Source organism: Flavobacterium anhuiense, assembly GCF_004151235.1.
Classification (GTDB): domain Bacteria; phylum Bacteroidota; class Bacteroidia; order Flavobacteriales; family Flavobacteriaceae; genus Flavobacterium; species Flavobacterium anhuiense_A.
The window spans coordinates 288,358-346,028 of sequence record NZ_JUIV01000001.1; the positions used below are offsets into that span (position 1 = coordinate 288,358).

Consider the following 57,671-nt stretch of genomic DNA (forward strand, 5'->3'; position numbering starts at 1 on the left):
AAATTTTAAACAAAGTCATAATCGGGTTTTTAATATTTTCGGTATTATGCCTTTTTTTACCTTGGACTCAAAATATTTCGGGAACAGGTTCTGTCACCACTTTAAAACCAGATCAAAGACCGCAAACGGTTCATAATGCCATTGCAGGACGTATTGAAAAATGGTTTGTAAAAGAAGGTGATTATGTAAAAAAAGGAGATACGATACTTTACATTTCGGAGATTAAAGAAGATTATCTGGATCCTAATTTGGTTGACAATACCAAACAGCAAGTAGATGCCAAAAAAATGGCTGTAGAATCATACGGCGATAAAGTAAGCTCTCTTGATGTTCAGGCACAATCGCTTAATACAGAAAGACAATTGAAACTGCAGCAGGCGCAAAATAAAATTCGTCAAGCACAGCTTAAAATAAAAAGCGACAGTATGGATTTGGTTGCGGTAAAAACTCAGCTTCGAATTGCAAAAACACAATTTGACCGTTCGACTGCTTTAAACAAAGAAGGATTAAAACCACTTACCGATGTCGAGCAGAAAAGATTAAAACTGCAAGAATCAGAAGCTTATGTGATTACGCAGGAAAATAAATTGCTGAGCAGTAAAAACGAATTGATAAACGCAAAAGTAGAAATCAGTAGAATCACTGCTGAATATGCTGAAAAAATATCAAAATCAAGAAGTGATAAGTTTACAGCTTTAAGCACACAATACGATACAGAAGCTCAGGTAAATAAATTGGAAAACCAATATACCAACTACAGACTTAGAAATGGGTTGTATTACATTACAGCGCCACAAAGCGGTTATGTAAACCGTGCTTTATTGGCTGGTCTTGGAGAAACTATCAAAGAAGGAACTCCAGTTGTAAGCATCATGCCATCTAAATATGATATTGCGGTTGAAACGTATGTAGATCCAATCGATTTGCCATTGGTTCACAGAGGCGCAAAAGTTCGTGTTTGGTTTGATGGATGGCCTAGAATTGTGTTCTCAGGATGGCCAGGCTTATCTTACGGTACTTACGGAGGTAAAGTCGTGGCGATAGAAAACTTCATTAGTCCGAATGGCAAATACAGAATTTTAGTTTCGCCAGATGGAGAAGACCGTCACTGGCCAAAAGAACTAAGTATTGGTGCTGGTGCACAAAGTATTGCATTATTAGAAACCGTTTCGGTTTGGTACGAGATTTGGCGAAATCTAAATGGTTTCCCACCAAATTATTATAACTCAGGAGAAAAAGAAGCAAAAGGAAAGGAGAAAAAGTAAAATGAGAAATCTTGTAAAATTGTTTTCTTTCTTAATACTATTTTGTTTTTCTACAGTACGCAGCCAGAATTTTAATCAAGAGGAGCTTACTTTTGTTGAATACTTGGGATATGTAAAAAAATATCATCCGCTGGTAAAACAAGCCAATCTTGAAGTGACAAATGCTCAAGCAAAATTGATGCTGGCACGTGGCGGATTTGACCCAAAAATTGAAGTAGATTACAATAAGAAAGAATTTAAAGGCACAGAATACTATTCGTTATTAAACAGCAGTTTCAAAATTCCGACTTGGTACGGGATTGAGGTAAAAGCTGGTTTTGATGATACAAATGGGGAATATTATAATCCGCAGAACAAGACTCCAGAAGCAGGTTTAACTTCGCTTGGAATTAACGTTGCTTTGGGACAGGGAATGTTCATTAACCAGAGAATGGCCGATGTTCGCGAAGGAAAACTTAATGTGAAACTAAGCGATGCACAGCGTAAATTGAGAGCAATTGAAGTTTTATACCAAGCAAGTGAGGCTTATTTTGAATGGAGAAAAAGCTATAACGAAGCCGAATTATATAAAAATTATTTAGGTTTTGCGAGCACTCGTTTTCAAGGAGTTAAAAAACTAATTGCAGCTGGTGATGCTCCTGCAATTGATAGTGTTGAAGCTAAAATTACAGTACGAAACAGAGAACTGAATGTTGAGAACGGAAATTTAAAATTAGCGAAAGCAAAATTGAAACTAGCTAATTTTTTATGGATTGAAAATGTTCCTGTTGAGTTGGGAGATTTAGTAAAACCAGAGCAAAATCTAATTCAGACCATTGAGGAAACTTTAAGAACAGATGCTATGATGGTTGATGTTGAATCGTTAGACTCGCATCCGAAAATTCAGTCTTTGGAAACGAAAATGGATATTCTGGAAGTCAATCGCCAATTGAAAGCCAATTCGTTGCTTCCAAAAATAAATGTAGGTTACAACTATATTTCAGAACCTAATTATTGGAATAATTTCAACGCTGATGATTATAAGTTTAATATCGATTTCAGTTTCCCGATTTTCTTAAGAAAAGAACGCGGAAGCTTAAAAATGGCAAAACTGAAAATTCAGGATATGCAGTTTGATATTGGTCAGCAGCGATTAGAACTTAAAAATAAAATCAAAGCACAGCAAACGGAAATTGCTTCTTTAAGAAAACAGAAAGTTGTAATTGATAATCTTGTAAAAGATTATATGACAATGCTGAATTCAGAAGAGAAATTATTTTCGTTTGGAGAAAGTTCGATTTTCTTAATCAATTCAAGAGAAAATAATTTGGTTAGCGCTAAATTGTCGCAAATAAGTTTAGAGAATCAGTTTTATCTCTCGAATGCCGAATTGTACAAAATATTGGCCAATCCAGATTAATTTAAAAAAATATGTAGCCTGTACCTGTCTGCATTATATTAGTTTTCAGAATTTAAATTTTAAAAAGCTTTAGATATTTTTCTAAAGCTTTTTTGTTTTTGGAAAATATTAAAAAGCGGTTTCATGTTATAATATGAAACCGCTTTTTTGAATCGCTAAATGCTTCTTTCTTTAAATTTGATAGAGTTTTTCTATTTCGCGGCCCTTAATTTAATATTGACCGAATATGAATTTATTTAAAAGAAGTTTTCTCTTATTCTGTTGCATCTTCTTATCACAGATTCTGAAAGCACAGGATGCGCCTTATACAATGGGATTTATTCCTGCATCTATAAGCGAAGTTGACGTTGCATTTCCGTTAATAGAAAAATGGCATTTGAGCGGACAGGCAGATTTGCAGCTTGTTACTCAAGGCGCTTACACAAACGGAAATCCGTTTGAATACACACAGCGTAAAGTAATAAGACCTTGGATTATATATTCTGGTTTTAAAAACATGAAACTTTGGTTAGGATACGCGCACAATCAGAAATATGCCATTGAAGAAGCGGGCAATTACAAAACCTTAGAAAACAGAATCATTGTTATGGGAACGTATACCCAAGAAATGCCGAAAGGATCTCTCTTTGAACAAGTGCGTTTTGAAACTAAATTTTTTGATGATAGAAACGGAAATCCACAGACGATTCCTAGATTAAGAGCCCGTTTTGGGGTAAATCATTATTTGAGACAAAGTAAAGAGAAGCCAATTTTTCTGGCACCAAATATTGGCTATTATACCGAATTGATGCTGAAGTTTGCGTCTAAAGATTACGCTGAAGAACATTTTGATATTTTCAGATTATCGGTTTATTATACTGCCGGAATTACACCAAATATTCACTTCTTAGCAGGCGTAATCGGGCAAATGCAATTACGAACAAACGGAACTCAGTTTGATGTTTACTACGGACCAATGGTTTCAGTAAAATATAGTGTAAAACCTAAAGAACGCGAAACTTTTGATAGCGTTGATGGCGGGGCGGATTAATTGCTTGTGTCTCTTTGACTTTTTTAGGCAATCTTTCTTTTGCAGATTTTTAAAAACTCTTTTTAATATTTTAAAATAATTTAATATTAAAAGCTTAATTTTTATGCTGATTTAAAAAATAATTTAAATTTGTTGTGAACCAAATAAGGAAAGCAATGAGTTTAAAAGATTTATTAGATAATAGTAAAGACAAAAGTTTATCCGAACAAAAATGGCATTTGCTTAGGCAGTCTATTATAAAACGTCTACTATCAGGCGGAAATTCGACTATTGCAGAATTGAGCGCCGAACTGCAGTCCAGTGTGCCTACAGTAACCAAAGCAGTCAACGAATTATTGACCGAAGGCTATGTTGTTGATTTAGGAAAAATAACAAATAGTGGAGGGAGAAGACCTTCTCTGTTTAGTATTAACCCAACTTGTGCCTACTTTTTAGGTGTTGAAGTTGGTTTAACAAGTATGTCTATTGGCCTTCAAAATATAAAGAACGAACTGGTAAGTATTGAGCTAGGAACTTCTTTTGCTTTAGAAAATACACAAGAATCACTTCTCAAATTCTGTAATTTAATTAATTCCTTTATCGAAGATAGCTCTGTGGAAAAGAGAATGATTGTAGGAGTCTGCATCAACTTTTCTGGGCGTATTAACTCGATGGAAGGTTTTAGTTATAATTATTTCTTTAGCGAAAACCGACCTCTAACGGAAATTATATCGGAACAATTGAATCTTCCTGTTCACTTAGAAAATGATACTCGTGCAATGGCTTTTGGCGAATATTGCGAAGGAGTTGTTGACGACGAACAAAACATCATTTTTGTCAATTACAGTTGGGGAGTTGCAATTGGAATGATTACAGATGGAAAACTTTATTACGGAAAATCAGGATATTCGGGGGAGTTTGGACATAGTACGATTTTTAATAATGAAATTATGTGCCAATGCGGAAAACTAGGCTGTTTGGAAACCGAAATCTCAGGTTGGTCTTTAATTAATCAATTTAAAGAGGCAATAAAAGATGGTAAGCAATCTAAAGTAGTCTTGGATGAAAATTCACCTGTCTTACAGCATCATGCAATTATTTCTGGAGCTGTAAATTTGGAAGATACACTTTGCGTAGATCTTGTAACACAGCAAAGTGAAAAAATGGGACGTTACTTGTCTATCTTATTAAACATATTCAACCCTGATCTTTTAGTCATTGGAGGAGATTTCGCACAACTTGGCGATTATGCACTTCTGCCAATACAATCTGCTTTAAAAAAATATTCGCTTGGTTTAGTAAACCGTGATATGAAGCTCAAAAAGTCTGCATTAGGGCGCCGAGCGGGTGTTATTGGCGCTTGCTGTGTGATCAAAGAAAAGCTATTATTTCCTTTGATTAATAATTGATTTAAGAATTGTACTTATAGTTATTAAAATAATTTAATAACTAATATTGTTATTTTAAAATATTTTATATCTTTACAAAATAATAATAAAATATTTAAATAAAGTTTACATCTAATGTTTAGCGATTAGCTGTCAAAAAAAAACTTTAGAATTAAGATTTGATGTTCAAAACCAAACTAACCATTTGGATAAAAATATTGTTTTTTGATCATAAAAAAAGCCAGTCAATGCTGTGAACATTGCTGGCTTGTTCTTCATAAGAACGGTGATTTAGGAATAAATAAATTGACCTTAACAAAGTTTTATTAACCAAACCATTACAAAAGTATGAAATTATTGCCTAAAAGTAAGCCTAAAAATTTTAGGTTTACTCCTAAACACGTAAAAGTTATTAAACTTACGTCTACGTTACTTTTAGCTTTTACTATGCAATTAGCATCTGCTAAAACAGAAAAAAGTGTTGTGTTTACGGATAAAAATGTAAAAAAGAACAACCCAGTTCAGAAGAAAGTTACTGGAAGAGTAACAAATGAAAAAGGAGAATCTCTTCCAGGTGTAAATATTGTTGCAAAAGGAACAAGTGTAAGTACTCAAACTGATTTTGATGGAAATTTTGCTTTTGAAGTTCCAGATAATGCAACTACTTTAATTGTAACATATATTGGATTACAAGATCAAGAAGTTGCTATTACAGGAAGTCCATTAAATATTGTCTTAAAAGAAATAGGACAGCAAATGAATGAGGTAATCGTAGTAGGATATGGAGCTCAAAACAGAAGAACTTTAAGTACAGCAGTTTCTAAATTAGATAAAAAAGTACTAGAAAACGTACCTTACTCAAATGTTACGCAGTCTTTGCAAGGAAGTGTTACAGGTTTGGTGGTTAAAACTTCATCAGGACAACCAGGAAAAGCTTCAAATGTAATTGTTCGTGGAGGTACTTCAATTGATAATCCATCGGGAGCAACTCCTTTATATATTGTTGATGGGGTGATCAGAAGTCAGATCGATGATATTAACTCTTTGGATATTGCTTCGCTTCAAGTGCTTAAAGATGCTGCAGCAACTTCTATTTATGGTGCACGTGCCTCAAATGGTGTAATCATTGTCACTACAAATACTGGAAAGTCAGGAAAATTAAAAGTTACTTATAATGTTTCTACTCAAAACAGTAGAATTGGCAAAAAATACAATTTCATGGATGGAGGCGATTACATCAAAATGCAGCGCCTTGGATTGTATAATGCAGCTGAACTTGCTGGTCTTTCTACCACAACGGGTATCGCACGTTTAGGGCAATTGACTGGTGCAACGCCTGCAGGTACAGGGAATAATCTAGAGAATAATACTCCGTTTGCTACTTTATTAAAATCTAATTTATCTGCAGAAACCATAAGTACGCTTCAGGCAAAGGGTTGGCAGGAAATTGCAGATCCTTTAAATGCGAACAATACTATTATGTATAAGAGCACCGATTGGAATGATATTTTATTTCAGGATGCCATTACGCAAAGCCATACACTTGGATTTAGTGGAGGAACAGACACTGGCGTATTCGATTTGAGTTTAGGATATTTAAAAGGTGATGGTATTACGATATTCACAGGATACCAAAGGTTTACAAGTAAATTAAACGCTTCTTTAAAAGTGGCAGATAATTTTACAATTAATGGTCGTGTTTTATTTTCTAAAGCAAGCAACAATCAGGTTGTGGCAAACAGTGTGGTTTTCAATAGATATTTAGGAAACTCGCCAACTACAAAACTATATTTAGAAGACGGAACTTTAGCTCCAGGACAAAATAACATTAACGGAAATCCATTGTACCAGATGGGGAAAGTTAAAGGGAAAAATGAAAACGATAAGCTTCAGATGGGCGTAGATGGTGAATTAAGACTTGCAAAAGATTTTACTTTCACACCAGCTATTTCGTTATACAGCGAAAATCAAAATGATAATACTTTTCAGCAGGCATTTTTAAGCGGAAGCAGTGGTTTGGTTGATAATACAAGAACTGCAACAAGATTGAGCAATCAAACGTATCAAGTGCAATACGAAGGTGTTTTTGCTTATAAAAAAGGATGGGATAATATTGGTGATTTTGATGCCAAATTGGGAGTTTCAAAATACGATAGAACCATTAAATACTTTAACGCCTCAGGAAAAGGAAGCCCTTCAGATTTAGCGCAGACTTTAGATTCATCTCCAATTCCGGTTTCCGTTTACAGCAACAATACAAAATTGGTTTTAAATAGTGTTTTTGGGCGTGTTAATTACGATTATAAAAACAGATATTTTGCAACAGCTTCATTTCGTTATGACGGTTCTTCAAGTTTAGGACCAGACAATAGATATGGATTTTTTCCTGGGATTTCGGCAGGATGGAATATGCAGGAAGAGAAATTCTGGGCTAACACAATGCCAAAATTCTTTTCTTCTCTTAAACTTCGTGGAAGTTATGGTGTAAACGGAAACTTAGGAACTTTAGGTGATTTCCAGGCTGGAGGATTATATGCAGGAACTACAAACGGACTTCCAAATAGTTATAATGGACAATCGGCTATTATCAACTCTCAAATTGCAAACCCAGGTTTAAAATGGGAACAATCTGAAACGATAAACGGTGGTTTTGATATCGGATTGAATGAAGATAAAATTAGAATCATCGGAGATTTCTACAACAAATTGACATCAGACTTATTGACGAATCTGACATTGCCTTCAAATAGTGGTTTCTCAACTGTTTTGACCAATTTAGGAGGATTAAGAAGTAAAGGTTTTGAGCTGGAAGTACAGGCAAATATTTACAATCAAAATGATTGGAAAGTAAATGTTGGAGCAAACGTGTCGCACAATACCAATACAATCGAAAAACTTCCATTTAATGGAAATGGAAACAATAGAATTGGAGGAACAGAAATATGGGATAAGAAAAGCGGGAAATATGTTTATGTAGGAGGTTTACAAGAAGGACAGAAAATTGGAAATTTCTACGCTCATAAACAATTATACATTCTTTCGACTCAGGCTGAAGCAGATGCTTACAATGCAAAAGTTCATGATACTTATGTTACTAAAACGGCTGCAAATGGCGGTAATCCTGAAGGGAAAAAATTTGCAGGAGATGCGGTTTTTGAAGATACAGACAATAACGGAATCATTGATAGTCGAGACAGACAATATATGGGGAATATGTTCCCGACATTCGTAGGAGGTTTCAATTTTGATACTTCGTACAAAGGTTTCTCTTTAACAGTTAGAACAGATTATTCTTTAGGAGCAACTATTTACAACGAAGCAAGAGCACGTTTCCTAGGTCAGTTTCAAGGTAACTACGGATTATTGGCAGAAAGCGCGCAAGCATGGCAGAAAGAAGGAGATATCACAGATGTTCCTCGCTACCGTTGGGCAGACCAAACAAACCAGAACAACTTATTCAGATCTGAAGCAAGTGGAGCGGCTTACAATACCAACATGTTTCAAGGTAACAGCCGTTACTACGAAAGCGGAGATTATTTATGCATAAGAGAAATTACGTTCAGTTATAGTTTTCCAAAAACACTTATCGAAAAAGCAAGTTTAACATCACTTCGTCTGTACGTTACAGGAAGTAATTTATACTACTTCACAAAATACAAAGGATTAAGCCCAGAGGTACAAGGTATTGACGGAGGATCTAGTTTAGGATTAAACGCAGCTGGTTCTACAGGAACTTACCCAGTGCCTAGAAACATTATTCTTGGTTTAAATATCAGTTTGTAAATTTTTAATTAAAAAATCATGAAAAAGAAATTTCTTTTATACACAATACTTTTTTCAAGTCTCGCTCTTTTTAATTCTTGTCAGGATGATTTAGAATTAACATCTGATAGTGTTATTACGGCCGATAGTTTCTGGAAAACAGAAGATGATGCCAAAGCAGGGGTAAACGGAATGTATGTTAACTTTAGAATCCAAACACAGCAAAATTATTATTTGCTGGGTGGAGCAAGAAGTGCTGAAATCACGGGAGGAGTTCAGTCTCCTTTAACATTGGCAAATTATTACAACAACAACCTTACGCCACAAAATATAGATGTAGATTGGGCTGGTTTATATACAGTAATTCATTCGGCAAATTTGGTTTTAAAATATGTACCGCAAATTACATTTAGTCCATCAACAGTAAAAGAACAGAAAAGATATATTGCTCAAGCGTACACAATGCGAGCGTTATGTTACTTCATTATGGCACGCTCGTGGGGAGGTGTGCCAATTGTAACAGAACCAACAGAAAATACCAATCAGTCGCAATATATAATTCCGCGAAATACGATTGAAGAAACATTTAAATTTATAAAATCAGATATTGATAAGGCAATCGCCAATTTTCCAGATTCAAATAATAATAAAACGCAATTGGCTCTTCCGTCAGTTTACGCCTTAAAAGCAGAGGTGAATTTATGGACAGCAAAACAATTAAACGGAGGAACAGCAGATTTAAATACAGCTTTAACAGCAATAAATGCAATTCCGGGAACACCGACTTTAATGCCTAGTTTCAAAGATGTTTTTGCTTTTGATAAAAAAGGGAATGCTGAAGTGCTTTTTGCAGTTCGTTATTCATTAGCCGATTTAACGTCATCGTTATTAGATAACTGGAATCAGTTTATGTTTGTTGGGCCAAGTGATTTTGCACCATTAACATCAGCCCAAGCAACAGCAGTTTTCGGCACATTAGGAACAGGTTCAGGAAATGCTGGTATTTCGAGAGTACAGCCAGACATTACAAGATTCAATTTTGCAGCTACAGATACCAGAAAAGACGCGACGTATTTAACTTTATATAACGGTACAACTCCAGTAGTTACAGGTTTGGTAAAATACAACGGAACTGTAGACGGAACAATCAGAAGATTTGTGAGTGATATTATTATTTACCGTTGGGCGGATATTTTATTAATGAAAGCAGAGATTAAAAATGCTTTAGGTCAGGATCCAACCACAGAAATGAATCAGGTAATGAAAAGAGCAGATGCATCGGCTTCATTTACAAATGATACTCCGGCAGCAAATGACGATGTGATTTTAAGAGAGCGTTTAAAAGAAATGGCCTTTGAAGGAAAATCATGGTGGGACATTGTTCGTTTTAATAAAACAAGCATAGTTCCGTCAATGGCAGGAAAACAAGTATTGTTTCCAATTTCTCAAAATACAATCAATTTCAATCCTAAAATTGTTCAGAACCCAGGGTACAATTAATCTAAAAAAGACAAAAAATAAATAAAACTAAAAGTTTAAAAATCAGACTGGAAATGTGAAAAATTTTCAGTCTGATAAAACTAAAATTAAAACAAAAGTCATGAAAATCGAACATTTACAAGGTCTTATTTCTGCTCCATTTACTCCATTTGACGAAAGCGGAAAATTGGATGTAAGCTTGATTCCAGCTTATTATACTTTTCTAAAAAGAAATGGCGTAACAGGAGCATTTATAATTGGCTCTACCGGCGAAGGGGTTTCTATGTCATTAGAAGAGAAAAAAACGGTTGCAAAAGCTTGGGCAGACTGCTCCAATCATGATGCTGACTTTAAAGTAATGGTTTTCTTGGGCGGAACTTGCTTAACAGATTGTATCGAGCTGGCAAAATATTCGTATGAAATTGGCTTATATGCAGTTTCAATCACAGCTCCGTTTTACTTTAAACCTGGAAACGTTGACACGCTTGCAGAAATTTGTATCAAAGTAGGAGAAAGTGTTCCAAACATGCCTCTGTATTATTACCATATTCCGGTTTTAACCGGAGTTAATATTCCGATGTTTGATTTGGTTAGAGCTTTAGACGGAAAACTGCCAAATTTTGCTGGAGTAAAGTATACGCATGAAGATTTTATGGATTTCCAAAGTTGTATGAGTTATGCTGATGGAAAATTTGATATGCTTTGGGGACGTGATGAAAATATGTTATCAGCATTGGTTTTAGGCGCAAAAGGTGCAGTTGGAAGTACTTTTAATTATGCTGCTCCATTGTACTACGATTTAATTGATGCTTTTAATAATAATGATTTAGTGAAAGCCAGAAAGTTACAGCAGAAGTCAATTGATATGATTCGTTTCTTAGGAAAGTATGGCGGAATTTCAGTTGGAAAAGCCTACATGAAATTGGTTGGACATAATTTAGGCGAATTCAGATTGCCAGTCAAAAACATGACTGCAGCACAATTTGAATTGTTCAAAAAAGATGTAGAAGGTTTATATTTCGACGAATTTAAATCAAAATAATACGTTTCGTTTTCGGCTAAAACAAACAACTATGAATCATTTTTTTTCTTTCTCAATCCTTATTATTTCAATTATGTCAGCAACAGTTGGTCTTTCGCAACAAAAAAATATTTCAAAAATAAAATGGGAAAAAGTAGCACAGCTTCAAAATGCAGATGGAAGTATTTCATTGGGTTTTGCAGGACCAATCAATGGTATTAATAACGATGTTTTGATTGTAGCGGGAGGAGCCAATTTTCAAGATAAAATGCCTTGGGAAGGAGGAAAGAAACATTATTCAAAAGAAATTCATGTTTTAGAAAAAAATGAAAAAACGTTTCAATGGAATAAAAAATCAATAGCAGAATTAACAGAACCAATTGCGTATTGTGGAAATGTTTCAACCAGTTTAGGAATAGTTTACGTTGGAGGAGAAAATGAAAACGGTTTATCCAACAAAGCACATATTTTAAATTGGAATTCTGAAAAAAATGAAATTGAAATAAAAGCATTACCCGATTTTCCAATTAAAATAACCAATATTGCTCTTGTAAATGTAAGCAATGTAGTGTATGCGATTGGCGGTGATGAAGCCACAAAAAGTTCCGATTTGGTTTTTAGTATAGATTTAAATAAAGCCGAGCCAGAATGGAAATCAGAATCAAAATTACCTTTTGCATTAGCAAATTCAGTAGCAGTGGTTCAGAATGAAGCTATTTATGTTGTTGGGGGAAGAACAAAAACAGCTTCTGGAATAAGTGGTTTACACAACACAACTTTGGCTTTCAACCTGAAAAAACAAATTTGGGAAACCAAAGCAGTTATAACAGATGGAAACAAAACAACCAATTTTTCAGCAGGAGCAGGAGTCGCTTTTGGGAAACATAATATCATTATTACGGGAGGAGATAACGGAGAAACATTTCATAAAATAGAAACCTATTTATCGCAAATTTCGAAGACAGCTTCAGAAGAAGAAAAGGCAAAATTAATTGCCGAAAAAAATATCTTAAATACAACACATCAAGGATTTTACAATGCTATTTTATGGTACGATACTTTAAAAAATAAATGGACAAAAATGGGCGAATTGCCATTTCTGGCTCATGTAACAACAACAGCAGTACTTTGGAACGATAAAATTGTTTTATCAAATGGAGAAATAAAACCTGGTATTCGTACACCAGATGTTATGATAGGAACTGTGGAATAAAAAAATAAAATTAATTAAGTTAAGTTGATTGATTTGAAACCTGACAGGTTTTTAAAACCTGTCGGGTTTAATTAAGAAAGCCTAATAAAAACCAAACCAAAAATCAACCAAAACCAAAATGAAAAACTCTAAATATTATCCTTGGCTCGTAGTCGCGTTACTTTGGATTGTAGCTTTATTAAACTACATGGACAGGCAAATGCTCGCAACCATGAGACCATCAATGGAAAATGACATTCCGGAATTAGTTTCAGGTGAAAATTTTGGACGTCTGATGGCAGTTTTCCTTTGGATTTACGCTTTGATGAGTCCAGTATCTGGAATTATCGCTGATAAATTAAATAGAAAATGGCTGATTATCGGGAGTTTATTCGTTTGGTCTGCCGTAACGTATGCAATGGGATATGCTAAAACTTACGATGAAATTTATTGGTTAAGAGCCATTATGGGCGTGAGCGAAGCTTTATACATTCCGGCAGGATTATCATTAATTGCCGATTATCATCAGCAGAAAACAAGATCGCTTGCCATTGGTATTCACATGACGGGACTTTATGTAGGTTCTGCTTTGGGAGGTTTTGGGGCTACAATTGCAGCACGCTATTCTTGGCATTCGACTTTTCATCATTTCGGAATTATTGGAGTGGTTTATTCGATTATTTTGGTTTTCTTTTTGTACGAGAAAAAGACAAAAGTTTTTGACCCAGAGTTTAATAAAACTCATGAAAAAGCTCCTTTGCTAAAAGGTTTGGCGTTACTATTTACCAATATTTCCTTCTGGGTAATTCTGTTCTATTTTGCTATAATAAGCTTACCGGGATGGGCAACTAAAAACTGGCTTCCAACGCTGTTCTCGGATAATTTAGGCATTTCTATGGATCAGGCTGGACCTTTGGCAACCATTACAATTTCATTTTCTTCCTTGCTTGGAGTTGTATTTGGCGGAATTTTATCGGACAAATGGGTTCAAAAAAATATAAAAGGAAGAATTTATACCAGCGCGATTGGTTTAAGCTTGACCATTCCCGCACTATTATTGATCGGATTTGGGCATTCCTTGTTTCACGTGGTTGGCGCAGTTCTGTGTTTTGGTATAGGATACGGAATGTTTGATGCAAATAATATGCCCATAATCTGTCAATTTGTTTCTTCAAAATATCGAGCGACGGCTTATGGTATTTTAAACATGACGGGGGTTGGCTGTGGCGCATTGGTCACCTCCTTATTAGGGAAATCAGCCGATGCTGGCAACTTGGGTTATGGTTTTTCTTTGATGGCCGGTATCGTCCTGATTGCCCTTATTACGCAAATTAGCTTTTTGCGCCCTAAAGTAAATGATTTTGAAGGAGCTTAAGTCAAAGTAGCCTTTTTTGAAAATTAGATTGTTAGTTGCTTTTTTGGTTTTTATAAGCCCGGGCGGAGCCATGCCGTTTCGCTCGGCTCATAACACCTTAATTTTAGTATGATGTAAAGAAGAATGAGAACACAAAAACAAAATTTACTACTGCTTATAACAGCATTTTTTGCCTTATTTCATATTGGAATTAATGCGCAGCAGATTGCTGTTAAAGTAGCCTGTATTGGAGATTCTGTTACAGCTGGTTATCTTTTGGCCAATCCGAAATCAGAATCGTATCCTTCGCAATTGCAGGTTTTGATGGGAAGTCAATATGAAGTGAAAAATTTTGGTTACAGCGGTGCAACTCTTTTAAAAAAAGGAAGTAAGCCTTATTATAAAACTAAAGAATGCTCTGATGCCATTGCGTATCAGCCGGATATTGCGATTATCCATTTGGGACTAAATGATACCGATCCGAGAAACTGGCCGAATTACAAAGACGATTTTAATGCCGATTATTCTTGGCTGATTGATGCATTAAGAAAACTGAATCCGAAGGTGAAAATTTACATCTGCAGAATGACTCCGATTTTCAATGAACATCCTCGTTTTAAATCAGGAACAAGAGATTGGTTCTGGCAGATTCAGGAACATATTAGCGAAATTGCTAAAGCAAATAAAGTTCATTTGATTGATCTTCACGAAAAATTATACCATCGTCCAGACCTTTTCCCAGATGCTTTACATCCAACAAAAGAAGGAGCAAAGATTTTAGCACAAACGGTTTACGAGAATGTTACGCAAGATTTTGGCGGATTAAAATTGCCTGCTGTTTTTACGGATAATATGGTTTTACAGCGAAATCTGCCGATTGTAATTTATGGAAATGCAAACGGAGGAGAAAAAGTGGAAGTGAGTTTTGATAAACAAAAAATAACAGTTTCAGCTAATGAATACGGAAAATGGAAAGCTGTTTTTCCTGCTATGAAATCGGGAGAAATACAGCAGATTTCGATTTCAACTTCCAATCAAAATATTACTTTAAAAAATATTCTAATTGGAGATGTTTGGTTTTGTTCGGGACAATCAAATATGGCTTTTCCTTTGAAAAAAGCAGAAAACGGAATTTCCGAATTAAAAAAAGCTTCAGCAAATAAAAAACTCAGATTATTCAATTTTGAAGTCATTCAGGAAACCGATGAAAAAGCTTGGGATTCTATCACTTTAGAAAAAACAAATCAATTAAAATACTTTTCAGGAAACTGGAAAATTTGTGATTCTGTAAGTGCCAAAGATTTTTCGGCAGTGGCGTATTATTTTGGACAAAATATTATTCAGGAAGAAAATGTGCCAATTGGTTTAATTCAAGTTGCAGTTGGCGGTTCACCAATTGAATCTTGGATCGATCGATATACTTTAGAACATGATGATAAAGAAGTGGATGTATTGACCAACTGGCGAAAATCTGATTTTTTAATGCCTTGGGTTCGATCTCGTGCTGACGAAAATCTAAAAAATGCTGTAAATCCAAAACAGCGCCATCCTTACGATCCTTGTTACAATTATGAAGCTGGAGTTTCGCAGTTTACCGATTTTCCAATTAAAGGAATTTTATGGTATCAAGGAGAAAGCAATGCACATAATATCGAATTATACGAACATTCATTGCCTGAATTAGCCGAAAGCTGGCGGAAAGCATGGGGAATTTCATTACCGTTTTATTTTGTGCAGCTGTCAAGCATAAACCGTCCGTCTTGGGCATTGTTTAGAGATGCACAAAATAGAATCCAGAAAAAGATTCCAAATAGCGCGATGGCAGTCAGTATGGATTTTGGCGACGAAACTAATGTGCATCCGATAAAAAAAGAACCCATCGGAAATCGATTAGCATTGCTGGCCTTAAAATATACCTACGGAAAAAAAATAACTGCCGAAGGGCCAATACCAATAAAAGCCATTCAAAAAGGAGATGTTATTCTGGTTTCTTTTTCAAATGCAAAACAGCTATTTACAGCAGATAAAAAAGAAGTAATCGGATTTGAATTAGTAACCGATAAAGGAATTCGGATTGAAAGTAAAGCTGCAATTGTAAAAGATCAAGTGCAGATTAGCATTCCGAATGACGAGAAAATAAAAGAAATTTTATACGCGTATAAACCTTTCACGACAGCAAATCTGGTAAACGAAGCCAATCTTCCATGTTCCACTTTTAGGCTAGAACTGGATTCTGCGCACCAAAACTAGAAAGCATCTCTCACACTATATTTTTTCTTTAGATGAACTGAATTTACATCTAAAGCGATTTCACCTATCAACATAACAAAACCTGAATTGAATTTCAGGTGTAAAAACATATATAAAATGAGCTATTCAAAAACTGATTTAATAGAATTAAAAGAGTTTTATCAGAATCAATTATTAAATAATACAGTTCCATTTTGGTTTCCGCGTTCAATAGATACTGAGCATGGTGGTTACTTACTGATGCGGAACCAAACTGGAGATTTAATAGATACCGATAAATCAGTTTGGTTTCAAGGACGTACTTCTTGGCTTTTGTCTACACTTTACAATACAATTGAGCAAAAAAAAGAATGGCTCGATGGCGCAAAATCTGGAATCGATTTTATAAACAAACATTGTTTTGATAAAGATGGAAGAATGTTTTTTCATGTCACACAAGATGGAAGTCCGATACGCAAACGCCGTTATTACTTTTCTGAAACTTTTGCAGTAATTGCTTTGAGTGCTTACGCAAAAGCGAGCGGAGATGAAGCGGCTGCAGAACAAGCACGTCATCTTTTTGGAGAATGTATCAAATATACCACAACTCCAGGTTTGTTAGAACCAAAATATACCAATGTAAGACCTTCAAAAGGAATTGGTTCGCCAATGATTATGATCAATACAGCGCAGCAATTAAGAGAAAATATTGGCGACCTGCGTTGTGATGAATGGATTATGAAATGGATAGCCGAAATAGAAAATGACTTCGTAAAACACGATATAAAATGTGTGATGGAACAAGTCGCTCCAGATGGTTCTATAATTGATCATATTGACGGAAGAACATTAAATCCGGGACATGCTATAGAAGGCGCGTGGTTTATTCTGCACGAAGCAAAATACAGAAATAATGATCCGCATTTAATTGAATTAGGGTGTAAAATGCTCGATTATATGTGGGAACGTGGCTGGGACAAAGAACACGGAGGAATTCTATATTTCCTTGATGTTTACGGAAATCCTGTTCAGGAATATTGGCAGGACATGAAGTTCTGGTGGCCGCATAATGAAGTTATTATAGCAACCTTATTGGCTTATACCATGACCGGAAATGAGAAATATGCCAAATGGCATAAAATGATTCACGATTACTCGTACAGTAAATTTCATGATAAAGAAAATGGCGAATGGTTTGGCTATTTGCACAGAGATGGCAGCGTAGCACAAACGGCAAAAGGGAATCTTTATAAAGGGCCGTTTCATTTGCCAAGACAAGAGTGGTATTGTACTCAAATATTACAGGAATATCTAGAAAACAATTAAAATCCGTTTCTCCTGATTATCCGCCGATCCATCAAGTTTTTAGATCCTATTTTTTGCTTATTAACCAATTTATAACCAAATATTAAAAACTATGAAAAATGTATTACTCTATTTTTGTTTTTGTTTGATGTGTTTATGCAGTATAAATACAAAGGCACAAAGCGGTAAAGTTTTAAACCTTGATGGAACTTCGGCTTATATGACAGTAGCGGATCATCCTGATTTGGACTTTGGCTCTGGCCAGAATAAAACCATTACCTGTTGGATTAAAACCACAACCAATGCCGGAACTCCTAGAATCTTTGCCAAAAGAAACGGAACATCTGAAAATGGCTATGAGTTTTGGACAGGAAACGGAACCAACGCTGGAAAATTTGCTATGAATGCAAGCGGAACAGGAACACCGGCAAATATTAGTACAGCAGGATATTCCGTTAATTCGATTGCTGACGGAACTTGGCATCATGTTGCTTTGGTTATTGATGCTTCGAGTAACAGAACTATCTACGGATATCTTGATGGAGTTTTAGCCAATACTGGAAAAACATTTACTTCTGTAACATCCGATTTTTCTAATGCCTTAAATTTTGTAATTGGGGCAACTTCAGACGCTTCAAACAGCTACAAATGGGCAGGACAGATCGATAATGTTAGAATCTGGAATAAAGCCATGACAGCAATAGAATTGCAGGCAGATATGACTGCAGTTGTAAATGCGCCCACAACAGATCTTTTGGCAGCATGGAATTTTGAAAACGTAACGGGAACTTCAGTTCCAGATGTTTCGGGAAATAACCATCCGGGAACTCTGGTTGGAACAGTTACATTTTCAAATGCTTTTCCGATGGTTTTAAATTTAGATGGAATAAATGATTATATGCTTGTTGCGAATCATAGCGATTTTAATTTAGCTGCGGGACAAAATTTAACCATAACCTGCAAAATCAAAACAACAGATTTTGGAAAACGTATTTTAAGCAAACGTCCAAATGGATCAGGAATTGGATATGAATTTATCAATAATACTTCGGCAGGAGGAGGACAGTTTGGAGTAAACTTAACAACAAGTGCTGGAGCGGCAGGACCTCCTTACGGAACTTTGAATATCGCTAATAATGTTTGGCATCATTTAGCAATGGTTGTAGATGTTGCTACAACAAGCTGTAAAATTTACGTGGATGGCGTTTTACAGCAAACTAAAACATCCACAAATATTGGAGGAACCAATACGGTTTCCAATACTGGAGATCTATTTTTTGGAACTTTAAGCAATTTTGCCTCATACATGAATGCACAAATCGATGATATTCGTTTTTGGAGTAAAGCCATGACAGCGGCTGAAGTGGTAACAGATAAAACAGCCGTAATTACAGGATCAGAAACGAGTTTACTCGCAGCTTGGGATTTTGAAAACGTAAGTGGCACAAATGTTCCAGATATTGCAGGAAATAATCATCCTGGGACTTTAATGAACGGAGCATCGGTAATTGCACAGACAAACGAAATGCAGATTAATTCTATTTCATTAGTACAAACGGAATTGCCAACAGGTTTAGGCGATACAGATCAGAGAATTATAGCGGTAAAAGCTTCGGTTTCGGGTAATTTAAATCCGTTGACCGTAAGTGCTTTAAAGTTTACGATGTCAGGAACTACAAATGTTTCAGATGTTACGAATATTAAAATCTATTCGAGTGGCAGTACATCGATTTTCAATCCGATAACGGCGACTTTGTTTGCAACAGTTTCTCCGTCAAGCGGAAATCTTACTGCGAATGGCTCAAAAGCATTAGTTTCCGGAGATAATTATTTTTGGATTACTTATGATGTTTCAGCCAGTGCAACAGAAGGAAATTTACTAGATGCAACTTGCGAATCAATAATTGCAAATGGAGTTACCTACAATACAACATCCAATACAATAGCAGGAAATAGAGTGATTTTGTTAGCTAATACACTTTTATTTACTCCTGGCGATGCAGGTTCTGCAAGTTATCGTATTCCAGCAATCATCACTGCTGCCGATGGTTCGCTGGTAACGGTAACAGACAAAAGATGGAACGGAGCAGGCGATTTAGCCGCCAAAATAGATCCAGTTGTTCGAAGAAGTACAGATAACGGAAAAACTTGGTCTTCACCACTTACAATTGCCAATTTTGGATCGGCAACAGGAGCAGGTGATGCAGCTTTGGTTTTAGACAAAACCACTGGCGAATTGTTATGTTTGGTTTCAGCAGATAAAGGTTTTTTTGCTTCAACAAACGCAGCGCCTGCAAAAGTTTTGGTAATTCACAGTACCGATAACGGAGTAACTTGGGGAACGCCAGTTGATATTACCAGTCAGATTTACGGACCAAACCCAAATTGGAAAGGATTATTTGTAGCTTCAGGAAGAGCACATCAATTGCGTGACGGAAAAATTGTTGCCGCAATTGCTGTGAGAGAAAATGTTTCAGGAACAGAGCGCATTAGCAATTATATGATTACGAGTGCAGATCACGGCGTAACTTGGACAGCATCAACAGGAAGAGCAGAATTAGATGGTGATGAAGCTAAAGTCGTAGAATTAAATAACGGGAATATTATGATGAGCATAAGAAATCCTGGAACACGTCGTTTTAATATTTCGACAGATAAAGGTGCAACGTGGGGAACGGCTTATAATCAAACGAGCATTACAGATCCAAATTGCGATGGCGATTTTATTCGTTATACTTCTACGCTTGACGGTTATGATAAAAATAGATTATTACATTCGATTCCGTTTGCCAGCAGCCGTAAAAATGTGAGCGTACAAATGAGTATCGACGAAGGAACAACTTGGAGCTCACCAAAAACTATTTTTGCAGGAGCATCGGCTTATTCCAGTTTAACGATCTTACCAGACGGAACAATCGGAATTTATTATGAAAATGGAGAAAGTTCAACTTATCAAATGTATTTTGTGCGTTTCAGTTTAAACTGGCTGACAAATGGAGCTGATACTTTTTTGCCTCCCAGTTCTTTATCAGCAAAAAAAGCAAAAAAAGCGGTTGAAATAGTTGAAGTAGAGAATCAAAAGTTTAGTGTTGAGGTGAGCCCGAATCCAGTAAAAGATTTTGTAAAAGTTAAAGTAAATAATGCTTCAGGAGCAACAAACATCAAATTATTTGATTTATCCGGAAAATTAATCCGATCTACCTCTGTAAATTTGAACGAAAAAGAAATTTCATTTTCATTAGCAGATCAGCCACAGGGCATCTATCTGTTAAATGTAAATGATGCAAAAACTTCAATTAGCAGTAAAATAATAAAGAAATAAACTAAAAAATGAAACAAGCGATTGTAAATGCTGTTGTGCACACAGGCGACGAAATAATTGAAAATGGAGTTGTGATTATAGAAAACGGAAAAATTATTTCGGTGCAAGAAGAAATTCCAAATGGTATTGAAAAAATTGATTTGGGAGGAAACCATCTTTCAGCAGGATTTATAGATATTCAGATCAATGGTGGAGAAAGACTTTATTTCAGCCAGACTCCAAACGAGGAAACGATTCAGGATATTTATGATGCAAGTCTGAAATACGGCACAACGCATGTTTTACCTTGTTTGATATCTTCTTCAAAAGAAACCATTTTAGAGGGAATTGAAGCGGTTCGTTCTTATATGAAAAAACACAATAATGGCGTTATCGGAATGCATTTAGAAGGACCATTTTTAAATCCTTTACGACGTGGTGCGCACAGTATTGATCAGGTTAGAAAACCAACTGACGAAGAGCTGGACGAAATTATCGAAAAAGGAAAAGATATCATCAAAGTAATTACAATCGCTCCGGAATGTTTTACAGAAGAACAGTTAAATAAATTGATTGAAAGTGGTATTACCATTTCAATCGGACATTCGACTATTTCGCACAAAGAAGCACAACCTTATTTTGCAAAAGGAATCAATCTGGTAACACATTTGTTTAATGCCATGACACAGTTTGGGCATCGTGAACCAGGTTTGGTTGGAGCCGTTTTTGAAAACGAAGATGTTTATGCTCCAGTTATTCTAGACGGCGCACATTGTGATTATGCCGCGGCAAGAGTGGCATATAAATTAAAAAAAGATAAATTCTTTCTAATAAGCGATGCAACATTTTTAGGCCGAAAAGTAGCCAATTTTAAGTGGGATAATTTTGATGCGCATTTAGAAAATGGTTTTTATAGAAATGAAGATGGCAATCTGGCAGGAGCAACAATATCAATGGCAGAGGCAGTGCAAAATGCTTATAACCATCTGCATGTATCTGCAGATGAAGCAATAAAAATGGCTTCTACAAGAGTAGCTTCTGCTATTGGCATGCAAGATAGAGTTGGAAAAATTAAATCAGGTTTTCCTGCCAGTTTTGTCAAATTCAATGCAGATTTAAGCGAAATAGAAACACTTAATTTCTCTTAAACAGATTCATTTATTTTATAATGATTAAAGAAAAAAAGCTTCCAATTTTAAGTCGATTAAAAGAATGGAAAATCATTTTTATTGGAATAATTTTCGCCTTTTTGTGGGCATCTGCGTCCACAGCGACAAAAATCGGACTTCATTCTGCACAGCCTTTTGTGATTTCTATTTTTAGATTTTTAATTGCTGGAAGCATTATGCTTGGTATTTCACATATTATAATGGCAAAACGTCTGCCTCAAAAAAAAGAGTGGATTCAGATCAGCATTTATGGTCTGCTGAATATCACTTTTTATTTAGGGCTGTATGTTATTGCTATGCAAAAAGTATCCGCTGGTTTAGGGAGTTTAGCAGTAGCAACTAATCCGGTTTTTATTGTTTTGATTTCTGCAGTTTGGTTATCTCATAAAATCAATTTTAAAAGTATAATCAGTTTAGTGCTTTGTTTTACGGGTGTTTTTTTAGCGGCCTACCCTTTATTACAAAGCAGCTTTGCAACTCCCAGCGGAATACTCATTTTAATTGTCAGTATGATTGCCTATTCTTTAGGAACTATTTATTACTCGAAACAAGAATGGAGCGGATTACATATTTTAACAATCAACGGATGGCAGACCATAATTGGTGCCGTATTTCTGCTTCGTACTTTAGTACTGACTTACGAATCTGATAAAAATACTTTTAATGCAGATTTTTGGTTTTCGACTGCATGGCTAGCAATTGCAGTTTCTATTGGAGCCATTCAATTTTGGCTGTACCTTTTAAAAATTAATCCTTTAAAAGCTTCTTACTGGCTTTTTCTGTGCCCGATATTTGGATTTTTAATCGCCTTTTTTGTCGTCGATGAGCCGTTGACTTTATATACGTTTTTTGGAGTTACTTTAGTTATAATAGGATTATACATCACTCTTTCAACAAAAGAAGATTAAAAAGAAAAAGCATGAAACACCACATAATCATCTAACAAACTAAACATTAAATACTTTTTATTTATAAAAAACTATTTTTAATATATTTCTAAAATCATACTTTTCTTTCAATAACCTTGTTTTTAAGAATCATATTTATAGTTTTGCACCATATTTTAACCCCCAAACCTACTTACTTAATGATGAGAAAAAAAACTCACTTTTTTGTATTTGCCCTATTGGCAAGTATTCTTTTGGGCTGTAGTGACGATGCCGATTCGTACAAGCCAAATTACCTGCCAAGTATTGATGCCACAGCTTTACCTGCAGAAAATAAGCCGATGACCATGTTTGAAGATAGCGAAGATCCTTTAATTATGTACAATAAAGCAGATCGTTGGTTTCGAGTAAACGAACCGCTTCAAGTTATCCAGAAAGGAAAAGACTCTGTACAGATTTCTTTGTATTCTCCAGTTGGACTTACAAATGTGAAGATTTACGCGAAATTGCCAAATTATGATAAAAAGTTTGTGCTTTATACTTTTTCTAAAATACCGGCTTTTCATCGTTCATTTCATAAAATTCCACTAACCGATCAGAAAAACGATTATTTATTAGAAACAGGAAATACAGTAACGATAGATAAAATTGAAGGATTTTCTTCTGGTGCCATTCAATTTTCTGTAGAGTCGGACGACCCTTTATTTCAAAAATTCAAAAAAATAAAATCAAATCATTTAGTTCAGTTTCATGATGGATACCATATTAATGAATTGGGCAAATTTCTTCCTATGAATCCTGCTTTGGCAAAAGAAGCCATTACCATGATTATCAATTATTCTTATGCTTTGAGCCATCCAATGTATTACAGTACATTCACCAATTTTGACAAATACAAACAAGAACAGGCAGCTGCAGCAGGAACAGGAATAAACGGAGCTTTGAACTGGCACGGAAATGCTGATGATGTTGACGGTGTTTACGATTATTATTCGAAAGAGGAAATCGAAAAAATATACTGGAATTATCTAGATAAGAGAACTCTTTGGATGGCAATGGTTGGAGGAGATTCTGCTTGGGGCGGAGGAAATCTAGCATCGCAATGGGAATCGGGATATGTAACTGGACATTGGGTTGGAGAAATGTCTGTTTGGTCGCACGAATACTCACATCATATTGGTTTCAGCCATAGCAGTAATTTGGCAAATAGCGGAGAAGGCGGAGGCCAGCAGGAAATGCTGACAGATTTTTATAAATACTTGATTCATTTAAATGATCTTCCTTTTACAGATCCAGACGTTTTGAAAACGTATGAAAAAGCAGCTTACGTAAAAGGAACTTATAAAAAACCAGTGTTTAAAATTAATCCGAAAAATCCATTTTTAGTCAAATATAAAGGCGAAGGAAAATGGAATTAAAATATAAATTACACATGAAACATATCCTGCCCCTAATTCTAGCACTTTGTTTGCTTACAAATTGCAGTAAAGACGACGCAGCATCTAAAGACTATACGTATTATTATCCAACAGATGAAGCTTCTATTACTAACGAAAATATTCCAGGAAGCACAGAAGCTTTTGATCCGAAGGGAATTGCCATTTCAAAAGAGAAACTCTATGTGGTGAACGGGAATGTTTTGGAAGTTTTTAATGCTGTGACATTAGCACACATTAAAACGATAAAAGAATACACAAAAGGAACTACAACCATTCCGTTGGTTAGTCTTACATCTGTTTCTGTTGACAACGACCGTATCTATGTAGGAAGTACAGAATCTAGATTATTTGTTTTTGATGAAACTACGAATGCCGGAATCAGTACGGTTGGAAACGGACAATGGTGGCAGACTTTTGTACACGTTTTTGGTGTGGTAGCAAAAGACGGATTGATATTTGTTAAAGAAAAAGAAAAAAGCATAAAAGTTTTTGAAGCTTCTCAAATTACCGAGACAAGCGATTGGAACTTAAAACCTATTGCCAAACTAAATACTCTTAACGGATATACCGAACTATATTCAATGGATGTTTTAGACGGAAACTTGGTTGTGGGCGGAAGAGATGCGAAAAGTTATCTGCAATATAATATTGCCAATATTAAAGCCAATGCAGCAAATTCGCTGACAACTCCTATTGAGCCAGAAAAAGTGCAATTTGTAGACATAAAACCAATTGCAGTATCTTTCAGTAAAGATTTTGCTGTTACTTCAGAAAATGTTGGAAGTGTGTCTTACGTAAAATTATATCCAAAAGCGGAATTTATTAAGATGAACTACAAAGCAGTTCTAAGTGTTTCTGATATTTTAGGACAGAATGCATTTGGAACAATTGTAAGCACTGCACAGCTTGATGATCGCATTTTCTTATCGGATAATACGAATAAGAAAATCAGAATTGTAAAACTGAATAAATCTACGATTGCAGAACAAAACAACTAGTTTTAAATACCAATATTTTAAAATCCAAATTCCAAACTAATTGGAATTTGGATTTTTTTTTGAATTGAAATAAGATTTGGGACTTGGGATTTTAAAATAACCTATTAAATTGATAGGAAAATAAAAGTTTTAACGATTTATAGGTTAAAATTGGAAATAACTATTTAAATTTGCACTCGCTATGAAGAAAGAGAACCAGAAAATGAATAATTATTATCGTTGCAGTATGATGTACTGTGTTGCTGTAATGGCGTTTATTGATCTGGCTTAATATATAAAATGATAAAATTTATTTCGAAAGAGCCTTTCAACTAATTTATGAAAGGCTTTCTTGTTTTTAAACCGTAAAGAATGATTGAATTAAAAAATGTAACCAAAACGTTTCATCAGAAAGACAGAATTGTTGCTGCTTTATCTGATGTTTCTTTAAAGGTTCCTGAGGGAAAAATTTTTGGTGTAATTGGAACTTCCGGAGCGGGAAAAAGTACGCTGATTCGTTGCGTGAATTTGCTGGAAAGACCAACTTCTGGCGAAATTATTGTTGATGGCAAATCTTTAATGCAATTATCAAACGCAGAATTGGCAATTGAGAGAAGACAAATCGGAATGATTTTTCAGCACTTCAATCTGCTTTCTTCAAGAACAGTTTTTGATAATGTGGCTTTTCCGTTAGAATTGACTGGAACTTCAAAAAGCGAAATCAAAACGCGTGTTTTAGAATTATTGCAATTGGTTGGTTTGGCAGAAAAAGCAAATGATTATCCTGCAAGTCTTTCTGGAGGACAAAAACAAAGAGTTGCCATTGCAAGAACTTTAGCCAATAATCCGAAAGTGCTTTTGTCTGATGAAGCTACAAGTGCGCTTGATCCTGCAACAACAAGATCGATTTTAAATTTATTGAAAGACATCAACAAACGACTAAATATTACCGTTTTGCTGATTACGCACCAAATGGAAGTGGTAAAATCGATTTGTGATGAGGTTGCAGTAATCAGTCACGGAAAATTGATAGAGCAGGGAAGTGTGGGTGAAATCTTTGCAGATCCGAAACATGAATTGACAAAAGAATTTATTTCTTCTTCGCTTCATATTGAAATTCCGTCTGTTTATCAGGAGAAATTGCAAAAAGAAGATGACGGGAGTTTGAATCCGTTATTGAAGCTGGAAATGACTGGAAAATCGGTTAACGAGCCTGTTATCTCAGAAGTTTCAAGACTTTTTGATACCGATTTCAAAATCGTAAGCGCACAAATGGATCAGGCTGGCGAAGTGAATTTTGGCGTGATGCTGATTGAACTTTCAGGAAAACGCGAAAATTACGATGCGGCGATTCAATACTTTAATTCAAAACATATTAAAACAGAAATTTTAGGTTATGTCTGATTCTCTTATAGATTTATTGTTAAAAGGAACATGGGAAACCATTGTTATGACTTTTGTATCGGGCTTTTTTGGTTTTTTATTAGGATTGCCAACAGGAATTTTACTGTTCTTAACCCGTAAAAATCAAATTCTGGAACAGCCTGTTTTAAATAGAACATTATCGGTTGTAGTGAACGTTTTTCGTTCTATTCCGTTTATTATTCTAATCGTTTGGATGATTCCGTTTACACGTGCAATTGTTGGAACTTCAATTGGCGTTAGTGCGGCTTTGGTTCCGTTAAGCATTGGTGCAGCACCATTTATTGCCCGATTGGTAGAAAACAGTTTGCTAAGTCTTCCATCAGGATTAATTGAAGCGGCAAGAGCATTGGGCGCAACGCCTTTGCAAATTGTGTACAAAGTATTATTGCCAGAAGCTTTACCTTCTTTAATCAACGCGGCTTCAATTACTTTAATCACACTTGTAGGCTATTCTGCAATGGGCGGAGCTGTTGGAGCAGGAGGTTTAGGACAAGTTGGTTATCAATACGGATATATTGGTTACGATGCTGTGACAATGAATTCGGTTTTGGCTTTATTGGTCATCTTGGTATTTGCGATTCAGTTTGCGGGAGACAGATTATCAAAACGATTTGATCATCGATAATTAATTAAAAATTTAGAATTAAAAATTAAAAAATAGAACAATCATGAAATTAAATATTTTAAAAACTATCGGGATATTTGCTTTGTCTTTTGTTTTGGTTAATTGCGGAAACAAAAAAAATAATGATCCTCATTTTATAAAAGTGGGAGTTGCTTCTGGACCAGAATTGAAAGTGGCTGAAGCAGCTAAAAAAGTAGCAAAAGAAAAATTCGGATTGGAAGTAGAATTGGTTTCTTTCAACGATTACGTAATTCCAAACGAAGCTTTAAGTCAAGGCGATATTGACGCAAATGCTTTTCAGCACAAACCATATTTGGATGAGCAATCAAAACAAAGAGGTTACAAATTAGCCATTATCGGAAATACATTCGTATACCCGATTGCTGGTTATTCTAAAAAAATAAAAAGCCTTTCTGAATTGAAAAACGAAAGCACGATTATTATTCCAAATGATCCAACAAACGGTGGACGTTCGTTATTGCTTTTACAGAAAAATGGATTATTGAAATTAAAAGATGGCGTTGGTTTATTGCCAAAAGTAACAGATATTGTTAGCAATCCTAAAAACTTAAAAATTTTAGAATTAGAAGCGCCTCAATTGCCAAGAGCTTTAGATGACCAAAATGTTTCTATCGCGATTATCAACAATACTTTTGCTTCTGCAGCTGGATTGGTTCCTTCTCGTGACGCTTTGTTTGTTGAAGATAAAGATTCGCCTTATGTAAATTTGGTAGTAAGCCGTGAAGACAATAAAAACGAAGAAAAAGTAAAACAGTTTTTACAAGCTTTTCAATCTCCAGAAGTGGAGAAAGCAGCTGAGCAAGAATTTAAAGGCGGTGCTGTAAAAGGCTGGTAATTTTTTTTAAGTTATGAATTATGAGTTATGAATTATGAGTGTGATGACACTTGTAATTCATAGCTCATTTTTTTTTGTCGTATAGCATATATTCAAACATAGCCCGTGGTTTCACCACGGTAAACACAATGTTATTTCATAACTCATAACTCATAACTCATAATTCAAAATTATATAAAACAAACTGTTGATTTTGTAAGGCTTACGTTTTTTTGTTGAACTAAATTTAATGTTCAATTTTAAAACAAAAGCCATGAGATCAATTTGGACAGGTTCGGTAAGTTTTGGATTAATTAATATTCCGATAAAAATGTTTTCGGCAGTGCAGGAAAGCAGTTTGGATATGGATATGCTTGACGCGAAAGATCATGCGAATATCAAGTTTAAACGCGTGAATGAAAATACGGGAAAAGAAGTAGATTTTGCCAATATCGTAAAAGGATATAATCTGGATGGAAAATATATTATTCTGGAAGATTCCGATTTTGAAGCGGCAGATGCCATTAAAACCAAAACAATCGATATTGAAAGTTTTGCTTTCGAAAAAGAAATTCAAAGTATTTATTACGAACAGCCGTATTATCTTGAACCCGATAAAGGCGCAATGAATGCGTACGGATTACTTCGTGATGCGCTTGAAGCTTCAGGAAAAGTTGGTGTTACGAGATTTGTTTTAAGAAACAAAGAAAGTCTGGCGATTTTAAAACCGTATAAAAATGTCATTGTTTTAAATCGAATTCGATTTGAACAGGAAATTCGAAGTACAGCGGAATTGAAACTGCCGCCAATGTCCAAAAAATCAACAAAAGAAATGGATATGGCCGAAAAACTAATCGATCAGCTGACGGAGAAATTTGATATTTCTGGTTTTAAAGACGAATATACCGCCAAGCTTTTGGACATCATTAAAAAGAAAGCCAAAGGAAAACCGCAAAAAGCGGCTCCAAAATTAAAAGTCGTGCACAAACAAAGCGACGATTTAATGGAAATGCTAAAAGCAAGTTTAGAAAACAAAAAGAAAAAATCGTCTTAACTGTTTTGGCTATTTTCTAGTTTATGGATAATCTTCTTAATATTTGCCCCTTTAGATAAAACAGGTTTCCACAAATCGCCTTTTTTCTCAAAACGGCTTAATACATTTTTGATAGTAAATTGTGACGGATGCAGTTTTTCGTCCACTTCGCTCCATTCTAAAGGTGTAGAAACTGTTGCGCCAGGTTTTGGACGAACAGAGTACGGCGCCGCCAAAGTTTGTCCGCGTCGGTTTTGCAAAAAATCAATATACAATTTGTTGTTTCTTTTTTTAATGCTTCTGTCAACTGTAGTACTATCAGGAAGTCTGGATTGCACTTCTTTGGCAATCAATTCGCCTAGAATTTTAATGGAATCATAATCATATTTCGCGCCAAGCGGAATATAAATATGCAGTCCAGAAGCTCCGGAAGTTTTGCACAAACATTCCGTTTCCAATTCATCTAAAACTTCTTTTACGACCAAAGCAGTTTGAACGACTTGTTTAAAATCGTCTTTTGCAGGATCTAAATCAATTACGAGCCAATCTGGATTCTGAATGTGTTTGGTGGTCGAATTCCACGGATTCATTTCAATGCAGCCCAAATTTGCCATATAAAGCAAAGTCTCTTTATTATTGCAAATAAGATAATCAATATCGGCATTGTTGGATTCTGAGAAGATTTTTTTGGTTTTAAGCCACTTCGGAATTTTATCCACATCAACATCTTTCTGATAGAAACTAGGCGAATCAATTCCGTTCGGGAAACGATTCATCGATTCTGGACGGTCTTTTAGATACGGAAGAATGAGTTCTGAAACTTCGTTGTAATACTGCACAATATCACCTTTTGTAATGCCGTCTTTAGGAAAATATACTTTGTTCTGATTCGTCAGATGCAATACCGTTTTTCCGACTTTTAGATCGTAATCGTTTTCTGTTTTTTTCTTTTTATTTTCTCGTGTAATTGTCATTTCATCTAAATTAAATTGAGCGGTACTATCATTTTTAAAAGACAAAAAAACATCTTCAGCTTTTTTGTCCATTCTGGTTCCGAGGTAAACGGGATGTCGTAAGTGTTGATCTTGAGTCCATTCTGAAAATTTAACCTGACAAACCACTTTTGGTTTTACCCATTGAATTTTATCTCGAACTGGGATTTTTTCGTCAAGCAGAGATTTGTCAATGAAATAAGGTTCTAATTGAGTATAAAGGTCTTTTAAAACAGTTTCTGTAAAACCTGTTCCGCATTTTCCAATATATTGCAGTTTTTTGCCATCATATTGTCCGAGAAGAATAGCGCCGAAATATTTCCTCGAGTTTTTAGGTTCGGTAATTCCGATAATTATAGCTTCTTCTTCATTTGCAGTTTTTATTTTGAGCCAGTTTGTACTTCTGCGATTGCTGGTATAAGTACTGTCTGCTCTTTTGGCAATAATGCCTTCGGTTTTGTTTTTAATGGCTTTTTCAAATTGTTTAATTCCGTTTCCAACAGTATGTTCAGAATAAAAAACATTCGAAAAATGATATTTATTAAAGAGAATTTTGAGTAGTTCTTTTCGTTCCAAAAGCGATAATTCCGTAATCAGATTTCCATCCAAATTCAATAAATCAAAAACATAATATTTTAGATTTCCTATTCCCGTTTTCATGTAGTTTTGAAGCAATTGGAAATCGGCTCTTCCAGCATCATTTTCCACGACAATTTCGCCATCGAGAACTACAGTATGATCTATTTGTTTTAATTCGTCGGCAATGGGTTTGAAATTAGCATTAAAAGAAATTTCGTTTCTGCTAAATAAATCGACTTGCTGTGCATTAATGACCGCAATAGTTCTATAACCGTCATATTTATTTTCAAAAATCCATTCGTCATCATCAAAAGGTTTTTCGCGAACGCTGGCTAGCATCGGTTTTATAAATTTGGCTATTTCAACTTTTGGATTGGACTTTTTTTTTATTGCTTTTTTCTCAATCGTTTTTTCCTCTGTTTTTGAAGTCAGTTTTTCAGATTTTTCTATTAGCTGTTCCAAACTTCTTTTAGAAATAACCGATTTGTTTTCTTCTAAAATATCTTCAGTAGAAGCATATTTATCATTTTTCTTGATTAAAAGCCAAGCATTTTCCTGTTTTCCGTGAAGTTTGACTAATGAAAATTCGCCTTTCAGTTTTTTGCCTTTTAGAACAAAACTCAAACGTCCTTTTGCCAGATCGCTTAATAACTGTTTTTCGTCAGAAGCTGTTTTTTCGTCAGAAGTATACGTTCCGTTGTCCCAGACAATTACATTTCCAGCGCCATAATTTCCTTCTGGAATTGTGCCTTCAAAATCTTTATAACTGTACGGATGATCTTCGACCATCATGGCGAGACGTTTTACTTCGGGATCCATTGACGGACCTTTTGGCACTGCCCAGCTTTTTAAAACGCCATCCATTTCTAACCTAAAATCATAATGAAGATGCGACGCGGCATGTTTCTGTACGACAAAAATCAATTCGTTAGCCGATTTTTCGATCTTTCCTTTCGGTTCACGAGTTTGTTTAAAATCTCTTTTCTGATTGTATTTAGACAGTGACATAAGCTTTTAAAAGAATTATAATGGTTAATATAATAGAGTAAAGCACTGTTGCCGTTACCGCAAAAATAATATGGGCAAAGAACAGCTGAATGTAATAACCTTTAAAGTCAATTGGGGGTTGATGGTCGGTCATTTTAAAAATAACTATCCAGCTGAGTATTCCAATTACACCACTGATAACGCCTAATATAAGTGCACTGAGTGGCGAAATTGGTAAAATATTCTTTACCCATACCATATGATATCCCATAACAAATAGAAAACCAATAATGTAATGTATCAGCCATCCCCAAGTTTTCTGGGATTTTTCTGAAAGGCTGATTTTTGTTTTTCTTAAAGCAAAACTCAATAAAACAGGTTCTTTATACAATTCTCTAAAATTTTCAGACATGGCATAACTAAACCAAGTCATGGCCGATGTCGCCCCAATAGCAACTAAAATTAATTGTACAATGATGAAAAAAATCATAGTCCTTTTTATTGATTAAAACTCTATTTCAAAGTTAGTTTTAGAAAGTTCTTTTTCGTTATAGGATTACTGATTTGTAATTATATAATTATCAGTAAAGTGCTGATTTTCATTTTAGTTGTCATTAGAATGTTATAATCCTTATGGTTAATTGTATAATTTTTAACCTGAAAAGCGCCCTAAATTTGTTGACCTATTTTAGAGAAATGTCTCACAAACCAAAATAGAATTTATTAGTTCATGGAATGATAAATGTAAAATCAACAAAAAATGAAAAATTCGAAGAAAACAAACCAAGACAATTCTGATGGCAAACAGAATGATTTAGAATTTAATAAATCAAGTGCTGAGAATGAGTTTTTAACTACCAATCAAGGAGTTAAGATAAATGATAACAACAATTCTTTAAAATCTGGAGAAAGAGGGCCATCTCTTTTAGAAGATTTCATATTGCGAGAAAAAATTACGCATTTTGATCACGAAAGAATTCCAGAGCGTATTGTTCACGCAAGAGGTTCTGGTGCTCATGGATATTTTGAATTGTATAAGACAATGGAAAAATATACTAAGGCAGGTTTCTTAAACGACACCAGTATTAAGACACCTGTTTTTGTTCGTTTTTCTACTGTAGCTGGTTCACGAGGCTCTACAGATTTAGCTCGAGATGTTCGCGGTTTTGCTGTAAAGTTTTACACTCAGGAAGGGGTTTTTGATTTGGTTGGAAATAATATGCCTGTATTTTTTATTCAGGATGCCATGAAATTTCCAGATTTAATTCATGCCGTAAAAGCAGAACCGCATAATGAAATTCCGCAGGCCGCTTCTGCACATGATACCTTTTGGGATTTTATTTCTCTAATGCCCGAATCGATGCACATGATTATGTGGGTAATGAGCGATAGAGCGATTCCGAGAAGTTTAAGAATGATGGAAGGCTTTGGAGTTCATACTTTTAGATTTGTAAATGATAAAAATGAATCGCATTTTGTAAAATTTCATTGGAAGCCAAAATTAGGTACACACGGAGTTGCATGGGATGAAGCACAGAAAATATCAGGGAAAAATTCAGATTTTCATAAACAGGATTTATGGGAAGCCATCGAGGCAGGAAATTTTCCAGAATGGGAATTGGGCGTGCAGATTATTCCTGAAAGCGACGAACATAAATTTGATTTTGATCTTCTTGACCCGACAAAATTAGTTCCAGAAGAATTGGTTCCAGTAACGATTATCGGAAAAATGGTTTTGAATAAAAATCCGGATAACTTTTTTGCAGAAACAGAACAGGTGGCTTTTCACCCAGGACACATTGTTCCAGGAATTGATTTTTCAAATGATCCTTTATTGCAAGGAAGGTTATTTTCTTATACCGATACGCAATTATCAAGATTAGGAAGTCCAAACTTTCATGAAATTCCAATTAATAGAACCATTGCACCAATGCACAACAATCAGCGCGACGGACATATGCGCCAAGAAATTGCAACTGGAAAAGTAAGTTATCATCCAAATTCTTTAGGTGGCGGATGCCCATTTCAAGCCAAAATGGATCAAGGTGGATTTGTGAGTTTTAATGAACGTGTTGACGCTCATAAAGTACGAGCAAGAAGCACCAGTTTTTCAGATCATTTTAGTCAGGCCGCACTGTTTTATAATAGCCAGACACCTATAGAACAAGGTCATATTGTGAGTGCCTTGTCTTTTGAATTGGGGAAAGTAGAAACCGTGTCGATTAGAGAAAGAATGCTCGGACTTTTAAATCAGGTAAATGCTGATTTGGCAGCAAAGGTTGCTAAAAATTTAGGAATTCCAGTTCCAAAAAATATCGAAAAACCAATTAATCATGGAGTTGGAGCAGATGATGAAGGAAATCAAGAACCTTCAAAAGCAAAACCAAACATAGGGAGTTCTGATGCTTTGAGTATGCTTAAAAATCCAACTGTTTCAGATCCAATTGCGACAAGACAAATAGCTTTTTTATGTGCTGACGGTGTAAGTGCCGATTCAATAAAAGTAATGAAAACAGCTTTGCAAAATGCGGGTGCGAAAGCGGTTATTATAGCACCGCATTTAGGAACCATTGTTTCACAAGAGGGAACGGAAATTTTGGTGGACCAAACTTATAAAATTGCTGCTTCTGTACTTTTTGATGGGGTCTTTATTCCAGCTGGAAAAGGAATTGCCGATCTTTCAAAAATCAAAGAAGTAAAAGAGTTTTTAAATGATTCATACCATCATTGTAAATTTATTGCGGCTGAAGCCGAAGGAGTGCAGATTATTAAAAACAACAGCGATATAAATAAAGATCCTGGAGTTTTGATGAGCGAAAATAACTCAGATAAAAACTTAAGCGTTTCTTTTATAAAAGCTTTGGGAAGACATCGTTTTTGGGAAAGAGAAAAAAGTTTGTAATACAAAAAAAATTGGCTGTCGCAAAAGACAGCCTTTTTTGTTTCCAATAAGCAATTATTTCTCTAGAATAATTGCCAAACTTTCACTCAAAATAGAAACCGCTTTTTCCATTTCTTCTTTTTCCAAATGCCCAAATCCTAAACGAGTTGCGGTAAGATTTTTGGTTTGGTATAAAATGGTCTTTGGCAGAAATAAACCTTGTTTAGAACATTCTTTTTGAAATTGAATCAGATTAAAATGATCTAGCCATTCAACCCAAATGGCCAATCCTCTTGGTGGCACTTTAAAGTTGATTTTGCCTTTTAGCTTTTCGTTTAAAAGTGACACAAAATAATCGCGGCGTTCTTTATAGGTTTTTTTATTTTTTTTAGAAAGCCGATGCACTTCACCTTCTGTAATCCATTCGGTTAAAACTTGTTCCTTTATGACATCAATTCTAGGTTCGAGAATGTTCTGATGTTTTTCTAGTTCTTTAATGAATTCTGCAGGAGCGGCCACAAAACCATAGCTAAATCCTGACGGAAGAGATCTTCCAAAAGAACCGATATAAACCACTTTTTGGTTGGAATCGAAAGCGGCTAAAGGAAGAACTGGATTATTGTCGTAATGAAAATCAAAATCGTAATCGTCTTCTAAAATCACAAATCCGTATTGATTGGCCAAATCCAGAACTTCGATTCTTTTTTTAGCGCTAAGCGAAATTGTGGTTGGATAATGATAATTAGAAGTCAGATATAAAACCCTGATTTTTGATGTTTCGCAAATTTCTTTTAGTTTTTTGGTGTCAATTCCGTCTTCATTTACCGGAATAGAAATAATCTGCGCTCCCGTATTGGTCAGCGTCATATTGGACATATAATAACCTGGGGAAGCTACAACGACTTTATCGCCAGGCGTAATAAGTACTTTTGTAACTAGATATAGAGCGATTTCGTGACTACTAACTGTAAGAAGGTTAGAAGTCGAAATACGAACTCCGCGAGTAAGATTGAGATAATTCGAGAAATGCGTTTTAAAGTTCAAATGCGAACGCATTTCTATTTGTTCGTAGGTTTTAGATGTTTTCCTTCTTTTTAATTTAGAAACATACAATCTTGCCAGAACATCGGTTTGAACCAATCGCAGATCGGGCATTCCGTCATTAAATTGATACGGCAGATTACTGATTTCTATTGGACTTTCAAGAATCGTAGAACGCTGAAAATTAAAACCGATATTATCTGGAGATACATTCTGTTCTTTCAAAGAAACAAATTCAGCTTTGTTTTTTTGTTTTTGCTGCGATAAAATAAAAGTTCCTTTGTTCGGAAGTGTTTCAATCCAACCTTGCGATTCTAAATCTTGAAAGGCTTTGATTAAAGTGTTTCGGTTAACAGAAAGCACTTTACATAAAATTCTGGTGCCGGGAAGTTTGGTGCCTTCGGGAAGAAAACCAGTTTGTATGGCTTTGATAAATTCAAAAACAAGCTGCAGATAAATAGCAGTGCTTTCTTCTGGTTTTAGCAGAATGAAGCTTTTAAAAGGAATTTCAACCGGACTATCCATAATTTATAAACTGACACTTTTGTTGGTACGGCAAGATACTGCTTTTCTTAAAATTTTTAGAAAAAAAGAAAAGTGATCTTTACATAAGTGTTAGAACGATGACCAAATCAAACTATTAAGTCCGGCTGAAATTATTTAATTCATTCCGTAGGAATGTCTCGTCGGTAGAATTAAATTTGAATTGCAATTATAAGTTCCGTAGGAACGTTTGATTTATAAAACAGAACCCTGTTGCATAAAATCAGGTGTTCCTCTGGAACACGATGCAAAATGGTATATTCTTTTTCTACCGATCAGATATTCCTACGGAATATTAAATTGTAACTCGTTGTGGTAATTCATTGTAATTTTAATTACACTTTAAAAATCAGTTTTTTTGTAGATTTTCTTTTGCTCAGTTTATGCCAATTACGTTTTATATATTCTCAGAAACAATACATTCCGTAGGAATGTCTCATCGGTAGAATTAAATTTGAATTGCGGTTATACGTTCCGTAGGAACGTTTGATTCATAAAACACAGCGCTGTTTTATAAAATCATGTGTTCCTCTGGAACACGATGCAAAATGGTATATTCTTTTTCTACCGACCAGATATTCCTACGGAATATTAAATTGTAACTCGTTGTGGTAATTCATTGTAATTTTAATTACACTTTAAAAATCAGTTTCTTTTTATAGAAAATCCATAAGATAAACGACCAGAAAACGGCATAAGACAAGGCGTAAGCGAGTGATGCATTTAACGGGTTTTCAAAACAAGGAACAATTCCATGATTATAAATATAGGCTTGAAGACCAATTTCTTCGCCAGCTTTTTCAGGATCTGCTACTTTTATCGCGCTCAAAACTCTCGGAATTATTCCAGAAAAGAAAAACACAATCATTGGGTTTACTCCCCAAATCAGGAATAATTTTGTCCATTTTTTATGCCCTTTAATATCAATTATGTAATACAATAATGTTAAACATAACGTTGCAATTCCAGCTGTATATAAAACATAAGAACTTGTCCAAAGTGATTTATTAATAGGGAAGAAGATGTTCCAAATTAATCCTCCAATTACCAAAGCAGTTCCTGCAATTGCTGTCTTTTTTACGATTTCCATTTTATCAACAGATAAGTTTAAAAGTTGGCCAATGTACATTCCTAAAATTCCTGTTCCAATTGCTGGCAAAGTGCTTAAAATTCCTTCTGGATCCCAAGTTTTAGACGATGCCCATAAATGACCGTTCAAAAGTGTATCGTCTATCCAAGCAGCAAGATTGGTTCCTTTGTCAAAATTGGCTGGGCCAAATCCGGGAACGGGAACAAAAGCCATTACGAGCCAATATCCAATTAAAAGCGTGGCTAAAACTAAAAGCTGTGTTTTTAAATTAGTCTTTAAATATAAAATTGAAGTAAAGAAATACACAATTGCAATTCGCTGTAAAACGCCTGGAATTCTCGTGTCTTCAAAATGCTCAAGTCCGCTAAATGATAATGAGATAAGGATTAAAAATACGCCAACGGCAAGAATAGTTTTGACTTTCATGGAAAAGTTTCCTAAAAGGGCATAAGCAACTGCAAAAGCAATTATCAATCTCAATCCTAATAGTGGAATTCCTTCCAAACCAAATAAATGGATTCTGCTGAAAACGCTTAAAAATAATCCTAGACAGAAAATTCGAAGCGAGCGGACTAAAATTTTATTGAAAACACTTCCGTCAAAATGTTTTACAGGCATTGCAAACGGAATTGCAGTTCCCATTATAAATACAAAAAATGGGAAAACTAGGTCAGTAGGCGTACAACCATGCCATTCGGCGTGTTCTAGGGGCGGATAAATAGATGACCAGCTTCCCGGATTATTGACAATCGTCATTAAGAGAATAGTAAATCCTCTAAAGACATCGAGTGAAGTTAAACGTTCTTTTGTCATTGGGTTTGATAGTTTAGATTTTTTTTAAAGATGCAAGAAGCAAGATTATAGATTTTTGTTTTTTGGAATTTGTTTTTTGGAATTTAAATTTTGGAATTTTTATTTCATAATTGCATCTTGAATGATTTGTTGAATTTTTTCTCGGATTTTTCCTTTTGCTAATTTATTTTCGTCATTTACTACTTCTGGATAGGTTCTGTTGGATAAGAATACGTACACAATTTCGGTTTCTGGATCTGCCCACGCCATGTTTCCTGTAAAACCTGTGTGACCGAAACTTGATTCAGAAACACAATCGCAAGTTGGTCCGCCTTTGTGTACTCTTTTGTCAAATCCTAAACCTCTTAGAACGCCTTGATTTTTGTAGTAGCAAGTATTAAAAGCATCAAAAGTTTGTGGAGAAAAATATTGAATGCCGCCGTAATTTCCTTTTTGTAAAAACAGCTGCATCATTTTGGCAACATCCATCGCATTAGAAAAAATTCCCGCGTGACCAGCTACTCCGCCTTCCATAGCTGCGGCCATGTCGTGTACATAACCTTGAATTACCTGATGTCTGAAATAGTTATCAATTTCAGTTGGGGCAATATTGCTCTTGTCAAATCTGTCCAACGGATTATAAAGCGTATTGGTCATTCCTAATGTGCTGTAGAAATTTTCTTTGCTCAGTTCTTCCAGTTTTTTATGTGTTTTTCTTTCTAAATATTCTTTTAAAATGATAAAAGTAAAGTCGCTGTATTTGTATTCTTTTTTTAGCGCTACAGGACTTTCTGCAATGATTTTCATAATGGTATCATGATAATCGTTTCGAATGTAAAGGTTCTCAGCAACTTTTGTTGTAAAACCGGTTTCGGCTACTTTACGATAATATTTTTCAGAAGGCTGATTATTGCTGTCTAAAGTTGCTTTGTAAAACGGAATCCACGCTTGAAGTCCTGCAAAATGATTTAGCAGATCTTTGAAAGTGATGTTTTCTTTGTTGGTTTTAGCAAAGAGTGGCAACATATCTTTCAGTTTGGTATCTAGCTCTACTTTGTTTTTATCGTACAATTGCATGACATTGGGTAATGTCGAAATCATTTTTGAAATCGAAGCAACATCATATAAATCGGTATCAGTGACTTTTTTTCCATTATCATAAGTCTGCGCTCCGTAAGATTTCTGAAAAATTACATTTCCTTTTCTAGCAACCAAAACCTGCATTCCTGGAGTCATTTTTCCGTCAATTGCTTTTTGTGCTACGGCGTCAATTTTTGATAAAATTGCCGGATTCATTCCTGCATTTTCTGGAGCTGTAAAGGCCAGACGATTTAGTTTTTCTGTAGTTAAACCATCATTGACATGGAAAGCATCATTTATAGAAACAGGCAATTTCCCTTTAGCTTCGATTGCTCCAAAAATTAATTCTGCCGAAACCACTTGACTGATGTCAGAGTTCTGGTAAGAAACTACTAATCCTTCGATATCATCAAAATTTGAAATGGATAGAAGCGAATATGGTTTTGCAAAAATGTCTAAAATTACTTTGTTGTGTTTGGCAATTTCCTTCAGCCAAAGCATTTCTTGCAGGGTAAATTCTTGTTTTTCCCAAGCTTTATTTACTTTGTGATAACTGATAATAACCTTGTCAAACTTTTTCAATTCTTTGTTCAGACTGTCAAGATTGGTGTCTTTAACTTCTGTGATTTCGGTATATTTTTTAAGCGTAGAAATAAATGTGCTGTTGGTATCTTCACCCAGTTTTATGTAGGCAATTTTTTCACTTAAATCTTTTATCGGAAGAATTTCTTTTTCGTTTTTTAGAACTGTAATTGCATTTTCATACAATTTATAATGCAAAGCATCATTTTGCGTTGGATTTAAATCATTGTATAAATTGTTTAAATCAATCGGCTTGTATTTGTTTAGTCCCGCTTTGTATTTAAAATCAAGAATTTTTTTAACAGAATGTGCTAATCTTTCTTCAGTAATCACTTTTTCGTTGTACGCTGCTTCCAATTTCTGAAACGCAACTGGTACATTTTCTGGACAAAGTAAAATATCATTTCCAGCCAAAATAACTGCGATTTCCAAATCTCCAGGACCTTTAAAATTGGCTGCGCCTTTCATCGCCAGACCATCCGTAAAAATCAATCCGTTGAAACCTAATTCTTTTTGAAGCAGATTGGTCACCACATTATAAGAAGCCGAAGATGGACAGTTTGGCTGTGATTCTAAACTCGGAATATTAAGATGCGCTACCATTACAGAAGCCAAACCTTCATCGAATAATTTTTTGTACGGATATAATTCGACTAATTCTATACGATCTTTAGAAAAATTAACGGTAGGCAAGGCGTGGTGCGAATCGGTTGAGGTGTCTCCGTGTCCCGGAAAATGTTTTCCTGTGCAGAAAACGCCATTTCCTTGAATTCCTTTCATTAAAGCAATCGCTTTTTCGCTCACATTAACTTTATCTTCACCAAAAGAACGGTTTCCGATAATTGGATTTTTAGGATTGGTATTAATATCCAAAACAGGTGCAAAATTAAAATGAACGCCGATTCGCTTGTTTTCGGCTGCCATATTTCTTCCCACATTTTCAATTAAATTTAAATCCTGAATCGCACCTAAAGTCATATTCCACGGATAACGGTATGTTGAGTCTAAACGCATTGCCAATCCCCATTCGGCATCGATTCCGATCATCAAAGGAACTTTTGCTTTTGATTGGTATAAGTTTGTTAATTTCGCTTGACGAACTGGTCCGCCTTGAAAGAAAATAACGTTTCCTATTTTATAATCTTCAATCAGTTTACTAATCTGATTAACGTGTACAGAATCTTTGTTGGAATAAGCCGAAACCATAAACAATTGCCCAATTTTTTCCTGCACAGTCATTTTGTTATAAATGCTGTCAACCCAAGCCGTTTCTTGATCAGAATCTTTGAAAAAAGTCTTTTTCTCTGAAGTATTTTTTGGTACGTAAACAACATTGTCTTTTAAAGGAATATCCTTTTTGTCATCTGTTGCTCCATTATTTTTTTTGGATGCGCAATTGGTAATTAAAAATATAAAAGCGGCGTATAAACTAATTTTTATGAATGGATTTTTCATATCATTTTTTTTAAGAATCAATTTGAATTTAATGCTCTTAGACTCAAATTGATTCATCAATAGTAATAACTGAATTAGAAACTTATTTCTTTTTCACTGCGTGAACTGGTAATAAATAATCCTAAATAAGTAATTAATCCGTTTAGTATAATTAATTCATTATCAAAAACATATACTGCAAATAAAACTTTAGAATACTCATTGATGAAATAGGTAAACAACGGTGAAAGCAAACAGATAAACGGAACCAGTTTGTCATTTACATGTCTTGATTTTTGAAACAAACCAAAAGCGTATAATCCTAATAATGGTCCGTAAGTGTATGAAGCAACTTTAAAGATCATTCCTACTACCGAACTGTCATTGATGGAGTTAAAAATTAGGATGATAAAAAAGACTAAAACTGAAAAACTGACATGAACTAAATGTCTAATTTTTACGGTGTTTTTCTTATGGCTGTTTTCTGCTTTGTCCATTCCTAAAAAGTCAACACAAAAAGAAGTTGTTAAGGCTGTTAGGGCAGAATCTGTGGTTGCAAAAGTTGCAGCAATAATTCCTAGTAAAAATACAATTGCAGGAACAAGCGCTAAGTGATTTAAGGCAATTTCAGGAAAAAGTAAATCGGTTCTTGGTTTTCCTGTAACTAAATCGGTTGGAACAGCAATTCCGTTTTTGTTTGCATAAATATATAATAAGGCTCCAACGCTCAAAAAGAAAATATTGATGATGACAAATATTCCTGTAAAAGTGAACATGTTTTTTTGCGCTTCACCAATGTTTTTACAGCTTAGGTTCTTTTGCATTAAATCTTGATCAAGACCCGTCATGGCAATGGTTACGAACATTCCGCCAAGGATTTGTTTTACAAAATGGAATTTACTTCCCATGAAATCATCAAAGAAAAAAATCTTAGAATAATTGCTGTTTTTTACTTCTTCAAATGCGCTGATGGCACCTAAATCCATTCGGTCGCAGATGAAATAAATGGTTAGGAAAACAGAAGTTACTAGAAAGAAAGTCTGTAAAGTATCGGTAATAATAATCGTTTTCAATCCGCCTCTATAAGTGTAAGAGAAGATTAGCAACAGCGAAATTAAAACAGTAAACGCAAAAGGAATATGATAAAAATCGAACACAAAACGCTGTAAAACAATTACAACCAAATACAATCTGAAAGCAGAACTTATTGTACGGCTGATTAAGAAAATAGAAGCTGCTGTTTTATAGCTGAAAAAGCCCATTCTTTGCTCAATGTATCCATAAATCGAAGTCAAATTCATTCGATAATATAGAGGCAGTAAAAGCTTTGTAATGACAATAAATCCAAGTGCATTCCCCAAAACAAACTGAAAATACTTAAATTGTTCACCGCTTGGTGCTCCAACTTCTCCAGGAACAGAAATAAAGGTTACTCCAGAAAGAGCCGTTCCAATCATTCCGAATGCCACTAAATACCATTTTGAATTTTTATTGGCTGTAAAAAATGCTTCATTTCCGCTGTCTTTCTTACTGACTCTGTGGGATATATAGAATAATGTTCCGAAATAAATGATAATAAGGAGAAGGATGGTACTTGGTGTCATTTTATAGTTTTGGTGATTTTTGGTTTTTATAAATTATTTAAAGCCATTGGCTGCAATTATTTTAACACATAGAAACATAGTTTTTCAAAATTTTAAAAAGCCGTTTCACTAATTCTAAGTAAACATAGGCTAACCTATGTGTGGAAACTAGTTTCTTTTATTTCCTTTTTTTACACAAAAATCTATGTTTCTATGTGTTAAATAACAAAAAACTATTTCTTAATTAGACCTAACAGTTTTTTAAAACCAGTTAGGTCTTCGTTAAAAACTCCAAAAAATGAATTTATTCAGCTTTTGAATTTGTATAAATCTATAAAAAGATTTTGATAGTGTGGTTTTTAGTTTTCCTGATTTTTGCTGTGAGCCAATAGAACAGCTCTTACGCTTTTATGTTTATGCAATAATTCTTCGGCAACTTCATATTCAATAGCAAGTTCTTCCATAATCATCTTGATGCCGCGTTTTACCAATTTTTCGTTAGACAATTGCATGTCAACCATTTTGTTGCCTTTTACTTTTCCTAACTTGATCATTACCGAGGTAGAAATCATGTTCAAGGTTAGTTTTTGAGCTGTTCCTGCTTTCATTCTCGTACTTCCTGTTAAAAATTCAGGCCCCACGATCAATTCAATCGGGTAATCAGCTTCTTGAGCGATAAGTCCGTTACTGATACAAGAAATACTTCCTGTTTTAATATTGTGTTCTTTAGCTTTTTTAAGTGCTCCTAAAACATATGGCGTGTTTCCAGAAGCAGCAATTCCGATGATCATATCTAAACTAGAAATTTCGAATTTGGCTAAATCTTTCCATGCTTGTTCCGTATCATCTTCGGCATTTTCTACTGCTTTTCTGATTGCGGTGTCACCACCAGCAATAATTCCGATAATCATATCATGCGAAACACCAAAAGTTGGAGGACATTCCGATGCATCTAAAATTCCGATTCTCCCAGAAGTTCCAGCTCCAATATAAAATAATCTTCCGCCCAATTGCATTTTTTTTACAATGGCTTTAACCAGTTTTTCTATTTTAGGAATTTGCTCTTCAATAATATGCGGAACTTTTTTGTCTTCTGTATTAATGTTTGTAAGAAGTTCTTTCACGCTCATTTGATCCAAGTCTTTGTACAAAGATTCTTGTTCAGTTTCAGGATTTTTATTTTTCATTTTTCTTTTTTTTTGATTTTTGATCCTAAAATTTTTCAATTTCAGGATCTCTATTTTTACATTAATAGTTTGCTGTTTCTGTCTGGAATGGAATTTAATTTTAAAACATAGAAACACAGGTTTGATTTTTATTTAAAAAGGTAACCAATCTTTAAAAAGAAAACCAAAGAGAACTACATTTCTGCCATAGCAATATATATGTGTGTATGTTTATGCTAATGAAACGCTTTTTTGTAAGTCTATCAAAGTCTATGTTTCTATTGTTTAAAAATTAATTTTAAGGGAACTGAATTAGAAATGTTATTTATAAATCAGATATTTTGTTCGCATTTTTTTGAAAGCTTCTAGGTCTTTTTGCCAAGTCTTTCTGATCTCACTTTCAGAAACACCACTTTCTATTTGCTGCTGCAGTTTTTTTGTTCCTGCGAGTTTGGTAAAAAATCCGTTAAAGAATTTTGTCTTGTCGCTGGTATTCTGGTACGCTTTAATAAGCCATTTCAATTCTAATTGCTTCAATCTTGGATAAGCGGTCAAATCTTCACCAAAACATTCTTTTCCGTTGTATAAAGGATCTTTTGCTCCAAAATTGGGTTTTGGAGTAAAACTGAAATTCGTTTTAGTTAAATATGGCGAACCGTAGATTTGAAATTGTTTTTCAGTTCCGCGTCCCATACTCACATTTGTTCCTTCAAAAAGGCATAAACTGGCGTACAGATTTATAGATTGATCATTTGGTAAATTCGGAGACGGTTTTACCAATAAACTGTATGGCATTGTTCTACTGTAGTCTACACAAGGAATAACGGTCAGTTTACATTGAACGCCATCTTTAAGCCATTTTTCACCATTTACCATTTGCGCATATTCGCCAATTGTCATTCCGTGCAGAAGCGGAATAGGGTGCATGCCGACAAAACTTGTAAATTCTTTTTCTAAAAGCGGTCCGTCTACGATAGAACCATTCGGATTTGGACGATCAAAAACAATAAGCGGAACGTTGTTTTCTGCACAAGCTTCCATTACATAATGTAAAGAAGAAATGTAGGTATAGAATCGTGCACCAACATCTTGCAGGTCAAAAATCATGACATCAATTCCAGATAACTGCGCTGGTTTTGGTTTTTTGTTATCACCGTAAAGTGAAATAATTGGCAAACCTGTTTTCGGATCTTTCCCGTCAACGATATGTTCGCCGGCATCGGCTGTTCCTCTAAATCCGTGTTCTGGAGCAAAAATGGTCTGAATAGCAATTTTTTTCTCCAGTAGGAAATCGACCACATGTGTTTTATTGGATAAAATTCCAGTTTGGTTGGTTACGATTCCAACTTTTTTATCTTTTAAAAGCGGTAAATATTTTTCGTAATTATCGGCTCCCGTTTTTATAACAGCGTTTTTGTTTTCTATTGAAATAACGGTTTTATTTGGCTGAATGACTGCCGAATATGACGTAGCATGAAACAGAAATGCTGTAACAAAAGCACTTTTTGCTATAAATTTTATCATTTTAATACAGTTATTAGTTAAAGACGAATTGGACTAATAAAATTAAGATTTTATCGGAGTATATGAATGTTTTAGGCAGATTTGGGGAATCTAAAAACTAACAAGATAACCTGCATGAATCAGGATTAATTTTTCTTTTTATTAGTCACAGTCTTTACAAAGAGTATTTAAAAATACTGCCTCCTAAAAGTCTCACGTAGGAGGCAGTATTATAAGATGTGGTTTTTCAGTGGTTACCGAATTACCAACCTGGATTTTGTTTTAATTCTACACCTTCTGCAGCGTATAAATTGATATCATTTGTTGGTATAGCACTTAAGTAATTTTTTGGCGAAACAAATGTTCTTGCAACACCAGCAGCATAAGGAATTACATATCCTTCTGCGTTTACTTTTGTTTTAGAATTAGTTCCTATTAGATCCACTATTTTAGCTCCTAAAGCAACATCAGGATTAGCATTTGTGTCTAAATAATCTCCTTTTTTCCAACGCATTAGATCTTCTTTTCTCATGGTAGTCCAGCTCATAAACTCGATTCTGCGCTCACGACGAATCTCCCATATAATTGGATTAACAATTCCTGAAATTTGTTCTAATGCTGCTGTTCTTTGCGGATCATCTATCTGTACGCCATTAGCAGATGCATTTACGCCATCTGTGGTCAAAGTTGCAATTCCAGCACGTGTGCGAACTTTATTAATAGATAAATTAAGATCTGCAGTAGTGATAGTTCCTAATTCTGCACAAGCTTCAGCATAGTTTAAATAAACTTCACTTAGTGTGAAAACTGGAGCGTCAATTTGATTTTGACCAATTGTGGTAACCTCTGTGCCTGTTGTAGCAGGATTGTTATATAACTGGAACACATAACCAGTAATAGATGTCAGACCAGTATAAGGTTTATCAGAATAAGCATAATCTACATTGCTAAATGCTTTAGCAAATCGAGGGTCTCTGTTGGCAAAGGTATTGGCAATAGTGTTATCGCCTAAATATTGAGTATTGCCAGCTTGTTTAATAGGTAGTCCATTAGTAGTTACATAACTTTGTGCTGCAAATTTTGTCAATCCGTTTTGAACAGTGGATGTATTAGTGTAAGCTTGGATTCCATTTCCTAAAACACCTTTTATGTATCTTTTTGTTAAGATTACTTCAGTATTTCCTAATAATTCGACAGAATTGTAAAGAGATTTCCAATCAGCGTTTAATTTGTAAGCGTTGTTATTCATTACGGCTAAAGAAGCTTCTTTTGCTTTCTGAAGATAAGCATTTCCATTTTGCCCTCCATTGTATTTTCTGTAAGTGCCTTCACTTAAACACACTCGGCTTAATAGAGCATAAGCAGTAAATTTATTAACAGTAACATTGCTGTCATCAACGTTTAGTAACATCGGAATTGCTTCTTCCAAATCTTTAATTACATTGTCAATAACTTCTGCTCTTGATAAAGCTGGCTTATATACTTTAGCATCATTTTGAACTAAATATTCATCTGTATAAGGAACATCGCCAAACTGCTGTGCTAAACGGAAATAAGTATGCGCTCTAAAGAATTTAGCAACACCTATGTAGTGATTTTTCTTTGTCTGATCCATTGGCACATTAGGTACTCTTGCAAGCATAAGATTGCAACGACGAACCAAAGTGTAGTATTCGTTCCAGTTTGCATTTGTTGCATTTGGAGCCGTTGGAAAGTTTGTAAAAACGTTATTAGCTAGGTTGTCATCTATTAACCCTGTTCCTGAATGGAAGTAGAAGTCAGCTGTAGTACCTGCATTATTTCCATAACCGTTAAAGGTATTGTAGTTCAACCAAGAGAATGTTTTTACGTTATTTTCTGAAGTCCAAAAATTGTCATCTGTAAAAACATCTTCAGGTGGTGTATCCAAAAAATCTGAACAGCTAACCGTTACACTTGCAATAGCAAATAAGGCAACTGTTAGTTTTATCCTAGAGTTTGTTATATATTTTCTCATTTTGATTAATTTTTTAATTTTTAAATACCTTTTTTAGAAAGCAAGTTGAATACCAAATGATATCGTTTTAGAATAAGGGAAAGTTCTTCCCCAAGCTGCTTCAGTTTCATTAATCTCAGGATCTACTGGTAATTTACTGCTTTTCCAAGTCGCTAAGTTTAAGCCAGAAACGTACGGTCTAATTTTATCGATTCCGATTTTTTCGGTAATGCTTTTAGGAAAAGTGTATCCAATCGTTACAGACTTTAAGCGTAAATAAGACATGTCTAATAAATAACGTGACTGTGCCACAAAGTTGTTAGATCCAGGCGCATAAGTTCCAAAAGCGTTTCCAGCATGGTTAGGGTACGGATTAGGGAAATAAGCATCTGTGTTTTCTGGTGTCCAGTAATCATTCTGGTTTACATACATAGCATCTGTTCTATTGTAGAATGGCAATACTAAATCAGAAGTCGCCCAGTATTCACGTTTACCAACTCCTTGAAAGAAAGCATCAATGTCAAATCCGTATAAAGCACTTCCTAAACGAATTCCATATTGGTAACGAGGAGTTGTATTACCAATAACTTTTAAATCTCCTGGTTTAAGAGCTGTTCCATCTCCTCTTGAGATTACACCATCGCCATCTAAATCTTTATACATTACATCTCCAGGGCCAAATTTAAAAGCACCTGTTCTAATATTTTTATAATCAACACCATTTATGATTAATCCTGTTGCATCAATTTGATCTGTAGTTTGAATCAAACGGTCTGTTTCCAATCCCCAGATTTCGCCAAGTTTTTGACCTGCGTAAAAAGATGAAGTTGAGATCAGTTTAGCAGAGTTGTTCCATTCTGTTACTTCAGTAGTATTGTCTGAAAGGGTAAGATCTGCATAAACACTAACGTTTTGGTTAATTTGTTTGTTAAAGTTAAGAGCAAGCTCCCAACCTTTTGTTCTTAAATTTCCTGAGTTTGTATTGGCAGCAGCCTGACCAAATGAACCTGGAAGTGTTTTACCTGGAGCCAACATTCCTTTAGTATCTCTTTGGTAATAGTCAAAAGTTAATCCAAGCATATTAAAGATACGAATATCGATACCAATATCCTGAGTAGTTACTTTTTCCCAAGTTAAATTCGGATCAACATTTGTTGGCTGATTCACAGTAGGAGGAATGGTTGAACCACTTCCTATCCAATACGGGTTAGGATTAGTAGTAACATTAGTCATAACAGGTAAAAAGGCATTGTTAGCAATATTCTGATTTCCAATTGAACCAACAGATCCTCTAATTTTCAAATCATTTAACCAGCTTTTTGTACCTTCCATGAAAGCTTCTTCCGAAATTCTGTATCCAACAGAAGCAGAAGGGAAGAATCCCCATTGCTCATCTGTAGGGAATTTTGAAGAACCGTCATAACGTCCGTTTACTTCCAAAAGATATTTTCCTTTGTAGTCATAATTCACACGTGCAAAGAATCCAGCAATAGCATATCTTGATAAACCTGGATTTAAGATATCATTAGCCACAAGAGGTGCAGTAAATTGATCACCAATAGCTAAATTAAATTCTGGTTTGCTTTTGTCTAAAAGTGTATTTCTACGAGCATAGGTTCTTTCTTGATCGTACCACTCAGTGTTTAAACCTCCTAATACTTTAAAGTTATGGTTTTCACCCAATGTTTTAGTATAATTTGCATAAATATTGGCTACATTTCTAGTGTAAGATGTTTTGGCTTGTGCAACAAAATCATTTGCAGTTTCCATAGATGTCGGTTTGCCCGCAACTAAGTCAGCAGCACTTGTCCACCAATCCCAAAGTGGCACTTGACCACCATTCATTTTAAGGCTTGAAAAATTAGTATTGATACTATATTCTCCAATAAGATTAAAGTCTTTTGTAATTTGAGCAGTAAGTTTTCCGCTTATCCTCATATCATTTGACTTATTCTCGTTCTGAGATGCATTTGCCATATAACCTGGAGCATGTCTGAAGTAAGTCCCATTGTAAGTCCCGTATGGGAAATAAGATCCCCAACGCATGTAGTATCCAAAATAACCATTACCAGCAGTATCCACACCATTGTTATAGTAGTTAAAAGGAGAATCATATTCTTGGAAAGTTCCCAATACTTTAAAATCTCCAGTAAGCCAGTTTGTTAATTGAGTAGTCATACCCATATTAAGACTGAATCTTTTATTGGTTTCGGTATTAATTTTCATTACACCATCTTGATTAGCAAGACCTAACGAAACAATAAATGAGCTTTTTTCTCCCAAAGAACCTTGAGCTGATAAATTATGAAGCGTTTGTATAGAATTCTTTTTTAGCATTTCATCATGCGGATTCCAGATTCTATAAAAATATTCTCTGCCGCCAATCACGTCAAAATCCTCTCCTAAAATCATGTTTTTATCATTAGGATTTCTTGTAGCAGCATATTTTTCTTTCCAGTTAATAATACCCGGCAATAATGTCTTGTAGTTCATACCAAAAGACTCTGGATTGGCGTTACCCGCTCTAGCTTGTGCCTCGATCATTGCAGGTAGCTCTACTGTAGGATCATTAAATTGAATCAACGAAATTGGGTTGCTAATACCAGTATTTACGCTATAAGCAAATCGTACTTTACCTTTTGCATTTTTACCGCTTTTAGTGGTAACTAATATAACTCCAAATGCAGCACGTGCACCATAAATAGAAGCAGAGGCTGCATCTTTAAGAACAGACATCGATTCTACATCTTCTGCATTTAATAAAGAAAGGTCGCCTGGTACACCATCAACTAAAATAAGTGGAGATCCTGAAACCTCTCCGTTTACAATAGTTCCGGCTCCACGAATATTAATTTTTGATTGTTTACCGATACTACCTGAATTATAAGTAATATTAAGTCCTGGCGTAGTTCCCTGTAAACCTTTTGTAATATCTGTAACAGGAATGCTTCCTAAAGCTTTTTTAACATCAACTTTAGCAACTGCACCTGTAAGATTTACTTTCTTTTGCGAAGAGAATCCCACTACAACTACTTCATCTAACTTTGCGGCACTTTCTGCCATATCAATGTTGATTTTCTGTTGTCCATCAACTTTCACTACTGCAGTTTCAAAACCCATGTAGCTAAAGCTAAGGCTTCGTCCAGGAGCAACACTAATGCTGTATTTTCCATCAAAATCTGTAGTTGTGCCATTTGATGTTCCTTGAATAAGGACACTAACTCCAGGAAGAGGAAAGCCATCCTTCTTGTTTTTTACAGTTCCAGTAACCGTTTTTGTTTGTCCAAATGCTGCTTGAATGCACAAAAACAACACTGAAATAAAGAGTAATTTTTTCATGATTAATCTGGTTTTTTATGGTTGTTGTTGAGCAAATATATTTAATTATTGCATATAAATGCATTTTTGCGTGTTTTTTTTCTAAAAATAATTTAAAAAAACGCAAAATAACGCATTTTTTAATGAAAAATAAGAATTGAATTTGTTTTGAAAATCTTACTAATGCATGATTTTGCAGTTTTTAAGGCTTTTTCTAATATGGAATGAAATATTTGATATATTTGTGATGAATTTTAACTTTTATAAAAACATGCTGAAAGCCGAAAGACATAAATATATAATGACTAAACTTATTGAAGACCAAAAAGTTGTTACAACAGATTTAGCTTTGGCTCTCGATTTGTCTGAAGATACAATAAGAAGAGATTTGAACGAATTGGACAGTAAAAAGCTGTTAGAGAAAGTATACGGCGGTGCGGTTCAAGTTAAAGAGAAATCTTCAAATGTATTTGATATAGCAATAGCTGCAGAAGAGCAGAAAAAGCAGATTGTGACAAAAGCATTGTCTCTACTTCATGATGATCAGGTTATTATAATGAGTGGAGGAAGCACCAATTTAGTTTTTGCAAAGTTAATTCCGGCCGATTTAAAAGCTACAATATATACATATAGTTTGCCAATAGCGATGCAATTGTCTCAGCATCCCAATATCGATTTGATTTTTATTGGAGGAAAAATGCAGAAAAATGCAATGGTAACCATTGGTATGGATGTGATTCAGGTCGTTTCTAAAATTAAGGCCGATATTTGCTTCATTGGCGCCAGCAGTATAAGTGTGAAACAAGGTCTTACAGAAGTGGGCTACGAAATTTCAATTGTGAAAAAAGCCATGATAGAAGCTTCTGATAGAGTAGTTTCCATGTTTTCTTCGGATAAATTGAATACTAAAATGCCTCACAGCGTATGTGATCTTAAGCAGCTCGATACTATCGTAACTGAATTAGATCCAGAAGATGAAAGACTAGATGAATATAGGAAATCTGGAGTGTTTATCTTATAATTTTAAATTTATCTAATATTAATTTTGCGTTTTGTTGCGTTATTTAAAATTTATTATGTTAAAAAACGCAAAATAATGTATTCGTATGCTTTTTGTATTTATATTTGTTAAAACTAATTTTTATTAGTCAGATATATTTATGAAAAATACACCTCAGTAGGCTTGTCATTTTTTGGCGCATTTAGGAAGTTCAAAGCTTTAAAATAGGAATTTTAATAAATATTGAGTTCTAATAGAATTTAGAATGTATTGTTTTTGTCAAATAGCTTTTTAGCGAAGTGCAGAAATAAGACATGTATTAAAAAACCAAAAGCAACAGAACCATTAAATGTCCGATTCTCTCCAACTACAAGAATTAGAAACTTCATTAGAAGGAAACCTTTTTTATGATGATCTTCATAAAAAAATATACGCCACAGACGCCTCTGCTTACAGAATTATGCCGCTTGCCGTGGCCATTCCGAAATCAGAAAATGATATTATCAATATTATTCGTTTTGCCTCAAAGAATAAGATTTCAATAACGCCAAGAACGGCTGGAACTTCTTTGGCAGGCCAAACCGTTGGTAGCGGAATCATTGTAGATGTTTCTAAGCATTTTAATAAAATTGTTTCTTTTGATCCTAAAAAGAAAACCATAACCGTTCAGCCAGGAGTAATTCGCGATGAACTGAATTTATATTTAAAACCGCACGGACTGTTTTTTGCTCCAACAACATCAACTACCAATAGATGTATGATTGGCGGAATGGTCGGAAATAATTCGTCAGGAACAACCTCAATTCGTTACGGAGTTACCCGAGATAAAATTGTAGAAATAAAAGCCGTTTTAAGCGACGGAACTACAGCAGTATTTAAAGATTTAACTTCTGAAGAATTTATCGAGAAAACCAAAGGAGATTCTTTAGAAAATAAAATTTACAAAACGATTTACGAAGAACTTTCGAACAAAGAAAATCAGGAAGAAATCTTAAAAGAATTTCCAAAACCAGAAATTCACAGAAGAAATACAGGTTACGCAATTGATGTTTTACTGAAATCGAAACTTTTTTCAGGAACAGAAGATACCATCAATTTAGGGAAATTGCTTTGCGGAAGTGAAGGAACACTGGCATTTACTACAGAAATTACTTTAAAAGTAGACGACTTGCCACCAGTAAACAATATTATGGTGGTAGCGCATTTTCATACCATTCAAGAAAGTTTAGAAGCCGTTGTCACTGCAATGAAGCATCATTTATTCACTTGCGAAATGATGGACGACACGATTTTAGACTGTACCAAAACCAATAGAGAACAGGCTAAAAATAGATTCTTTATTGTAGGCGAACCAAAAGCTGTTATCATGCTTGAAGTTGGATCGCACATTAGCATGGAAGATGCCGAATTGCAGGCCGATGCTTTGATTAAAGATCTCCAAATTAATGGTTTCGGATATGCCTTGCCAAAAATCTATGGAGCAGATATTGACAAAGTAAACGAAGTTCGAAAAGCAGGTCTTGGGCTTTTAGGAAGCATTGTAGGAGACGATAAAGCAGCCGATTCTATTGAAGATACAGCCGTAGAATTAAGTGATCTTCCAAATTATATTGCCGATTTTGCAGCGATGATGGAAAGACATGGACAAAGTGCCATTTACTATGCGCACGCTGGAGCGGGAGAATTGCATTTGCGTCCGAAGATCAATTTGAAAACAAAAGAAGGATTACACCAATTTAGAAATTTATCTACTGAAGTGGCGCATTTGGTAAAAAAATATAGAGGCTCATTGAGCGGTGAACATGGAGACGGAATTCTGCGTGGAGAGTTTCTGCCATTTATGATTGGCGATAAAAACTATGAACTGCTGAAACGAATTAAAAAAGCATTTGATCCTGATACTATTTTGAATGTTGGGAAAATTGTAAATGCTTCTAAAATGGATGAAAACCTGCGTTTCGAAGCAGGAAGAGTTGAACCTGAAATAAAAACGATTCAGGATTTCTCCGACAGTTTAGGAGTTTTGCGTGCCGCAGAAAAATGTAACGGTTCGGGCGATTGCCGAAAAATGCCTTCGGCGGGTGGAACTTTATGCCCGAGTTATCGTGCTACGAGAAATGAAAAAGATACTACACGAGCACGTGCCAACGCCTTAAGAGAGTATCTGACAAATTCTGAAAAAGAAAATAAATTCGATCATGAAGAATTATACAAAGTTTTCGAATTATGCGTGAGCTGTAAAGCTTGCGCGAGCGAATGTCCAAGTAATGTAGACGTAGCGACTTTAAAAGCTGAATTTTTATATCAATATCAAAAAGCAAACGGATTTTCTTTCCGAAATAAAATATTCGCTTTCAATTCGAAATTGAATGAATTGGGAAGTTTTGCGCCGTCTGTTACCAATTGGGTTTCCAATCTTTCATTCGTTAAAAAAAGAATGGGAATTGCGCCTGAAAGACAAGTACCGTTATTAGCTCCAAAAACATTTAGAAAATGGTATGAAAAGAACAAGAAACGTAACACAAACAGCTCTTTTGAGAATGGAAGCATTTATCTTTTTTGTGATGAATTTACCAATTATTACGATGTTTCAGTTGGAATTGATGCCTACGAACTCTTAACAGAACTAGGTTATAGAGTAATTGTAATCGATCATGAAGAAAGCGGAAGAGCTTTTATTTCAAAAGGTTTTCTGGAAGAAGCGCAAGAAATTGCCAATAAGAATGTCAATACCTTTAAAAATATAATTTCTGAAAATACACCTTTAGTCGGGATTGAACCTTCGGCTATATTGACTTTCAGAGATGAATACATTCGATTGGCTTCGGACAAAGAAAGCGCTGAAAAATTAGCTAAAAATACTTTTACGGTTGAGGAGTTTTTCAAAAGAGAAATCGGAAACGGAAAAATTCACGCAGATCAATTTTCTGAAAAAGAGAAAAATATCAAAATTCATGGGCATTGCCATCAAAAATCATTAAGCTCTGTTGAGGCTTCTTTTGCGATGCTGAATGTTCCTAAAAATAATAAAGTTACGATTTATAATTCGGGCTGCTGCGGAATGGCAGGTTCATTTGGTTATGAAAAAGAGCATTACGAAATCAGCATGAAGATGGGAGAAGATACTTTGTTTCCGAAAATCAGAGCTACAGAACCATCAACAGAAATTGCGGCTGCAGGAACCAGTTGCCGACATCAGATTTTTGACGGAACGAGCAGAAAAGCAATGCATCCCGTGACTATTTTGAAAGATTGTTTGAAATAATTTTTTGTATTTTCCCTGTGCTTTTCAGAAATATTATTTAAAAAAAAACATCAATTATGAAAAAAACAATTTACTCAATCTTAGTATTGCTTTTCTTTTTTACGGCTAAAGCGGCTAAGGTTGATACATTACAGGTTTTTAGTCCTTCGATGCAGAAGAATATTAAAACTTGCGTAGTAGTTCCCGACAATTATAAAAAGAGCAAGAAAGCATTTCCGGTGGTTTATCTGCTTCATGGCTACAGCGGAAATTATGGTTCTTGGGCAAAAGATTTTAAGGAATTAGGAAAACAGGTGGATCAATACGGTTTTATAGTGGTTGGAGTAGACGGAAATTACTCAAGCTGGTATTTTGATAGTCCGATAGATCCAAGTTTTAAATATGAAACTTATGTAGTAAAAGAATTAGTTCCTTTTATAGATAAACAATACAGAACAGTTACAGACCGTACAGGAAGAGCCATTTCTGGTTTGAGCATGGGCGGACATGGCGCTTTGTACTTATCATTCAAACATCAAGATGTATTTGGCGCGGCAGGAAGTATGAGCGGAGGAGTAGATTTTCGTCCGTTTCCTGAAAATTGGGACATCAAAAAACGTTTAGGAACAATTACGGAACATCCAGAAAATTGGGATAAAAATACGGTTACCAATATGTTAGATTTGGTAAAGGACAATAAATTAAAACTGATTATTGACTGTGGAGTCGATGATTTCTTTATGACAGTAAACAGAGAGCTTCATGCAAAAATGCTGGCTCAAAAAATAAATCACGATTATATTGAACGCCCAGGAGAGCACAATCTCAAATACTGGGAGAATTCATTAAAATATCAACTTTTGTTTTTTCATGATTTCTTCAACGAAAATATAAAAACAAAATAACGTTAAGTGCATTGCGAACTACCGATAATTTGTAATGCATAAATTTTGGTTGGTTATCCTAACAGGTTTTAAAAACCTGTTAGGTATTTTTTTGCCAAAGAATTACAACTAACATACCTTAAACGCCATTAGATTCTAAATAAATTATAGTTTAATTAAATAAAATTACCAATGAAAAATCTATTTTCCAGAATACTGCTAATTTTTGTAATCACAACAAGTTTTGCTCAAAATATAGAAAAATCAGAACAGATCAAATTTGTGCAGCTCACAGATTTACACGTTTCAGTAGGAAATGAAAATGATTTTTTGTTGCAAGATATTGTAAAAGAAATCAATAATTCAAATTTCGAATTTGCGGTTGTAACTGGTGATTTGACCAATAGAGGTGCCGATGACGAATTAAAACAAGTGCATTCGATTCTCTCTAAATTGAAAATTCCGTATTACGTCATTTCAGGAAATCATGAAACTAACTGGAGCGAAAGCGCTGGCTTGACTTATAAAAAAATATTTGGTGAAGACCGTTTTGTGTTTTCAAAAGGTGATTATGTTTTTATTGGCTTTCCGTGCGGACCTTATATGAAAATGGGAGATGGTTTTGTAAAACACGAAGATGTGCTTTGGCTTGATAAAACCCTAAAAGACAATCTTAAAAACAATAATAAAAAAGTATTGAATTTTGCTCATTATCCGTTAGATAACAGCGTGAGCAATTACAAAGAAGTGCTTTCTGTTTTAGAAAAATACCCAACCGTCGCTACTTTTTGCGGTCACGGACACACCTTACGCAAATATGATTTCTCTGGTTTGAGCGGTATAATGGGAACATCAATAACTTCTCTGGACGGAAAAACAAAAAGTTATAATCAAGTAATTATCAGTAGAGACAGTATCAGTATCTATCAAAAAGAAATAGATAAACCTGGAGTTTTTAAATTTTCGGTTCCGTCAAAACCTTCCAAAATTGTAATTCCTAAAGATAGTTTGGCAATGCAATCTCCTTACATAAAAGATATTGCCTCAATTTACAGCCTTCCAGCATTTGACAAAAAGAGTGTTTATTTTACGAATTCTATCGGCGAAATAAAATCTATAAACCTTAAAAACAAATCTTTAAATTGGAAAACCGAGACAGGAAATTCAATTTATTTTTCGCCAATCATCGTAAAAAATAATTTAGTTATCGGTACAATAGAAGGAAACCTAGTAGGATTTGACACACAATCTGGCAAACAAAAATGGACAATCCCTGTTGGCGGCGTTTTGGTAGGCTCGCCAATTTCAGAAAACAATAAAATTTATACGGCGAGTTCTACAGCATTTATTTGTGCAGATGCTGTGACTGGAAAAGTAATATGGCAGAATAATTTGCCAGCGTCATATTCGCAAGGAACACCGTTAATTCAAGGCGATAAAATAATTTTTGGAGTTTGGGATTCGTATGTGTATTGTCTGGATAAAAACACAGGAAAATTGATCTGGAAATGGAATAATGGCAACGACAAACAAATCCTTTATTCTGCTGGAAATGTCAATATGGTTTCAACAAAAAACCGACTTTACTTTGTGACTCCGCAACGTTTTCTGACCATTTTGGATATTGAAACAGGAAAAACACTTTTAAGAACTCAGAAATGGAAAATCAGGGAATCGATGGGAAAAAGTCAAGACGGGAAATGGTTTTATGGTAAAACAATGGACGGTTTACTTTTAAGATTGCCTCTTAGCGATGATCTTGAACTTACAGAAGAAAATCTGGTGAACCAAAGCAAAGTGCTAGATTTAAAACTTGGATACGAACACAATCCAGCAGCAATATTAGAAAACAGAAACAAAATATATGTAGGAAGCAGAAAAGGAGAAGTTTTGATTGTAGATG

34 protein-coding genes and 1 pseudogene (2 of these 35 only partly in view) are annotated in these 57,671 nt (G+C 34.8%); 25 read left to right on the plus strand and 10 right to left on the minus strand.

Going from position 1 to position 57,671, the window contains the following annotated elements; translation table 11 throughout:
• From NU08_RS01310 to NU08_RS01405, 20 genes and pseudogenes are all read left to right on the plus strand, one after another.
• A protein-coding gene (locus NU08_RS01310; protein WP_129745394.1) for an HlyD family secretion protein crosses the window boundary here: on the plus strand, positions 1–1,265 show its 3' portion. The gene continues 88 nt to the left of window position 1, outside the view; only the last 1,265 of its 1,353 coding nucleotides appear in the window; its start codon lies beyond the left edge, outside the window; the stop codon is at positions 1,263–1,265.
• 1 nt (position 1,266) lies between these two features.
• Positions 1,267–2,664, plus strand: coding sequence for a TolC family protein (locus NU08_RS01315; protein ID WP_129745396.1), 1,398 nt, complete (start codon positions 1,267–1,269; stop codon positions 2,662–2,664).
• A gap of 226 nt (positions 2,665–2,890) precedes the next feature.
• The gene (locus NU08_RS01320) at positions 2,891–3,694 is read left to right on the plus strand and encodes a DUF2490 domain-containing protein (protein ID WP_129745398.1); all 804 of its coding nucleotides are present in this window, start codon (positions 2,891–2,893) and stop codon (positions 3,692–3,694) included.
• 155 nt (positions 3,695–3,849) lie between these two features.
• On the plus strand, positions 3,850–5,082 hold the full coding sequence (locus tag NU08_RS01325) for an ROK family transcriptional regulator (RefSeq protein ID WP_129745400.1): 1,233 nt from the start codon (positions 3,850–3,852) through the stop codon (positions 5,080–5,082).
• Between the two features lie 327 nt (positions 5,083–5,409).
• Positions 5,410–8,844, plus strand: a complete 3,435-nt coding sequence (locus NU08_RS01330) for a SusC/RagA family TonB-linked outer membrane protein (protein WP_129745402.1) — start codon at positions 5,410–5,412, stop codon at positions 8,842–8,844.
• An 18-nt stretch (positions 8,845–8,862) separates the two neighbouring features.
• Positions 8,863–10,323 carry a RagB/SusD family nutrient uptake outer membrane protein gene (locus tag NU08_RS01335; protein ID WP_129745404.1) on the plus strand — a complete coding sequence of 487 codons (1,461 nt, stop codon included), beginning with the start codon at positions 8,863–8,865 and terminating at the stop codon, positions 10,321–10,323.
• Between the two features lie 100 nt (positions 10,324–10,423).
• Positions 10,424–11,344, plus strand: coding sequence for a dihydrodipicolinate synthase family protein (locus NU08_RS01340; protein WP_129745406.1), 921 nt, complete (start codon positions 10,424–10,426; stop codon positions 11,342–11,344).
• A gap of 31 nt (positions 11,345–11,375) precedes the next feature.
• Positions 11,376–12,536, plus strand: coding sequence for a galactose oxidase (locus NU08_RS01345; RefSeq protein ID WP_129745408.1), 1,161 nt, complete (start codon positions 11,376–11,378; stop codon positions 12,534–12,536).
• Positions 12,537–12,654: 118 nt separating this feature from the next.
• On the plus strand, positions 12,655–13,890 hold the full coding sequence (locus tag NU08_RS01350) for an MFS transporter (RefSeq protein WP_129745410.1): 1,236 nt from the start codon (positions 12,655–12,657) through the stop codon (positions 13,888–13,890).
• Positions 13,891–14,013: 123 nt separating this feature from the next.
• The gene (locus NU08_RS01355) at positions 14,014–16,119 is read left to right on the plus strand and encodes a GDSL-type esterase/lipase family protein (protein WP_129745412.1); all 2,106 of its coding nucleotides are present in this window, start codon (positions 14,014–14,016) and stop codon (positions 16,117–16,119) included.
• A gap of 117 nt (positions 16,120–16,236) precedes the next feature.
• Entirely contained in the window at positions 16,237–17,424 is a 1,188-nt protein-coding gene (locus NU08_RS01360) for an AGE family epimerase/isomerase (RefSeq protein ID WP_129745414.1), read from the plus strand.
• A gap of 91 nt (positions 17,425–17,515) precedes the next feature.
• The gene (locus NU08_RS01365) at positions 17,516–20,725 is read left to right on the plus strand and encodes a LamG-like jellyroll fold domain-containing protein (protein ID WP_129745416.1); all 3,210 of its coding nucleotides are present in this window, start codon (positions 17,516–17,518) and stop codon (positions 20,723–20,725) included.
• A gap of 8 nt (positions 20,726–20,733) precedes the next feature.
• Positions 20,734–21,852: an N-acetylglucosamine-6-phosphate deacetylase gene (nagA, locus tag NU08_RS01370; RefSeq protein ID WP_129745418.1), complete on the plus strand. Its 1,119-nt coding sequence runs from the start codon at positions 20,734–20,736 to the stop codon at positions 21,850–21,852.
• Between the two features lie 20 nt (positions 21,853–21,872).
• Positions 21,873–22,781 carry a DMT family transporter gene (locus tag NU08_RS01375; protein WP_129745420.1) on the plus strand — a complete coding sequence of 303 codons (909 nt, stop codon included), beginning with the start codon at positions 21,873–21,875 and terminating at the stop codon, positions 22,779–22,781.
• A 179-nt stretch (positions 22,782–22,960) separates the two neighbouring features.
• On the plus strand, positions 22,961–24,178 hold the full coding sequence (locus NU08_RS01380; RefSeq protein WP_242502471.1) for a hypothetical protein: 1,218 nt from the start codon (positions 22,961–22,963) through the stop codon (positions 24,176–24,178).
• Complete coding sequence (locus tag NU08_RS01385) at positions 24,169–25,197, plus strand: hypothetical protein (RefSeq protein ID WP_129745422.1); 1,029 nt, start codon at positions 24,169–24,171, stop codon at positions 25,195–25,197. Before NU08_RS01380 ends, NU08_RS01385 begins: the two co-directional genes overlap by 10 nt.
• Before the next feature lie 351 nt (positions 25,198–25,548).
• Positions 25,549–26,580 carry a methionine ABC transporter ATP-binding protein MetN gene (gene metN, locus NU08_RS01390; RefSeq protein ID WP_129745423.1) on the plus strand — a complete coding sequence of 344 codons (1,032 nt, stop codon included), beginning with the start codon at positions 25,549–25,551 and terminating at the stop codon, positions 26,578–26,580.
• Complete coding sequence (locus NU08_RS01395; RefSeq protein WP_129745425.1) at positions 26,573–27,226, plus strand: methionine ABC transporter permease MetI; 654 nt, start codon at positions 26,573–26,575, stop codon at positions 27,224–27,226. Before metN ends, NU08_RS01395 begins: the two co-directional genes overlap by 8 nt.
• 43 nt (positions 27,227–27,269) lie before the next feature.
• Positions 27,270–28,082, plus strand: a complete 813-nt coding sequence (gene metQ, locus NU08_RS01400) for a methionine ABC transporter substrate-binding lipoprotein MetQ (RefSeq protein ID WP_129745427.1) — start codon at positions 27,270–27,272, stop codon at positions 28,080–28,082.
• A gap of 253 nt (positions 28,083–28,335) precedes the next feature.
• A pseudogene (locus NU08_RS01405) lies at positions 28,336–29,037 on the plus strand (Ku protein); the annotation flags it as partial.
• A 74-nt stretch (positions 29,038–29,111) separates the two neighbouring features.
• Here the strand turns inward: NU08_RS01405 and ligD are convergent.
• Positions 29,112–31,673: a DNA ligase D gene (ligD, locus tag NU08_RS01410; RefSeq protein WP_129745431.1), complete on the minus strand. Its 2,562-nt coding sequence runs from the start codon at positions 31,671–31,673 to the stop codon at positions 29,112–29,114.
• Positions 31,660–32,142, minus strand: a complete 483-nt coding sequence (locus tag NU08_RS01415) for a hypothetical protein (protein ID WP_129745433.1) — start codon at positions 32,140–32,142, stop codon at positions 31,660–31,662. The genes ligD and NU08_RS01415 overlap by 14 nt, the downstream gene beginning before the upstream one ends.
• Positions 32,143–32,412: 270 nt before the next feature.
• Here NU08_RS01415 and NU08_RS01420 point away from each other — a divergent pair, with 270 nt between their 5' ends.
• Complete coding sequence (locus NU08_RS01420) at positions 32,413–34,554, plus strand: catalase (protein WP_129745435.1); 2,142 nt, start codon at positions 32,413–32,415, stop codon at positions 34,552–34,554.
• Positions 34,555–34,608: 54 nt separating this feature from the next.
• Here the strand turns inward: NU08_RS01420 and NU08_RS01425 are convergent, their stop codons facing one another.
• From NU08_RS01425 to NU08_RS01460, 8 genes are all read right to left on the minus strand, one after another.
• Positions 34,609–36,099 (minus strand): PLP-dependent aminotransferase family protein, encoded by a 1,491-nt coding sequence (locus NU08_RS01425; RefSeq protein ID WP_129745437.1) that lies wholly within the window; start codon positions 36,097–36,099, stop codon positions 34,609–34,611.
• A 649-nt stretch (positions 36,100–36,748) separates the two neighbouring features.
• Positions 36,749–38,020, minus strand: a complete 1,272-nt coding sequence (locus NU08_RS01430; RefSeq protein WP_129745439.1) for an acyltransferase family protein — start codon at positions 38,018–38,020, stop codon at positions 36,749–36,751.
• Between the two features lie 99 nt (positions 38,021–38,119).
• Positions 38,120–41,116 (minus strand): glycoside hydrolase family 3 N-terminal domain-containing protein, encoded by a 2,997-nt coding sequence (locus tag NU08_RS01435; RefSeq protein WP_129745442.1) that lies wholly within the window; start codon positions 41,114–41,116, stop codon positions 38,120–38,122.
• Positions 41,117–41,190: 74 nt separating this feature from the next.
• Complete coding sequence (locus NU08_RS01440) at positions 41,191–42,699, minus strand: sodium:solute symporter (RefSeq protein WP_129745444.1); 1,509 nt, start codon at positions 42,697–42,699, stop codon at positions 41,191–41,193.
• A gap of 338 nt (positions 42,700–43,037) precedes the next feature.
• Positions 43,038–43,865 carry an N-acetylmuramic acid 6-phosphate etherase gene (gene murQ, locus NU08_RS01445; protein WP_129745446.1) on the minus strand — a complete coding sequence of 276 codons (828 nt, stop codon included), beginning with the start codon at positions 43,863–43,865 and terminating at the stop codon, positions 43,038–43,040.
• A 300-nt stretch (positions 43,866–44,165) separates the two neighbouring features.
• Complete coding sequence (locus NU08_RS01450; protein ID WP_129745448.1) at positions 44,166–45,368, minus strand: exo-beta-N-acetylmuramidase NamZ domain-containing protein; 1,203 nt, start codon at positions 45,366–45,368, stop codon at positions 44,166–44,168.
• Between the two features lie 241 nt (positions 45,369–45,609).
• On the minus strand, positions 45,610–47,343 hold the full coding sequence (locus tag NU08_RS01455) for a RagB/SusD family nutrient uptake outer membrane protein (protein ID WP_129745449.1): 1,734 nt from the start codon (positions 47,341–47,343) through the stop codon (positions 45,610–45,612).
• Between the two features lie 33 nt (positions 47,344–47,376).
• A complete protein-coding gene (locus NU08_RS01460) occupies positions 47,377–50,661 on the minus strand; it encodes a SusC/RagA family TonB-linked outer membrane protein (RefSeq protein WP_129745450.1) in 3,285 nt (1,094 codons plus the stop codon).
• Between the two features lie 250 nt (positions 50,662–50,911).
• Between NU08_RS01460 and NU08_RS01465 the strand changes: the two genes are divergently transcribed.
• The 4 genes from NU08_RS01465 to NU08_RS01480 form a co-directional block, all read left to right on the plus strand.
• Positions 50,912–51,661 carry a DeoR/GlpR family DNA-binding transcription regulator gene (locus NU08_RS01465; RefSeq protein ID WP_129745765.1) on the plus strand — a complete coding sequence of 250 codons (750 nt, stop codon included), beginning with the start codon at positions 50,912–50,914 and terminating at the stop codon, positions 51,659–51,661.
• Between the two features lie 328 nt (positions 51,662–51,989).
• Entirely contained in the window at positions 51,990–54,905 is a 2,916-nt protein-coding gene (locus NU08_RS01470; RefSeq protein WP_129745452.1) for an FAD-binding and (Fe-S)-binding domain-containing protein, read from the plus strand.
• Between the two features lie 56 nt (positions 54,906–54,961).
• Complete coding sequence (locus NU08_RS01475) at positions 54,962–55,789, plus strand: alpha/beta hydrolase (protein ID WP_129745454.1); 828 nt, start codon at positions 54,962–54,964, stop codon at positions 55,787–55,789.
• A gap of 171 nt (positions 55,790–55,960) precedes the next feature.
• A protein-coding gene (locus tag NU08_RS01480; RefSeq protein WP_129745456.1) for a PQQ-binding-like beta-propeller repeat protein crosses the window boundary here: on the plus strand, positions 55,961–57,671 show its 5' portion. It continues 125 nt past the right edge of the window; 1,711 of the gene's 1,836 nt are visible here — the first part of the coding sequence; the start codon lies at positions 55,961–55,963; its stop codon lies beyond the right edge, outside the window.

What these genes read in the sequence shown, in the direction of transcription:
- NU08_RS01315 (WP_129745396.1), top strand. Translation starts at nt 1,267, where the DNA reads ATGAGAAATCTTGTAAAATTGTTTTCTTTCTTAATACTATTTTGTTTT.
- NU08_RS01320 (WP_129745398.1), top strand. Translation starts at nt 2,891, where the DNA reads ATGAATTTATTTAAAAGAAGTTTTCTCTTATTCTGTTGCATCTTCTTA.
- NU08_RS01325 (WP_129745400.1), top strand. Translation starts at nt 3,850, where the DNA reads ATGAGTTTAAAAGATTTATTAGATAATAGTAAAGACAAAAGTTTATCC.
- NU08_RS01330 (WP_129745402.1), top strand. Translation starts at nt 5,410, where the DNA reads ATGAAATTATTGCCTAAAAGTAAGCCTAAAAATTTTAGGTTTACTCCT.
- NU08_RS01335 (WP_129745404.1), top strand. Translation starts at nt 8,863, where the DNA reads ATGAAAAAGAAATTTCTTTTATACACAATACTTTTTTCAAGTCTCGCT.
- NU08_RS01340 (WP_129745406.1), top strand. Translation starts at nt 10,424, where the DNA reads ATGAAAATCGAACATTTACAAGGTCTTATTTCTGCTCCATTTACTCCA.
- NU08_RS01345 (WP_129745408.1), top strand. Translation starts at nt 11,376, where the DNA reads ATGAATCATTTTTTTTCTTTCTCAATCCTTATTATTTCAATTATGTCA.
- NU08_RS01350 (WP_129745410.1), top strand. Translation starts at nt 12,655, where the DNA reads ATGAAAAACTCTAAATATTATCCTTGGCTCGTAGTCGCGTTACTTTGG.
- NU08_RS01355 (WP_129745412.1), top strand. Translation starts at nt 14,014, where the DNA reads ATGAGAACACAAAAACAAAATTTACTACTGCTTATAACAGCATTTTTT.
- NU08_RS01360 (WP_129745414.1), top strand. Translation starts at nt 16,237, where the DNA reads ATGAGCTATTCAAAAACTGATTTAATAGAATTAAAAGAGTTTTATCAG.
- NU08_RS01365 (WP_129745416.1), top strand. Translation starts at nt 17,516, where the DNA reads ATGAAAAATGTATTACTCTATTTTTGTTTTTGTTTGATGTGTTTATGC.
- nagA (WP_129745418.1), top strand. Translation starts at nt 20,734, where the DNA reads ATGAAACAAGCGATTGTAAATGCTGTTGTGCACACAGGCGACGAAATA.
- NU08_RS01375 (WP_129745420.1), top strand. Translation starts at nt 21,873, where the DNA reads ATGATTAAAGAAAAAAAGCTTCCAATTTTAAGTCGATTAAAAGAATGG.
- NU08_RS01380 (WP_242502471.1), top strand. Translation starts at nt 22,961, where the DNA reads ATGATGAGAAAAAAAACTCACTTTTTTGTATTTGCCCTATTGGCAAGT.
- NU08_RS01385 (WP_129745422.1), top strand. Translation starts at nt 24,169, where the DNA reads ATGGAATTAAAATATAAATTACACATGAAACATATCCTGCCCCTAATT.
- metN (WP_129745423.1), top strand. Translation starts at nt 25,549, where the DNA reads ATGATTGAATTAAAAAATGTAACCAAAACGTTTCATCAGAAAGACAGA.
- NU08_RS01395 (WP_129745425.1), top strand. Translation starts at nt 26,573, where the DNA reads ATGTCTGATTCTCTTATAGATTTATTGTTAAAAGGAACATGGGAAACC.
- metQ (WP_129745427.1), top strand. Translation starts at nt 27,270, where the DNA reads ATGAAATTAAATATTTTAAAAACTATCGGGATATTTGCTTTGTCTTTT.
- ligD (WP_129745431.1), bottom strand. Translation starts at nt 31,673, where the DNA reads ATGTCACTGTCTAAATACAATCAGAAAAGAGATTTTAAACAAACTCGT.
- NU08_RS01415 (WP_129745433.1), bottom strand. Translation starts at nt 32,142, where the DNA reads ATGATTTTTTTCATCATTGTACAATTAATTTTAGTTGCTATTGGGGCG.
- NU08_RS01420 (WP_129745435.1), top strand. Translation starts at nt 32,413, where the DNA reads ATGAAAAATTCGAAGAAAACAAACCAAGACAATTCTGATGGCAAACAG.
- NU08_RS01425 (WP_129745437.1), bottom strand. Translation starts at nt 36,099, where the DNA reads ATGGATAGTCCGGTTGAAATTCCTTTTAAAAGCTTCATTCTGCTAAAA.
- NU08_RS01430 (WP_129745439.1), bottom strand. Translation starts at nt 38,020, where the DNA reads ATGACAAAAGAACGTTTAACTTCACTCGATGTCTTTAGAGGATTTACT.
- NU08_RS01435 (WP_129745442.1), bottom strand. Translation starts at nt 41,116, where the DNA reads ATGAAAAATCCATTCATAAAAATTAGTTTATACGCCGCTTTTATATTT.
- NU08_RS01440 (WP_129745444.1), bottom strand. Translation starts at nt 42,699, where the DNA reads ATGACACCAAGTACCATCCTTCTCCTTATTATCATTTATTTCGGAACA.
- murQ (WP_129745446.1), bottom strand. Translation starts at nt 43,865, where the DNA reads ATGAAAAATAAAAATCCTGAAACTGAACAAGAATCTTTGTACAAAGAC.
- NU08_RS01450 (WP_129745448.1), bottom strand. Translation starts at nt 45,368, where the DNA reads ATGATAAAATTTATAGCAAAAAGTGCTTTTGTTACAGCATTTCTGTTT.
- NU08_RS01455 (WP_129745449.1), bottom strand. Translation starts at nt 47,343, where the DNA reads ATGAGAAAATATATAACAAACTCTAGGATAAAACTAACAGTTGCCTTA.
- NU08_RS01460 (WP_129745450.1), bottom strand. Translation starts at nt 50,661, where the DNA reads ATGAAAAAATTACTCTTTATTTCAGTGTTGTTTTTGTGCATTCAAGCA.
- NU08_RS01465 (WP_129745765.1), top strand. Translation starts at nt 50,912, where the DNA reads ATGCTGAAAGCCGAAAGACATAAATATATAATGACTAAACTTATTGAA.
- NU08_RS01470 (WP_129745452.1), top strand. Translation starts at nt 51,990, where the DNA reads ATGTCCGATTCTCTCCAACTACAAGAATTAGAAACTTCATTAGAAGGA.
- NU08_RS01475 (WP_129745454.1), top strand. Translation starts at nt 54,962, where the DNA reads ATGAAAAAAACAATTTACTCAATCTTAGTATTGCTTTTCTTTTTTACG.